This window comes from Streptomyces changanensis (assembly GCF_024600715.1).
Lineage (GTDB): Bacteria > Actinomycetota > Actinomycetes > Streptomycetales > Streptomycetaceae > Streptomyces > Streptomyces changanensis.
The window spans coordinates 4054706-4112376 of the sequence record NZ_CP102332.1 but is presented as its reverse complement, the minus strand read 5'-3'; the positions used below and the strand labels follow the sequence as shown (position 1 = coordinate 4112376).

Genomic DNA, 57671 nt, shown 5'->3' with positions numbered 1-57671 from the left:
GACCCCCGTACCTGTATGCCGGGGAGGTGAACGAACGTTATCGCCAGCATCCCGCAAGGGGCCGTTTCGCGGTCAAGAGCGAGGGGGAAATCACATGTGGGACATGTTCGCCACGGCCCCACCCGTACCGGGAGGGTCGTGGGTCACCACCGGGACGAATGCGACCGGAGCCGCGACGAGGTCGTCGTACCCCCGTGCCACCAGCCGCGCGGCACGGGGTACGACGCATCCCCACCCCTCGGATGCGGTGCGCCCGAGGGCATACGGGGGGACGGAGCCCCCCTCCGTATGCCACTCGTCCAGGAGGTCCGCCATGGAGACACCGCCACCCGCCGGCACCCCGCCCCCCGAGCGCCCGCCCGTCACCCCGAGCCCCGGCAGCCCCGCAGCTCACGCCACCCCCGACGCACCGGGCAGCCCCAGCACTCCCAGCGCCCCCGACTGCCCCGGCACTCCCGACGGCCCCGACCGTCACGGCGCCCCCGCCGCCCCCCACGACCCGGGCACCCCGGGCGTCCCGGCCACCCCCGGCGCCCCCGGCAGCCCCGCCGCCCCCCACCTCCCTGGCACCACCGGCATCCCGGCCGCCCTCGGCACTCCCGCCGCCCCCGGCGGCAACGCCGCCCCCCACAGCACCGCCACCAGCCCCGGACCCGGCCCCGGGCCCATTTCCAGCCCCGGCCCCGCCCCCCGCCCCGACGCTGACGCCCGGCACGACGACGTCCGGCACGGTGACGCGTTGCGCGCGGCCGTTCTGGAGGCGGTCGTCCTCGCCGGGCACCTCCTGCTCTACCCGAGCGGCCTCGTCACCGACCGGTGCGCCGACACGCCGTGCGGTCCGCGACCGCCCGTGCTCCTGCTCCACGGCCTGTCCGACAACCGCTCCGCCTTCGTCGTGCTCCGCCGTGCGCTCGTCCGGGACGGCACGCGGCGCGTCGTGGCCGTCAACCACTCGCCGCTCACCCGCGACCTGCGCGCCGCCGCCCGCCGGCTGGACCGCCATGTCGAGGAGGTGTGCGAGCGCACCGGCCGCGACCAGGTCGACCTCGTCGGACACAGCCTCGGCGGGCTGGTCGCCCGGTACTACGTCCAGCGGCTCGGCGGTGACCGGCGCGTCCGGACGGTGGTCACGCTCGGTACGCCGCACTCCGGCACGGCGGCCGTGCCGCTCGCCGGGGTGCACCCCCTGGTCCGCCAGATGCGCCCCGGCTCGGCCGTCCTGCGGGAGCTGGCCGCACCGGCCCCCGGGTGCCGTACGCGGTTCGTCAGCTTCTGGAGCGACCTGGACCTGTGGATGTCCCCCGCCGAGACGGCGCGCCTGGACCACCCCGACCTCGACACCACGAACGTGCGGGTCACCGGGGTCGGACACCTCGCGCTGCCGGTCCACCCCGCCGTGGCGGCACGGGTGGTCGCGGAGCTCGACGCCGGTCAGGCGCGATACGGAACCACGGGGTCCGTGTCAGCGGCGTGAAGCCGCCTCCACATCGTCGAACGCATTTCGAACGTACCGCCAAGGCTCGGTGTGCGCTCCGCCGAAAGGCGGTCGAATGCCCGGTTCCCCGGGATGTAAAACCCTCGGAAGATTGTCGGTTGCGCATACCGCCGGGTACAGTCGCGCCCACTGCTTCCCCTCTGGGCCCCTACCATCGGGCCGGGCCCAGAACTGGTCCTGCTGCCGAGGCGAGAGAGAAGTTGGTGAACGACCAGCACCCCCACGCCGGCTACGTCGGAGACGACGCGTACGCCACAGGCAGCTTCACGACCGGCCAGTTCGGTCTGCAGGACGGCAGTCACGGGACCGGCGTCCACGACACCGGCCACCCCCTGGACACCGGTGCGTACGACACCGGCGCCTACCAGACGGCCGACCCCCTCTACGGCACCGTCCCGGGCGGCTACGACGCCGGGCACAGCGGCCAGTACGACACCTCGCAGTGGACGGACACCGCCGGATACGCCGCGTACCCCGACCAGTCGGGCCAGTGGGACACCTCCACGTGGACGCAGCCGCAGGACGGCGGGCAGTACGCCGCGACGACGGCCACCTACGACACGACCGGCCAGTGGTACACGTCGGGCGTCGAGTCCTTCGAGACGGGCGCCTACGACGCGACCGCCTGGAACGCCCCGTCCGACACCGGCGCCCCCGCGCCCCAAGAGGCCGCCCCCGCCGAGGCGTTCGTCCCCGAGCAGTACGACTACTCGGGCGCCGACGACTACGCCCCGGCCGGCGACTACGCGACGACGGACGACTACTCCACCACCGGCGACTACGCGACCACCGGCGACTATCCGAGCACCGACGACTACGCCGCGACGGGCGACTACGCCCCGGCTGACGGCGGGTTCGGTGACGCCGGCGAGGAGTTCGCCGCCGTCGACGGGGAGTTCGACGACGCGCCCGAGGCCGGCGACGCATGGGAGCCGGAGCAGGACGGCGGCCCGTCGACGGAGACCTTCGACGAGCCCGTGACCGCGACGCCCCCCGTCGCGCCCCGCCCGGTCCGCCGCGCGGGCGGCACCCGGGGCCGGCGGCGCACCCCGGCGCGGCGGTCCGCGCTGCTGACGGTCGCCGTGCCGTCGGCGTGCGTGATGGGTGTCGCGGGGATCGCGGCCGCGTCCGTCAGCGGGCTGACCGAGGCGGAGGCGAAGGACGACGGCAAGGCCGTGTCCGCCGCCGACCAGGTCGCGGTGAAGCCGGTCGTCGCCAACAGCGCCCTCGACACGCAGCTCGCCGCGCTCGACGCCGAGGCCCTCGACTTCAGCGACCGCGCCAGCCGTACGCAGGAGCGCATCGACCTCAAGGCCCGCCAGGAGGCGGAGCGCAAGAAGCGCGAGGAGGAGGCGAAGCGCCGCGAGGCCATGCGCCCCAAGTTCGCGCTCCCGGTGGCACTCCGCCAGCTCAGCGCCGGTTACGGTCAGGCCGGCGTCAACTGGATGTCGCTGCACACCGGGATCGACTTCCCCGTCCAGTACGGCACGCCCGTGATGGCGGCGACCGACGGGACCGTCCGCACGCAGTGGAACGGCGCGTACGGCAACATGGTCATCGTCACCGCGAAGGACGGCACCGAGACCTGGTACTGCCACCTGAGCAGCGCCAAGATCCGCTCGGGTCCGGTCAAGGCGGGCGACGTCATCGCCTACTCGGGCAACTCCGGCAACTCCACCGGCCCGCACCTGCACTTCGAGGTCCGGCCGGGCGGCGGCGCCGCGATCGACCCGGAGTCGTGGCTCCGCAGCCACGGTCTCAACCCCCGGGGCTGACCCCCCGCTCCCACACCGGCGCACCCCGCACGCCCCCCGGCCCCGGCTCCCGGCCTCATGACGGCGTACGGCCCCGGCCGGCACGGCTCCGGCCGTACGGCCCGCACCCGACCGCACCGCCCGCACCCGCCCCGCTCGTACGCCCCGGCCCGACACGGCCCCGCGCCTACGCCCGCCCGAACCTGCGCGGGCCGGCCCGCGCCTACGCCCGCCCGGACGCACGTCGGCCCGGCCGGGACGCACCCGGCCGGGCCGACGCCCTCACAGCTTCTCGACCGGCGCGTACCGCAGCAGCAGTCGCTTCGGCTTGCCGTCGCCGAAGTCGACGGTCGCCTGGGTGTCCCCGCCCGTGCCCGTCAGCGCCGTCACCGTGCCGAGACCGAACTGGTCGTGCGTCACCCGGTCGCCCACCGCCAGCGCGACCACCGGCTTGTCCGCCGTGCGGCGCGTCGCGAAACCGGACGGGCCGCCGCGGGAGCGGGACGCCGACAGGGAGGCGGCGACACCGGACGCGGGGCCGACCGCGCCCGCGGGCGCGGCGGACGTCCGGCCCGTGCGCTTCCACTGCACGTGCTGCTCCGGGATCTCCTCCAGGAACCGCGACGGCGGGTTGTACGAGGGCTGGCCCCACGCGCTGCGCATCGAGGAGCGCGTCAGGTACAGCCGCTCCCGGGCGCGCGTGATGCCCACGTAGGCGAGGCGCCGCTCCTCCTCCAGCTCCTTGGTCTGGCCGAGGGCCCGCATGTGCGGGAAGACCCCGTCCTCCATGCCGGTCAGGAAGACGACGGGGAACTCCAGACCCTTCGCCGTGTGCAGCGTCATGAGGGTGATGACGCCGGAGCCCTCCTCGTCGTCGTCCGGGATCTGGTCGGAGTCGGCGACGAGGGCCACCCGCTCCAGGAACTCGGCGAGCGTGCCCGCGGCGGGCGCGTCCTCACCGTCGGTCTCGCCACGCTCCTGCTCGAACTCCAGGGCGACGGCCGCCAGCTCCTGCAGGTTCTCGATGCGCGTCTCGTCCTGCGGGTCGGTCGACGCCTGGAGCTCCGCGAGGTAGCCGCTGCGCTCCAGGACGGCCTCCAGGACGACCGCCGGGCCCGCGCCGGACTCGACGATCGTGCGCAGGTCGTCCATGAGCTGGTTGAAGCGCTTCACGGCGTTCGCCGAGCGGGCCGCCATGCCGTACGCCTCGTCGACCCGCTTCAGGGCCTGCGGGAAGGTGATCCGCTCGCGCAGGGCCAGCGCCTCGACCATGGCCTCTGCGCGCTCGCCGATGCCGCGCTTGGGGACGTTGAGGATGCGGCGCAGCGGGACGGCGTCCTCCGGGTTGGCCAGGACGCGCAGGTAGGCGAGGACGTCCCGGACCTCCTTGCGCTCGTAGAAGCGGACGCCGCCGACGACCTTGTAGGGCAGGCCGACGCGGATGAAGACCTCTTCGAAGACGCGGGACTGGGCGTTGGTCCGGTAGAAGACCGCGACGTCACCCGCCTTCGCCTCGCCGCTGTCGGTGAGGCGGTCGATCTCGTCGGCGACGAACTGGGCCTCGTCGTGCTCGGTGTCCGCGACGTACCCGGTGATGCCGGCGCCGGTGCCGGCGTTCGTCCACAGGTTCTTGGGGCGGCGGCTCTCGTTGCGCTCGATGACGGCGTTGGCCGCGGACAGGATCGTCTGCGTGGAGCGGTAGTTCTGCTCCAGCAGGATCGTCGTCGCCTCCGGGTAGTCCTCCTCGAACTGGAGGATGTTGCGGATGGTGGCGCCGCGGAAGGCGTAGATCGACTGGTCGGCGTCGCCCACCACGCACAGCTCGGCCGGGCCCAGGTCCTCGGACCCCTCGCCCACCAGCTCCCGCACGAGGGTGTACTGCGCGTGGTTGGTGTCCTGGTACTCGTCGACGAGGACGTGCCGGAAGCGGCGGCGGTAGTGCTCGGCGACGTCCGGGAACGCCTGGAGCAGGTGGACCGTCGTCATGATGATGTCGTCGAAGTCCAGGGCGTTGGCCTCGCGCAGCCGCGCCTGGTACATCCGGTACGCCTCGGCGAGGGTCTTCTCGAAACCGTCGGCGGCCTGGTCGGCGAAGGTCTCCTCGTCGATCAGCTCGTTCTTCAGGTTGGAGACCTTGGCGCTGAACGACTTCGGCGGGTACCGCTTGGGGTCGAGGTCGAGGTCCCGGCAGACCAGGGCCATGAGCCGCTTGGAGTCGGCCGCGTCGTAGATCGAGAACGACGACGTGAAGCCGAGCCGCTTGGACTCGCGGCGCAGGATGCGGACGCACGCGCTGTGGAAGGTCATCACCCACATGGCGTTGGCGCGCGGGCCGACGATCTGCTCGACCCGCTCCTTCATCTCGCCGGCGGCCTTGTTGGTGAAGGTGATGGCGAGTATCTGCCCCGGGTGGACGTTCCGCGTGGCGAGGAGGTGCGCGATGCGGTGCGTGAGGACGCGGGTCTTGCCCGAGCCGGCGCCGGCGACGATGAGCAGCGGCGAACCGGTGTGGACGACGGCGGCGCGCTGCTGCTCGTTCAACCCGTCGAGCAGGGCCTCCGGGTCGACGACCGGGCGCGGCGAGCCGTCCCGGTAGTACGGGTCCCGGGCCGGTGGCACGTCGAACTTCCCCCCGAAGAGGTCGTGCGGGACCTCCTCCGCGGCCGGGGTGGCCTCGGAGTCCTCGGGCGGCGGTGGTTCGTCCGCGGGGTGGTTGCGGAGGTCCGCCAGGAAGCTGTCGTCAAAGAGGCTGCTCATCGCCTACCGAGTCTAGGCGGACCCACCGACAAGCCGGGGCGGAACCGCCTGCCTCACCGAGTGCCACGCCCGGTCACCCTGCGCGAGGTCACGGAAACGTATCGGGCATATCGCTCGGTGACCTTCACAGCGCCGCCACAGGTTGGCTAGCGTGCTCGCCCAAGCGGCCCGTCCCCCTTTTCGGCGACCCCCGCCGATCGAGCCGCCGCCGCCGTTCCCGGCGCGCCCCCGCCTGCCCGCCCACGGCCGGCGCGCGGCCACCGGGAGCCGGGGAGACCACCCAGCAGGACGGGGTGGACCGGTGCACGCCGCCGCCCGCGGCGGGACCGTGGGGCACCTTCCGCATCCGCGCCCGCACCCAGCCACCCGACGGCTCTCCCGGCAGGCGGTCCACGGAAGGAGATGCCGACCCTTGGCGTCGCATCGCAAGCCGCGCGACCGCACCACCGCCCGTACGGTACGTGCCCACTCCCCCGCCGTCGGGTTCACGACGGCCGCCCTCGCCTCCGTGACGCTGCTGTCCAGCCAGCCCGCGGCGGCCGGTCCCGCCGTCGCCGCCCCGGGGCCCGGCGGCGGTCCCACCGTCGACGAGGTGCAGCGCAAGGTCGACGACCTGTACCGGCTGGCCGGCACGGCCGCCCAGCGCTACCCGTCGCACCCGGCGTACCCCGCGCCCGGGCCGGCCGTCGAGCCGCCACGGCCCGGCGACCGCGTCGGCGGCGGTGGTGGCGGCGGGGCGCGGGAGGGCGGTGCGGTGCGCGGCCGGCTCCTCGACGCGCCCGGTCCGGCGCCCGCGCCCGCGCCCGACCGGGTTCCGGCTCCGGCTCCGGCTCCGGTTCCGGTTTCGGAAGGTGCCGGGGTGGTCGCGGCTCCGGTGCCGGAGTCCCCGGCGGTGTCGCGGGCGGCGGTGCGCACCGCGAAGCGGACCGTGCAGGCGAAACTGGCCGGAGCGCGCGCCCTGGTGGCCCGGGCCGCGGACGCGGGGCACCGGGTGCCCGGCGCGGCGCCGGCGGGACGGGCCTGGGAGGGGCCCGGAGGGCCCGCCTGGGAGGGCCGGCCGTGGCAGACGCCCGCCCCGTCGGTACCGGAGCTCCCTCCGGCTCCGGCGGACGGGGTCGCCGGGGCGGAGGGGCCGGCCGGACCGGGTTGCCCGACCGGCACCGGCACCGACACGGCGACCGCGACCGCGACGGATCTGGACTTGGGCACGCGTACGGGCACCGGTGCCGGTGGCGGCCCCCGTGCCGCAGCCATGGCCGGGACCGTGGACACGACCGGGACCGTCAGCACGGCCCGGGGTGCCGACGTGGACGGCGCCGTCGGGGCCGCGCGCGTCGTGGACCGGTCCGGGTACGCGGCCGAGGCGGCGAAGGTCCTCGCCTTCGCCCGGGCGCAGCTCGGCAAGCCGTACGTGCGCGGCGCGAGCGGCCCGTCCTCGTACGACTGCTCCGGGCTGACCCGGGCCGCCTGGAAGGCGGCGGGCGTGGAGCTGCCGCGCACCGCCGCGGAGCAGCTGGCGGCGGGGCGGCCGGTCGCGGCGGAGGAGCTGCTCCCGGGCGACCTGGTCCTCCTGGACCGGCAGCCCGGTCACGTCGGGATCTACGCCGGCGACGGCACGGTCATCCACGCGCCGGGCCCCGGGGCGGGCGTCCGCGCGGAGCCGCTCTCCCCCACGGAGGTGGCCGGGGTCGCCCGCCCGGCGTGACGCCCGCCGCGGGGCCGGCTCCGGCTCGCACGACGGGCGGCGCGGGCCGGGCTCCGTAGGCGAGCGGCGGGGGCTCCGCACGACGGGTGGCGGGGGCTCCGCACGACGGGTGGCGGGGGCTCCGCACGACGGGTGGCGGGGGCTCCGCACGACGGGTGGCGGGGGCTCCGCACGACGGGTGGCGGGGCCGTCAGGTCCAGAGCGTGGCGATGAAGACGTTGGCCGCCGTGAGGGCGCCGACCGTGGCGAACGCGCCCGTGCCGACCCGCTCGTCGTCCCGCTTGACGTAGACCAGGCCGAGGATCACGACCAGCAGCGCCAGCTTCACGCCGATCTTGACGTTGTCGACGGTCGCGCCCTCGGCCTGGTTCAGCCCGACCAGGGCCATACCGGTGACCAGCATGGTCAGCGCGCCGTGCAGCATGGCCGGAATCATGCGGGCCGTACCCGCCCGCATCGCCTTCACCTGGGTCAGGAACCCGCCGAAGAGCGCGGCGATACCGAGGATGTGCAGGGCGACGAAGACGTTGATGAGCACGTTCATGGGGCGGAGCCTAATCGTGGCCTTACCATCGCCCGTCGGCCAGGTCGGCCTGTTCCGGTACATCGGTCACGGCTGATGCGGAATGACAGGTTCCGCGCATGCCGGCGGCCACACTCCGCCCCGGAACCCACAGCCGTGGCCAATAGCGGTCACTCGCCCACTCCGCACCGCCGCCCGCGCCTAGCGTCCTCCCCCAGGCACCGACCTCGTCCGGCCTCCGTCCGGCCCCATCGGGCCCCCGGCCGGCCCGCACCGGCCACCCGCCGGAGGCGGAGCCTCCCCGTGTGCCGGTCGACGGCCGCGTCCGGCCGTGACGTGACGTGATGTGAAGGGAAGTGAGCGCCCTCGTGGCAGCGCACCGCAAGCCCAGGCAGCGCCCGCTCGGCGGACGGGCCGGCCGCAGGGCCGCCACCCTCGCGCTGGCCGGGGCGGCGACGGCCACCGCGTTCGACGGGGCCGGGCACGCCGCCCCCCGCCCCGCCCCCGCGCCGGCCGGTGCGGAGGTCGACCGGCTGTACCGCGAGGCGGAGGCCGCCACCGAGCGGTACAACGGCGCGAGGGAGCAGGCCGATGCCGCCCGGGACCGGCTCGACGCCCTCCAGGACGAGGCGGCCCGGCGCACCGAGCGGCTCGCCGCCGCGCGTGACGCCCTCGGCGCGACCGCCGCCGCCCAGTACCGCGGCGGCGGCCTCGGCCCCGCCCTGCGGCTGGCGTTCTCTTCCGACCCCGAGGCGTACCTGCGCGGCGCCGCCCTCGCCGAGCGGATCGGCGACCGGCAAACCGTCGACATCGCGGCGCTGCGCGGCCAGGTGGTCGAGATCGGCCGACTGCGCAGCGAGGCCGCCGACCACGCGCGGGAGCTGCGGACGCGGCAGGCGGAGGCGCACCGGCACAAGACCACCGTCCAGAACCGGCTCGCCGCCGCCCGGCTGCTGCTCTCCCGCCTCACCACCGAGCAGCGGGCCGCGTACGAGGCCGCCGAGACCGCCGGCGGGGGGCGCGGGGGCGCGGGGCGCGCGGCCCGCACCGCCCCGGCGGAGCGCCCCGCGGTGGAACGCCCGGCGGCGGACTCCCTGCGGGCGCCGACGCCCCGGGCCGCGCGGGCCGTGGGTTACGCGTACGGCGCCATCGGCCGGCCGTACCGGTGGGGCGCGACCGGCCCGTCGTCGTACGACTGCTCCGGCCTGGCGCAGGCCGCCTGGCGGGCCGCCGGGGTGTCCCTGCCCCGCACCACGTACTCGCAGGTCGACGCCGGACGGCGCGTCCCGCGGGACCAACTGGCCCCCGGTGACCTGGTCTTCTTCTACCCGGGCCTCAGCCACGTCGGCATCTACATCGGCGACGGGCGGATGATCCACGCCCCGCGCAGCGGTTCGACGGTGCGGATCGCGCCCGTCGACTCGATGCCCTGGGCGGCCGCCACCCGCGTCGGCTGACCCCCGCGCCCCCGGCAGGCTCCGCGTCGCGACGTCGTCGCCGAAGGACGGGCCACCGACTTGTCGCCCGACCGCCTCGCCTGGAGACGCCTGTCCGGCGCGTCGGCGTCGACCGGTGGCCGGTGGCCGTACCGGTGACCGCTGTGTGGGTGTCGTCTCGCGGCGTCCGGCCGCCGTCGGTGGGGGGAGAGCACCGAGGCCGTCGACACACAACCGCGGGTCCCCCGCTGCGGCGGCCGGTGTCGCTCGTGGAACCCCACACCGCAGGCCCGGGGTCAGGTCACCGGCGGTGCGCCGCCGTGCCCGCGCCCTCCAGCCGGCGCGTCAGCCAGGTGAAGACCTCCGGCACCTCCTCCGCCCAGGTGGACGTCCGGTGCCCACCGACGACGCGGCGCACCTCGACGCGGGTCGGGGGCTGTGCGGCGGCCCGCAGGTCGAGGCCCTGCTGGTAGCCGTCACCGCCGTCGCCGGTGTAGAGCAGGGTCAGGCGGGGCGGGGTGGGCGCGGTCCGCAGGAGGGTGAGCGGGTCGTTGGCCTTCCGCAGCCGCTCGTCCCTGCCGACGATCGAGGCGGGTTCGGCGGCCGGGTCGTTGTACCCGGACATGCTCACCGCGTACCGGTACCGGTCGGGGTGGGCCAGCGCGACCTTCGCCGCGCAGTGCCCGCCCGCCGAGAAGCCCGCCGCGGCCCAGCCGTCGGGCGTCTCCACGGCGCGGAAGTTGTCGGTGACCATCTTCCGCACGTCGACGCTGACCCACGTCTCGGCGTTGACGACGCCGGGAACGTTGGCGCAGCCCGCGTCCGCGTCGCCGAGGAGCTTGGTGCGCGGCGAGACGAGGATGAACGGCGCGACCCGGCCGTCCCGCATGAGCGGCTCCAGCTGCTCGGTCACTCGCAGCCCGGCGAACCACGACGAGGGGGTGCCGGGGAAGCCGGAGAACAGCTCCACCACGGGGAACTCGACGTTCCGAAAGGCGGGGTCGTCGTACTGCGGCGGCAGCCAGACGTACACCTCGGCGCTCACGCCGGACACCTGCCCCTCCAGCAGCGTGGTCCTGAGCCGGCCGTCGGTGGACGCCGGGACGGGCCGGAACGTCTGCCGGGTCTTCGGCAGGTCGGCGACCCTGCGGCCGCCGAGCCCGTCCGGGCCGAGGTCGTCGGCCGACCGGACGTTGTCCTGCCGGCCGAGCAGGTCGTCCCAGTCGCTGAACAGGCCGTTGGCGTCGTTCACCGCGAGGAACACCACGAGCATCGCGGTGACCTGCGCGAAGCCGACCATCGCGAGCCGTGCCAGACCCCGGACCAGGAGCGGCCCGCGCACCCGGCCCCACCACACGAACGGCACCACGACAGCCACCACCGCGAGGGCGACCGCGGTCACGAAGAAGGGCGTACCCGTCAGGCTCATCACGGCTCGTAGGAGGGCGCCGGGGCCCAGCGGGTTGCCGCACATTCCCACCGATCGCGCCACAAACGGCCGCGGGGCGAGGGGGTGAGGGGTGGGGGCTGGGGGCTGGGGGTGGTGGGGGTACGGCGCCGGCGCGGCTGTGCACGGCCCGGCGGTGGCACGGCTGGGCACGGCTGGACGCGGCCCGGCGGTGGCACGGCTGGGCACGGCCGGCCCGGGCTCGGCACGGCTGGCCCGGGCTCGGCACGGCTGGCCCCGAGCTCGGCGGGGCAATGGCTCGGCGGGGCCGGCCTAGGCGGGCTCAGCTGGGCTGGGCGCGGCTCGGCCGGACTGGGCGCGGCTCGGCTGCGCGCGGTGCGCGGCTCGGCGGGGCGGTGGCTCGGCTCGGCGGCGCGCGTGGCGCCGGCGCCGTCAGACGAGTCGGCGTGCCGTCGCCCACCGGGTGAGCTCGTGCCGGTTGGACAGCTGGAGCTTGCGCAGCACCGCCGAGACGTGCGACTCGACGGTCTTCACCGAGATGAACAGCTGCTTGGCGATCTCCTTGTACGCGTAGCCGCGCGCGATGAGCCGCAGCACCTCGCGCTCGCGCTGCGTGAGCCGGTCGAGGTCCTCGTCGACCGGCGGGGCGTCCGTCGACGCGAAGGCGTCCAGCACGAAGCCGGCCAGGCGCGGTGAGAACACCGCGTCGCCCTCCTGCACCCGGAAGACGGAGTCGACCAGGTCGGCGCCGGTGATGGTCTTGGTGACGTAGCCGCGGGCGCCGCCGCGGATCACCCCGATGACGTCCTCGGCGGCGTCCGACACGGACAGCGCCAGGAACCGCACGGGGGACTCGGCGGCCGCCATCAGCGGCGCGCAGCGGCGCAGCACCTCCACCCCGCCGCCGCCCGGCAGGTGCACGTCGAGCAGGACCACCTCGGGGCGGGTCGCGGTGATGACGGTGACCGCCTGGTCGACGTCGGCGGCCTCGCCGACGACCTCCACGCCCGTCTCCTCCGTCCGCCCGATCTCGGCCTGGACGCCCGTGCGGAACATCCGGTGGTCGTCGACGAGCACCACCCGCACCCGGCGCTGCTCCGGAACCCCACCCGCCGGTCCGCCCGCCTGTCCGCCCGCCGGTCCGCCCGCCTGTCCGTCCACCGGTCCACCCGTCTCCGTCATCCGTCCGCCTCCTGCGCCCTGTCCATCTCCAGCTCCACCTCGGTGCCGTCGCCCGGCGCCGACCGCACCCGCGCGGTGCCGCCGTGGCGGCGCATCCGCCCGATGATCGACTCCCGTACGCCCATGCGGTCCGCGGGGACCGCGTCCAGATCGAAGCCGGGCCCCCTGTCCCGTACGGAGACGAACACCGTACGGCCGTCGACCTCCGCGTACACCTGTACGGCACCGCCCACGCCACCGTACTTGGCGGCGTTGACCATCGCCTCGCGCGCGGCCTGCATCTGCGCGGCCAGGCCCTCGTCGAGCGGGCAGTCGCCGACGACGACCACCTCCAGCGGCACGCCGTGCTTGTCCTCCACCTCGGCGGCGGCCCTCTTGACCGCCTCGGCGAGCGTCTCCGGCTCCTCGGCCTCGTCCTTCCCGGTGCCCTCGGGCCGATACAGCCAGTTCCGCAACTCCCGCTCCTGGGCCCGCGCGAGGCGCCGGACCTCGGCGGGGTCCTCGGCGTTGCGCTGGATCAGGGTGAGCGTGTGCAGCACCGAGTCGTGGACGTGGGCGGCCACCTCGGCCCGCTCCTGCGCGCGGATGCGCATCGTCCGTTCCTCGGACAGGTCCTGCGACATCCGCACCAGCCAGGGCCCGGCCAGCAGCGCCATCCCGGCCAGCACGGCTATCGCGGCCGTCAGCGCCGTACCGAGCTGGGCGGCCGAGCCGCGCACCACCAGGAAGACCGTCAGCCCCATGCCGACCAGGGCCACCCCGGCGAGGCCGCGCGCCAACTGGAACAGCCGCTTGCGGCGCCCGGAGTCGCTCCAGCGGGCCCGGCGGGCGTTGTCCGCCTGCCGCCACACCAGGACGACACCGACGCCGACGAGCAGGGTCGGCCACACGTACCGGTTCGCCTCGCCACCCAGGTCGACCGTGCCGACGAACACGGCCGCCCCGGCCAGCAGGGCGACCAGCGCCACCACCTGCCCCCGGTCGGGCCTGCGCAGGCGGCGCCGCCCGTCGGGCGTGGTCGCGAACACCGTGCGCGGCTCGGTGGACCGGCCGCCGATCCCGAGGGGGACGGCGATCCAGAACGCGGCGTAGAGGAGGACGCACAGCGGCCCGTCGGCGAGGAACAGTCCGAGGAACGTCAGCCGCACCCACACCACCGGCAGCCCGAGGTGCCCGGCGAGCCCGCGCGCGACCCCGCCGAGCATCCGCCCGTCGGCGCTCCGGTAGAGCCGGCGCACGGGCGGGTCCTCGGTCGTCTCGGGCGGGCGGGCGGCGACTGGCATGGTCCGATCGTCACACGCCCCCGCCCCGCGAACATCAGGGCCGCCCCTGACCCCGACCCTGAGAACCCCACCCCCGGCCTCGCCACCGTCCCCCCACGCCCCCACCGGCCCCTCACCCGTCAGCACGGCCCCCGGGCAGACCGGGGCCGGGACCCCGGAAGCCGGTCCCAGGCCCCGGGACCCGCACGCTGGGCGGCCCCCGGCCGCGGGTGAAGGGCGGGGCGGGCCGGGCGCCAGGCGGAGCCGCCTGGGGCAGGCGCCGGGCGCCCGGGCGGGGCCGGGGGTCACGGGTCGAAATCCCGGGGGGCACGCGGGGGCCACAGGTCCGGGGGCCGGGGGTCGCGCGGGGGCCGCGGGGCGAGGGCCAGGCCGCCACGGGGGCCACGGGTCCGGGGCCCACAGGCAGGGACCGGGGGGCAGAGCCGGGCGCCCCCACAGGGGCAGGCCCCAGGGCGGGAGCCGGGCTCCCGGGGGCTGAGGGCCCGGGGCCGGAAGTACCAGCGGCGCGAGGCCCGGCGCCAGAGGGCTGGGGCCCGCCAGGGGGCCGGGGGCCAGGCTCCGGGACCAGGAACCGGGGCCCGCCGCCGGCTGGCCCGGGTGCTGTGTTCTGGCGGTCCAGGGCGCGCTGCACGGCGGCGGCGTTCCAGCCAGGGGCCGGCCGGGCCCGGGGCAGGGGCCGGGGGCAGGGGCCGGGGCCCGCCGCCGGCTGGCCCGGGCGCTGTGTCCTGGCGGTCCAGGGCGCGCTGCACGGCGGCGGCGTTCCAGCCAGGGGCCGGCCGGGCCCGGGGCAGGGGCCGGGGGCAGGGGCCGGGGCCCGCCGCCGGCTGGCCCGGGCGCTGTGTCCTGGCGGTCCAGGGCGCGCTGCACGGCGGCGGCGTTCCAGCCAGGGGCCGGCCGGGCCCAGGGCAGGGGCCGGGGGCCGGGGGCAGGGGCCGGGGGCAGGGGCCGGAAGACCGGGGCAGGGGCCATGAGGGCCAGAAGCCGGGAGCCTGGGGCCAGGGCCAGGAGGGCCGGAAGCCGAGGGCGGGCCGGGGCCGGCGAGGCCGGCGGGAGGGGCGAGGCCCGGGGAAGATCAGGGGTCGGCCAGGGTCGGTACGGGTGCCGTCGTGGGGGCGGGGCGGTCACCATGGTCGTATGACGAGCGCGACGCCCGCCCCTCCGGAGGCGCCCGGGGCCCCACCGCAGCACCCACCGCTGCGCCGTACCCGGCGGCAGAAGGTGGTCGCCGGGGTGTGCGGCGGGCTCGGCCGGCACGTCGACGTCGACCCGGTGGTCTTCCGGGTGGTGACGGGCGTGCTCGCCGCGGCCGGCGGCATCGGACTGATCTTCTACGGCTTCGCCTGGCTGGCCGTGCCCGCCGACGGCGAGGACGAGAACGAGGCGCGGCGCCTGCTGACGGGCCGCGTGGACGGCGCTTCCCTCACCGCCGTGCTGATGGCGCTGGTCGGCTGCGGGCTGTTCCTGTCGATGCTGGGCGCCAACGGCGACGCGATCGGCTTCGCCATCCTGCTGGCCTGCGCGGCGGGCGGCGCGGCGGTCTGGTCCCAGCGGCGGCGCCACCCCGAAGGGCAGGAGCCCGCCGCGGCGGCCGCGGCGCACGCGGCGGGCGCCGAGGCGCCGCCCGAGACGAAGGCCCCGCCGCCGCCGGACGCGCCCTCCTGGTGGCGCGACCCGATCGTGAAGGACGGTTCGACGGGTCCCGTGCCCGTCGGCTATCTCTGGGGCCCCGTGGACGGCCCTCGGGACGGCTCCCCCTGGTACCGCCCGACACGCGCGGCGCGGCGCGGACGGCGTTCCCTCGGCGGCCCCGTGCTGTTCCTCGCGCTGTCGGCGGGCGCCGCCGGTACGGCGTCCACCTGGGTCGGCCATCCGCTCGCCACGGCCCTGCAGACCGGTCTGGCGTGCGCGCTGGCCGTCTTCGCGCTCGGCCTGGTGGTGAGCGCGTTCGTGGGCCGTACCGGGGCCGGCACGGTCTTCCTGACGGTGGTGACGGCGCTCCTCCTGGCGGGTGCCTCGGCGCTGCCGCGGCAGATCGGTACGGACTGGACGCAGGTGGAATGGCGGCCGGCGTCGGTCGCGGACGTACGGCCCCGCTACGCCCTCGGCACCGGCGTCGGCACGCTCGACCTGTCCGCGCTGGACGTCCCCGCGGGCCGCACGGTCCGGGTGGCCGCCGAGGTCGGGGCGGGCCGCCTGGCCGTCACGGTGCCGGCGGACGCGACGGTACGGGTGCACGGCCACGCGGACCTCGGCGACGTACGGCTCCCACCGGCCGAGCCGCCCGCCGCGCCCGCCGGGCCCGCCCCGCCCACCGGGCCCGACGGCACCCCGACCGACCGGACCGGGACCGACCGGGCCCCGACCGGACAGACCGGGACCGGCCGGGGCGCCGACGACATCGGCGTCGGGCTGGACCGGGACGTCACCCGGACCGTCGCCCCGGCCGCGGGCACCGCGCCCGGCGGCACCCTCGTCCTGGATCTGCGGATCGCCGTCGGACTGGTGGAGGTGGCCCGTGCCGCGCGGTGAGTTCCGGCCGGGCCGGCTGGTCGTGGGCCTCACGGGCCTGGTCGTGGCCGTCGTGTACGGCGGCGGGGCGGCGGGTTCCTGGGAGCCCGCCTGGTACACGGTGGTCCCGCTGCTCGGCGGCGGCCTGGGGCTCGCCGCTGCGGCCGCCTGGGCCGGCTACCGGGTCCGGCGCCGGCGCGCCGCGAGGGCCGCGTCGAGGGAGAGCACCGGCGCCCCGGCCGGCACCAGCGGCAGCCAGGCCATCAGATAGGCCAGGTCGTTGCCGTAGTAGTACGGGTCGCTCTGCCAGCTGACGGTCAGCCACAGGCTCAGCGAGATCAGCGCCCCGCCGGCCGCGGCCACCCGCGCCAGGAGCCCGGCGAGCGTGCCGAGCCCGACGGCGACCTCAGCGGCGCCGATCGCGTACCCGAACAGCGCGGGGTCGCGCAGCGCCTGGTCCACCAGCCACGGCACGGCCGAGGCGTCCCGGACGGACCGCATCAGCTCGCCGACCGATCCGGCGCCGGACGCGGCGGCGAACCGCGCGTCGGTGAGCTTGTCGAGGCCCGCGTAGACGAAGGTCACACCGAGGAAGACCCGCAGCGGCAGGAGCGCGTACCGCGCGGCGGCCTCCCGCCGCGGACCGCGGCCCCGTGCGCCGAGGGCCCGCCCGCCGCGGCCGTCCACCGTGTGTGCCATGTGCCCGCCCTCGTTCCTCCGCCTCGCGGCCGCCTCCGACCCGCCCCTGGAGTACGCGCGACGAGGACCACCGGTTCACCGGCCGGACGGCCGGAGTGCCGGAACGACGGCCACCGGGGCACCGGAACGCCGGCCACCAGTCCCCGGAACGCCAAGCCGCCGGGACGCCAAGCCGCCGGGCCGCGCAGGAACGCCACTCCGCCGACCGCCGACCGCCGGGACGCTTCCGGCCACCGGGACACCGGCAGCCGGGCCACCGGGGCACTGGGCCGCCGGGCCGCCATACCGCCGCGCCGCGCCGGCGGCGGCCGCCGGACCGTCCGTCCGCCCGCCGGCGGGCCGGGAACGGCCGCGGCCGCCGCCCACGGGGTGGACGGCGGCCGCGTACGGGCGGGGTGGGGTCACTCCCACTCGATGGTGCCCGGGGGCTTGCTGGTGACGTCGAGGACGACGCGGTTGACGTCCTTGACCTCGTTGGTGATGCGCGTCGAGATACGGGCGAGGACGTCGTACGGCATGCGCGTCCAGTCCGCGGTCATGGCGTCCTCGGACGAGACGGGGCGCAGCACGATCGGGTGGCCGTAGGTGCGGCCGTCACCCTGCACGCCCACCGAGCGGACGTCGGCGAGGAGGACGACCGGGCACTGCCAGATGTCGCGGTCCAGACCGGCCGCCGTCAGCTCCTCGCGGGCGATGGCGTCGGCCTCGCGGAGCAGGTCCAGGCGCTCCTTGGTGACCTCGCCGACGATGCGGATGCCGAGGCCGGGGCCGGGGAACGGCTGCCGCTGGACGATCTCCTCCGGCAGGCCGAGCTCCTGGCCGACCATGCGGACCTCGTCCTTGAACAGCTTGCGCAGCGGCTCGATGAGCTGGAACTCCAGGTCCTCGGGGAGGCCGCCGACGTTGTGGTGGGACTTGATGTTGGCCGTGCCGGTGCCGCCACCGGACTCGACGACGTCCGGGTAGAGCGTGCCCTGCACGAGGAACTCCACCGCCGGGCCCTCGTCCGCGATGATCTCGGCCTGCGCCTGCTCGAAGACGCGGATGAACTCACGGCCGATGATCTTCCGCTTCTCCTCGGGGTCGGAGACCCCGGCGAGCGCGGCGAGGAAGCGCTCCTGCGCGTCGACGACCTTCAGCTGGACGCCGGTCGCGGCGACGAAGTCCTTCTCGACCTGCTCCGTCTCGCCCTTGCGCATGAGGCCGTGGTCGACGTAGACGCAGGTGAGCTGGGAGCCGATGGCCCGCTGCACGAGCGCGGCGGCCACGGCGGAGTCGACGCCGCCGGACAGACCGCAGATGGCGCGCTTGTCGCCGACCTGCTCGCGGATCGCGGCGACCTGCTCCTCGATGACGTTGCCCGTCGTCCAGGACGGCTCGATGCCCGCGCCCCGGTAGAGGAAGTGCTCCAGGATCTGCTGGCCGTGCGTGGAGTGCATCACCTCGGGGTGGTACTGCACGCCGTACAGCTTCTTCTCGTCGTTCTCGAAGGCGGCGACCGGCACGACGTCGGTGGACGCGGTGACGGCGAAGCCCTCGGGCGCGGCCGAGCAGGCGTCGCCGTGGGACATCCACACCGACTGCTCGCCGGGGGTGCCCTCGAAGAGGGTGGACCCGTTCCTCGTCACCTGCAGCTGCGTGCGGCCGTACTCGCGGGCGCCGGTGTTGTCGACGGTGCCGCCGAGGGTCTCGGCCATCAGCTGGAAGCCGTAGCACATGCCGAAGACGGGGACGCCGGCCTCGAAGAGCGCGCGGTCGAGGCGGGGCGCGCCCTCCTCGTACACGGAGGAGGGACCGCCGGAGAGGATGATCGCCCTGGGGTTCCTGGCCAGCATCTCGGACACCGGCATGGTGGACGGGACGATCTCGCTGTAGACCCGGGCCTCACGGACGCGGCGGGCGATGAGCTGGGCGTACTGCGCGCCGAAATCGACAACGAGGACTGCGTCCGGGTTGGTGTCGGTCGAGGCGGCAGCGGGGGTCGCTGATGACACTACGGCGGCCTTCCGGCGGTGGGAGGGGTCGGTATCAGTCAATTCTACCGGCGCGGCCGACGGTCTCTTTCGTCTCACCATCCGAACCGCCCGGGGACGCGGCTGGCACCGGCACGGCCCGCGGGTCCATACTTGCCGCCATGCGCGCGCACACGACCTTCGTCTTTACCTATGGCACCGGCTGGTCCGGCTGCCGTGGTCGTGCTGCTTGAGCAACTGACGACTTCACCAGGCGCCCCGGGCCGACAAGGCCCGGGGCGTCTGTCGTCTCCACCGGGCCGTACGCCGCCCCGGGGCCCCGCCCGACACGAGGAGCCCCAGCGATGACCCCGACGTCCACCCCCGACCGGACCGCCACGACCACGACCCGGACCGCCACGGCCCGGCCCGCCAGGGCCGCCGACAGGACCACCGCCGAGGTCACCGGCGCGCGGACGGACGACGCCGCCGAACTGATCGCCGGCGCCCGTGAACGCGTCGACGCGCTCGACGACCGGATCATCGGCCTCATCCAGGAGCGCATGGCCGTCTCCACCGTGATCCAGGAGGCCCGCATCGCGTCCGGCGGGCGGCGGGTGAACCTCGCCCGTGAGACCGAGGTCCTGGCCCGCTACCGGGACGCCCTCGGCCGGCCGGGCACTGCCCTGGCGATGACCGTGCTGGAGCTGTGCCGGGGACGCGTCTGACGTCCGGCCGGCCTCTCACCCGTACGGAGCGTGACCCGGGCCACACCGCCTCGTTGGTCCCGTTGTCCGTGCCAGCCAGGGGCGGGCCGCAGCACACCACGCGTGGCTCCGCTGGAGCGTGTGGCGCACCGCTGGGTGCGCCGTGGGACCTCGCTCCAGCGTGCGTGACCGGACGGCAGGGGACAGCAGCCCGGTCACCCCAAGAGCGGTCGGCCCCGGGGACGCCCGGAGCCGACCGCACCGGACCGTCCCGTCCTGTGCCCGTCCCCGCACTCCCCCCTTCCGGCAGCCTCGTCCCCACGGCCCTCCGCAGCTCTCCCCGGCCCCTCCCCGGCCGGTTCCTTCCTCGCGGTGCCGCGGCCGCTTCCTCCGCGGTACCGCGGGTCCTCTCCCCGACCCCACCTCCCCCGCGCGGCGCACCCTCCCCACCCCCGGCGCCGCGCTCGGCCCCGGCGCAGTCCTGACCGCCGGCCGCCGACCCGGGCCCCGCCCCGCCGCCGACCGGCCGGTCGGGGCCTCCGGGCGTCCAGGCCTCCGGGCGTCCAGGCCTCCGGGCGTCCGGGCGTCCAGGTGTTCGGGGCACGTGACGCAGGACACATAAAGATCTTGTCAGGACCCGGGCAACCAATGCGCGGGGTCGCGGGTCATGTATGCGAAACCAAGGCCATACCCGTCACGCACGGGCACAGGCCCCACACCGCATTCGTGTCGCATCCGGCGGCACCCCGGACCCTGAGGTCTCCCACGTGAAGCTTCGCCGTGCCATGGCTGTCGCCGCCGCGACCGCCGTCATCACCCCCGCCGCCTTCCTCGTCGCCCCGGCCGCCGCGTTCGCGACGGGCCCGACGCCGTCCGTGGAGGCCGACGCGTCCGCGTCCCCGTCCCCCTCCGAGGAGGAGACGAAGTCGGCGGAGCCCACCCCGGCCGGCGACGAGACCGCGACCACCCCGGCCGAGGACGAGACGACCACCGCCCCGGCGCCGTCCGGCAGCAGCACCGCGTCGCCCTCGGCGAGCCCGAGCCCGTCGGTCACGCCGTCGACCGGCACGAGCGCCTCGCCGTCGCCCTCCGAGGACGAGGGCCCGGGCGCCTGCGAGGACGCGGACAGCGCCGACGTCCACACCGAGCTGCGCGGCATGCCCTCGAAGGTCGTCGCCGGTTCCGGCTGGAAGAACTTCACGTTCCGCGTGACGAACAAGTCCGACCGGGACTTCGAGCAGGTCGAGGCGTACGTCGCGGCCGAGGCGGTCGACGGGGAGTCCTTCGAGGACATCTCCGGCTTCGTCACCATCCAGGTCGACCTGGGCGACGGCTTCGAGACCATCGACGACGTCGAGGGCTACTTCGGCCAGACCGCCCTGAAGGCCGGCGAGTACGCCGACGCCCCGATGCGCCTCAAGGTCGACGCCAAGGCCCCGGCCGGCTTCGGCATGGCGTTCACCCTCGGCGTCAACGTCACCGAGGGCAACGTCTGCGAGTACGGCGAGGTCAACATCTACGACTTCGACATCCTCGCCGCCGGCACCAAGCCCGGTGACGTCGACGACGCCGAGCCCAAGCCCGGCAAGCCCGGCAACAAGCCGAACCCGCAGGGTGAGCTGTCCGAGCTGCCGGTGACCGGCAGCCTCGCCGAGACCGGTTCCAGCTCGATGCTGCCGACCATCGGCATCGCCGGTGGCGTCGCCATCGTCGCCGGTGCCGGTGTGGTCTTCGCGCTGAAGCGCCGCAACAACGGTGCCACCGCCTGACGGGACACCCGCTGAACCAGGGAGGCGCTGCACTCGGAGGGGGGTGCAGCGCCTCTCTCGTGTCTCCGCCCTCCGCCGCCGTCGCCGGCCCCGCCCGTGCAGGGCGTTCCGTCCCTGCGGGGACACCAGCCCTTCGGGGGTTCGGTCCTTCGGAGGTCCGTCCTTCACGGCGCCCGGGCCCGGAGACCCTTCACGGCTTCAATCCTTCACGGCTTCAGTCCTTCGCGGGGTCCTCGTTCGAAGTGGCCTTCGGGGGGACCTTCGGCAAGCCGAGGAAGGGCAGCTTCAGGGCGGCGAAGGCGTGCGGCGGGACGGCCGGGGACTTCGGTGCGACGGGCGTCAGCCGCCGGTAGCCCGTGCCCTGCTCCGGACGCGGGTCCGGTTCGCCCTTGTTGGGCCAGAGCGACATCGCGCGTTCCGCCTGCGCCGTGATGGTGAGGGAGGGATTCACCCCGAGGTTCGCGGAGACGGCCGCGCCGTCCACGACGGAGATGCCGGGGTGGCCGTACAGGCGGTGGTACGGGTCGATGACGCCGTCCCGCGCGGTCGCGCCGATCGCGCAGCCGCCGAGGAAGTGGGCGGTGAGCGGGGTGCCCATCAGCTCGCCGACGTTGGAGCCGGCGAAGCCGTTGATCTCCTCGGCGAGCAGGGTCGCCGCCCGGGTCGCCGCCGGGATCTGCTTCGGGTTGGGCGAGCCGTGGCCCTGGCGGGCGGTGAGGAGGCCCTTGCCGATGCCGCCGGGCTTCCGGTAGGTCGTCAGCGAGTTGTCGAGCGACTGCATGACGAGGCCGATAATGGTCCGCTCCGACCAACGGTGGTTGGAGAGGGACCGCAGCGTCCGCACGGGGTGGCGGGCGACGTTGCCGAGCCAGGCGGCGACGCGGTTCCTCGCCAGCGGCACCTGGAGGATCGACAGGGAGCCCATCGCGTTGGAGCCCTTGCCGTAACGGACCGGCTCGATGTGGGTGTTCGCGTCCGGGTGGATGGACGAGGTGATGGCCACGCCCTGGCTGAAGTCGACCCTCGGCAGACCGTGGCGCCTGCGGTAGCGGCGGTCGGTGGTCTGTGAGCCGACCAGCGCCTCGGAGTTGGTGCGGGTCAGCTCGCCCAGGCGGTCGGAGAGGCGCGGCAGCAGCCCCCGGTCGCGCATCCGGTGCAGGAGCGTCTGCGTGCCGTACGTCCCCGCCGCGACGACGACGAACCGGGCGCGGTACGTGCGCGGCGCGGCCTTGCGCCGGTCCGTCGGCACGGTCGTGACGCGGTGGCCGCCGCGGCCGTCCTCGGCGACCTCGGTGACCGTCGTCATCGGGTGGATCACCGCGCCGGCCTTCTCGGCGAGGTACAGGTAGTTCTCCGTCAGGGTGTTCTTCGAGCCGTGCCGGCAGCCCGTCATGCACGCGCCGCACTCGGTGCAGGCCCGTCGGGAGGGGCCGGCTCCGCCGAAGTACGGGTCGGGCACCTCGTCGCCGGGGGCGGCCCGGGTGGCGCCGTCCGCGTCCCGCCCGTCGCCGAAGAAGACGCCGACCGGCGCCAGGTGGAAGGTGTCGCCGACGCCCATGGCCTCGGCGGTCGCCTTCAGGTGCACGTCGGAGGGGGTCATCGTCGGGTTGAGGCGGACCCCCAGCATCCGCTTGGCCTGGTCGTAGTACGGGGCGAGTTCGGCCCGCCAGTCGGTGATGGACGCCCACTGCTTGTCCTGGAAGAACGCCGGCGGCGGTACGTACAGGGTGTTGGCGTAGTTGAGGGAACCGCCGCCCACCCCCGCGCCGGCCAGGACCATGACGTTGCCGAGCAGGTGGACCCGCTGGAGGCCGTACAGGCCGAGGGCGGGCGCCCAGAGGTAGTTGCGCAGGTCCCAGGAGGTCTTCGGCAGGGTGGCGGGGGTGAAGCGGCGGCCCGCCTCCAGGACGCCGACGCGGTACCCCTTCTCGGTGAGGCGCAGCGCCGAGACGGAGCCGCCGAAGCCGGAGCCGACGACGATGACGTCGTAGTCGTACGCGCCGTCCCCGGGGGCTTCCGGTGCGGCTGTCGGCTGGTTCTGGGCAGGGGGGACCTCGGACATGGCTCTCCTCGTACCGGAAGGGGGTGGGCGGGCGGCCCGCCCGCCCACCCGTGGTCAGGGCAGGGCCTCGGTGGGGGTGGGCGGCCCGCCCGTCGTCAGCGCAGGCGCAGGGCCTTCATCAGCCGCAGGCTGCGGCTCATGAACGCCGCGTACTTCTCGTCGTCCATGCCGAAGGAGGGGGCGAGCGGCATGAGGCGCTGGTGGGCGACCGTCTGGGCCTCGGTGTACTTGAGGATGCCCTCCGAGCCGTGGCGCCGGCCGAGGCCGGAGTCCTTCATGCCGCCCATCGGCGCCTGCACGCTGCCGTACGCGGCGCCGTACCCCTCGTTGATGTTGACGGTGCCGGCGCGCAGCCGGGACGCGACGGCGAGGCCGCGGCGGCCGTCCTTCGTCCAGACGCTGGCGTTGAGGCCGTACGGGGTGGCGTTGGCGCGCTCCACGACCTCGTCCTCGTCGGTGAAGCGGTACACCGAGACGACCGGGCCGAAGGTCTCCTCGCCGCACACCGCCATCGGCTCCCGTACGCCGTCGAGGATGGTCGGCTCGTAGAACAGGGGGCCGACGTCGGGGCGGGCGACACCGCCGGCGAGGACCTCCGCGCCCTTCGCGACGGCCTCCTCGACGTGCCGGACGACCGTCTCCAACTGCCGCTCGCCGACGAGGGAACCCATGTCCGCGCCGTACGCGAGGGCCGTGCCCAGCCGCATGGCCTTCGTCCGCGCGACGAACCGCTCCAGGAAGGCGTCGGCGACGGACTCGTGGACGTAGAGGCGCTCGATGGAGATGCACAGCTGGCCCGCGGAGGAGAAGCAGGCGCGGACGGCGCCCGCGGCAGCCTTCTCGACGTCGGCGTCGCGCAGCACGAGCATGGCGTTCTTGCCGCCCAGTTCGAGGGAGACGCCGACGAGCCGGGCCGCGGCGCCCTTGGCCACCTCGCGGCCCGTGCGCGTGGAGCCGGTGAACGAGACGTAGTCGGCGTGCCGGACCACCTCGGGGCCGACGACCGGGCCGTCGCCGAGGACGACCTGGAACACCTCGGCGGGCAGCCCCGCCTCGACGAGCAGGTCACGGGCCCACAGGGCGGTCAGCGCCGTCTCGGTGTCGGGCTTCATGACGACGGCGTTGCCGGCGGCGAAGGCGGGCAGCGCGTCGCCGACGGACAGCTCCAGCGGGTAGTTCCAGGGCGAGATCTGCCCGACGACCCCGCGCGGCTGGCGCAGCTCCGTGACCTTGGTGAGGGCCGGTACCGCGCCGCCGCGCCGCTTCGGCCCCAGGTAGGCGGCGGCGCGCACACCGTAGTGGCGGGCGGCGAGGGTGACGGCCTGGACCTCCTCGTGGGCGTGCAGCCGCGCCTTGCCGGTCTCCAGCTGGATGAGGTCGAGGACCTCCGCCTGGCGCTCCAGCAGCAGGTCGTGGAAGCGGAGCAGGACGGCCGCGCGGCGGCGGACCGGGGTGGCGGCCCAGGCGGGCTGGGCGGCGCGGGCGCGGGCGAACGCCTCGGCGACGTCCTCGGGGGTCGACTCGGGCAGCTCCGCCAGCCGCTCCCCGGTGAAGGGGGTGTGGTTGGCGGTCCGGCCGGAGCCGACGACGCCGCGGACGAGCTGGGCGACGACCTCGGGCGTGACGACGTCGGCGGCCGTCCGCGCGGCCGCGGGCGCGAAGGCCACGGGGTTGGTCGCCCCCGGCGGCACGGGCGCCGACGAGGAGGTGGCCGGCGTGGACGTGGATGCGGTGGCGTTGGCGCGGGCCTGCGTGTCCGTCATGGGGGCGAGGGTATGCGGGAGCGGCCGCTTTGGGTACCCGGCGGTAACGTCTTTTCGCCGGGCCTCCACATCGCGCCAGTGTTCACTGGCAGATAACCCCTGATCAGCGCGTATCCACACCCGTCGGCGGAATGTGACGGGGCTCGCCGGACGGCGGCGGCGGGACGCGGCGGTGGGGGCGGACGGTCGCGGGCCGTACGGGGTGCGGAGGGCGGCGGCGGGGCGCGGGGGGCGGAGCCGGACGACGGCAGGTGGGGGGCGCGGAGGGCGGTGGCGGGGCGCGGGGGGTGGGGGTCGGGCGGCGGTGGGGGCGCGGGCGCTGGCGCGGGGCGTCAGCGCGTGGTGAGGAACAGGACCACGCCGAGGGTGACGGCGACGGCGATGGCGACGACGAGGGCGACGACGAGCGGGGCGGCCGCCGGGGCGGCCGGTCGGCGGACCGGGGCGGGGCGGCGGTCGCGCCCCGATCGCGCGAGGAGGCCGCGGCGGGCGGCCCGGCGCGCGCCGGAGGACGCGTCGGCCTGGCCGTGGGGCGGCGGGCCGTAGGGCGAGGGCGCGTCGGCCGGCGGGCCGTACGGGCCCGCCCCGTACGGCGGGGAACCGTCGACGGACGGGCCCGGCACCGCGATCGGGGACGCGTACAGGGGCGGCCCGTACAGCCCCGGGTCGTCGGCGGGCGACCTGTACGGCCCCGGATCGTCGGCGGGCGACCCGTACGGCCCCGGATCGTCGGCGGGCGGCCCGTACGGCGACGGCGCGGCGCCCTCGGGCGCGCCGGGCGGCACGGGGACGCCCGGCGTGAGCGGCGTGCCGGGCACCGGCTGGGCGTCGGCGTCGAAGGGTACGGCGTCGGGCAGCACCGCGTCCGCCGGCTCGGCGCCCGGGGGCGGCGGCGTGGGCAGCGTGGGGGCCGCGGGGCCGCGGTCCGGCGGCTCGGGGGCGGGTGGCGGTAAGGGCGGCTCCTCCGGCGCGCCGCGGGGCGACGACCTGTTCGGCAGCGCCCGCACCATGTGCCGGACGCGGTCGCGCGCCCGGGCCGGCGGGACGGTGTGGGAGCGGGCGCCCTGCGGCGCGTCGCCCCGCTCCCCCGGCGCGCCACCGCCCTGGGCCTGGCCGTCCTCGGGCCGGTCGTGGGCGGCGGGGGCGTGCGGGTCCGGCGGCGGTACGGCGTCCCGCGGGCCCGCGTCGCCGGCTCCGGGAAGGCCACCTCCCGGCAGGCCGGCACCCGCGAGGCCACCGTCCGGAAAGCCGGACCCCGTCGGACCGGACCCTGCCGGACCGAGCGGGCCGGGGTCCGGGGCGCCGGAAGCGGGCAGGGCCGGGCCGGGCGGCATCGCCGCGTACGCCCTGAGCAGCCGTTCCGCCTCCACGACGTCGATCCGGCGCGCCGGGTCGCGCTCCAGCAGACCGCGCACCACGGGCAGCAGCGGTCCGGCGGCGGCCGGCGGACGGATCTCCGCCTCGACCACCGCGTGCAGCACGCCGCCCAGCGAGTCGCGGTGGAAGGGGGAACGCCCCGTCATGACCGCGCAGAGCAGCACCCCGAGCGACCACAGGTCGGCCGCGGGTCCGGTCTGGTTGCCCTGCATCCGCTCGGGCGCGGTGTACTCCGGCGACCCGACGAACATGCCCGACTCGGTCAGCGTCGTGGCCCCGGCGAGCTGGGCGATCCCGAAGTCCGTGAGGACGACCCGCCCCGTGGCCTCCTCCACCAGCACGTTGGCCGGTTTCAGATCCCGGTGGAGCACCCCGATGGCGTGGGCGGCGCGCAGCGCGGACAGCAGCGCCAGCCCGATCCCGGCCGCCTCGCGCGCGTCGACCGGCCCCCGCACCGCGATCCGCTCGGCCAGCGACACCCCTTCGACGAGCTCCATGACGATGAAGGGGACGCCGTCCTCCTCCACCACGTCGTGCACGCAGACGATGTGCGGGTGGTGCACCCGGGCCACGGCGCGCGCCTCGCGCAGCGTCGTGTCGACGGCCGCGTCCGCGCCGCCCGTGGCCCCCGTGTCGACGTGGAGCTCCTTGACGGCCACCGGACGGCCCAGCAGCTCGTCGTGGGCGCGCCACACGGTGCCCATGCCGCCCCGCCCCAGCCGCGCCTCCAGGCGGTAGCGGCCGACGATCCGCCGCTGCTCGCGCGCCTCTTCCTGCGCCCGCCCCGGCTGCCCGGGGTGCTGCGGACGCGACGGGTCCACGGGGTGCTGCGGACGCCGGGGGCCCACGGGGTGCTGCGGATGTTGCGGGTCCCCCTGCTCCTCCGGTCTCCACCCTCCGACCGACACGGCCATCTCCTCCGCTCGCGCCGAGGAGGTCACCCCCCGGCGGGTCGCCAGTGGCGCAGCACGATGTCGAACTGCTCCCGGGTGGTCGCCCAGTCCTCCTCGGGAGACGACATGTACAGCGCGTACTCGGTTCCGTCGTCCGTGTAGTACACCTGGTCGATCGCGTGGCGCTGTCCGGGGTGTGTCCTCTTCTCGCGCCAGGTGAACTCCCAGAGACAGGATTCCTGTCGATCTCGGAACGTATTCTGGGTCAGCTTTACCCGTTGGTACTCCGGCAACCGCTTCTTCAGGCTCTTCTCGACGTCGAGCATGTGCGTGTACGGGTTTTCGAAGTCCGGAGCGTCGTCGACGCTGATCCGTATGCGGTGGCGGCCGTTGTCCGGCGTGTAGTCGATCTGGTCGCCGTCCATCTGCCGCTTCCAGCCCGGGGGCACGGCGAGGCTGAAGCCGAGTGGGTCCTCCACGCGCCGCCACCCCTCCGGCAGGCCGCCGGCCTGTACGGCCGACGTGCTCGGATCGGGCGTGGAACCGGTGGTGGAGCCGGTGGTGGTGGTGTGGGCGCCGCGGCTGCCGTCCGCGTACCGCATGCCGGCGAAGCCGGCGCCGGCGCCCACGGCGGCGGCGAGCACCAGCACCAGGGCGGCCCTGCGCCAGCGGGCGCGCCCGCCGGGGCCACCACCCACGGGGGGCGCGTGCGGCGAGGCGTGCGCCGTCCCCGTGTTTCCGTGCGCCGGGGGTGCCGGACGCTGCGCGGGTACGGCGGCGGGGTGCCGGGCGTCCGGTCCGGAGGCGGCACCGGCGCCGGAAGCGGTACCCCCGGTACCGGATCCGGTACCCGACCCGGTCCCGGACCGGTCGGCCCGGGAGCCCTCACGGGGCACACGAGTCCCGTGCGCCTCCCGAAGCTCACGCAACTCCCGCAGTTCGTCCGCCGAGAGGGAGCGGGTGGCGACGTACGCCTGGGCGGCGGAGGGCGTGCGGCCCTCCATCGCCTCGATCAGCATGCGCTCGGTCTCGGCCGCGTCGGGCCGGTCCGCGGGGTCCTTGCGGAGCAGCGCGGTGATCACCGGGGCGAGCGGGCCGGCGTGCCCGGCGGGCTCCGCCTCCTCCGTCACCACGGCCTGCATGGTGCTGATCGGCGAGGACCGGCGGAACGGGGACGCGCCCTGGACGGCGGTGTAGAGCGTGGCCCCCAGCGCCCACAGGTCCGACGCCGGGCCGGGGTCCCCGCCGCGGACCCGCTCGGGCGCCAGGTAGTCGATGGAGCCGACGAGTTCCCCGGTGCGGGTGATGGTGGAGTCACCCTCGATGGCGGCGATGCCGAAGTCCGTGAGGAGGACCCGGCCGTCCCGGGCCAGCAGGACGTTGCCGGGCTTGACGTCCCGGTGCAGCACGCCGGCCGCGTGCGCCGCGCGCAGCGCGCCCAGCACGTGCAGCCCGATCCGGGCGGCCTCGCGCGCGTCGATGCGGCCGTCGGCCCCCGCCTTGACGGCGTCGGCGAGCGAGGGGCCGTCGACGTACTGCATCACGATCCACGGGCGGTCGTCGTGCTCCAGCACGTCGTGCACGGTGACGACCGCGGGGTGCGTGATCCGCGCGGCGGCCCGCGCCTCCTTCTGGGTCCGGGCGTGCAGCACGACCCGGTCGGCCTCGGAGACGTACTGGCCGGCCGTCAGCTCCTTGACCGCGACGGTACGGTGGAGCACCTCGTCATGGGCGCGCCACACCTTGCCCATGCCCCCGCGACCGATGGTCTCCCCCAGCCGGTAACGGCCGGCGAGTACCAGCCCCGCGCCCATGCCCTGAGTGTGTTCCACGTGTCTCCGCTCGGCCCCGCCCCGCTGCTTCGCAGCAAGGTTACGGAGGGTGTGCGGGTGGCGGAACCTCGGGGCGGCCACGGAGACCGCACCGTGACGAGCCACCCGTCGTCTGGCGCGAATTCGCCACTGAGGGTGACGCGCCAGAGGCCCTGGCGGTTCGTCAACGCAGCGCGCGGTACACCCGTGTGGCCTGTTCGTAGACCTCCGAGACCCGGTCCCGCTCGACCTCCGGGCCGATGGCCTGGACGACGTGGTAACGGTCGCCGACCAGCAGCGCGAGGTTCCGCACGTACACCTGGCGGCCGTTGGCGTCCTGCCAGGTGAACTGGCCCTCCGCCATCGCCTGTCGGCCGACGTCGACCCGGCGCAGCCCGCTCGCCGTCGCCCAGGACGAGTCGCGCCACGGCTGGAGCTCCCGCTCCCTGGCGCGCTGGTACTCCAGCGGGTCCGCGCCGGCCGTGCGGACGGTGTCGCGGCCGGGGACGACGATCAGCGTGAAGTCGCCGTCGGAGTACCGGACCTGCCCGATGTCGTTGATGGGGCTGCGCCGCCACGTCCGGTCCACGCCGATGCGGAACCCCTCGGGGTCATCCCGCACGACGTAACCCTCGGGCAGCGCGGGCGCGGTGGGCGTCACGGCGTTCGTCGAGGGCGCCTGCCCGCCCGGCGACGGGCTCAGCGAGGGCTCCGGCGCCGGGGCGGGCACCTGCCCGTGCGGCGTGGTCGCCGTCGGCACGGCCGTGCCCGTCGGCTCCCGGGACTCGTCGCGCGTCCCCGCCTTCGGCATGAACACCGCCGCGTACGCCAGCGCGGCACCCAGCGCCAGCAGTATCAGCAGCAGCAGGGTGCGCCCCAGGGCGCGCGGGCTGCCACCGCTCTGGCGGCGGTCCCTGGCCTTCTTGTGGCGGTGCCGGGCGGGCGCCGGGGCGGCCGTCCGGCGCCTGCGGACGAGGTCGCCGCGGCGGCGGACGATGGGCAGCCGGGCCGCGTCGACGGACGGCATGGGCACCACGGACGAGCCCGCGTCGGGCTCCGGTGCCGAGCGGACGAGCGAGCGCAGCCAGCCGCGCAGCTCCTCCACGTCCGGGCGCTCCGTGGGGTCCTGACGCAGCAGCGACTCGACGACCGGCCGCAGCGCGCCGCAGTCCTCGGCGTACGCGGGCGGCTCGGAGCACACCATCTGCACCAGCTCGGCGGCGCTGTCCTCGGGGTAGGGCGCGTGGCCCTGCAGGACGCGGAACAGCAGCGCGCCGAGCGCCCACAGGTCGGTGGCCGGGCCGATGGGCGGGGCGAGCTGCCAGGTGCCGTGCACGGGGCCGGCCTGCTCGGGCGCCCAGCGCTCGGTGACGGCGCCGACGAGGGTGATCCTGGCCTGGCGGGCCCGCTCGGCCTCCAGCGGCGTGCCGGGGCCGCGGTACGCGCCGCCGTCGGCGCTCCCCGCCCCGGCCGCGACCGGTACGGGGGCGGGGGCCTCGCGGCGGGGCGGCGGGGGCTGCGTGCCGCGGCGCTGGGCGTCGGCGCTCAGGGCGGCACGGGCGCCGCCGTACGGGGCGACGTCGCCGTACGGGGACCTGCCGCCGCCCGCGGAGACCGGCCCGTCACGCCAGGTGCCGGCGAGCAGCGCACGCGGGGGACCACCGCCGGGGCGGTGGTCCCGGGGGGCGTGGGGGCCGGGGACGTGACCGTGGCCGTGGCGGGCGGGACCGTGCCCGGTCCGGCCGTGGGGCGCGCCGTGCTCGTCGTCGTCGGCGGCGTGGGTGTCGTGGTCGGCGTGGTGCGCGGTGTGGTGCGCGGTGTGGTGGGTGTCGTCGTCGGTGTAGTCGCCGTCGTCGGTGTAGTGGGCGTCGTCACCGTCGTCGGCGATGCGGTCGGCGGCCTGGGCGACGTACTGCGGCTCGTAACCGCTCGGCAGGGCCGGCGGGCCGGGCGGGAGCGGCGCCGGGGCCGTCCCGTGGGCGGGCACGTACCGGCCGCCGCGCCCGGCGCCACCGTAGGCGCCCCCGGCGTGGCCGTCGTCGTGGTCGTCACCGTGGGAGCCGTCCCGGGAGGAGCCGTGCGCGGGCCGGTCGTACGGGCGGTCGGCGTACGCGTCCCCGTCGTCGTACACGCCGGAGCCGTCGTCGTACGCGTCCCCGTACCGGTCCCGACCCGCCTCGCCCTCGAACGCGCCGACGGCCTCGCCCTCCTCGTCGACGTCCTCGTCGACGTACGCCCCGTCGAACCCGTACGCCCCTTCGTCCTCGTACGTCCCCTCGTCCCCGGCGGCGTCGTCCTCCTCGTACGGGTGGACTTCCGCGTCCTCGGTGAGCGGCACCGGGGCGTAGCCACAGAGGGCCTCCTCGGCGGCGCCCGCGGCGAGGCCGCTGAGGACGACGCGGCCGTCGTCGCAGACGAGGACGGTGCGGGCGGTGACGTTGCGGTGGGTCCAGCCGTGGACGTGCAGGGCGCGCAGCGCGGTCAGCACGTCGGAGGCGATCTCGGCGGCGCGGTAGGCGGTCAGCGGCTCGTCGCGGACCAGCGCGGCGAGCGGCCGGGCGTCGATCAGCTCACTGACGATCCACAGCGAGCCGCCCTCGGTGAAGACGTCGAAGACCTGGTCGAGGCGCGGGTGGTCGGGGATCCGGGCGACGGCCTGCACGGCCTCGACGGCCCGCCGGACGGCGGGGTCGACGGTCGCCCGGACGGCCGTGCGCTGCGCGGCCCGCCCCGGGGGGCGGCGGTACGGGTCGTCGGCGTCGACCACCTCGGCGTCGACGGTCTCCGGCAGGGGCAGCTGCCGGACCAGGACCTCCTGGCCGCTGTAGGTGTCGAAGGCGCGCGTCTCGACGGGCCCGTACGCCCCGCTCCCGCCGTCCTCGTCGGCGGGCGCGAGCGGCAGGCGATAGCGGTCGGCGAGCACCCTTCCCGCGTAGTCGTCCACGACGCCTCCCAGCAGCACGCTGTCCCGCCGGCTCCCCCGATCGCACCGACCGTCCGAAGCCGTCAATTCCTGATCGGTTCCTGTGCGGTTACCCGTTTGATTCAGCCTTGTACGGTCCGGGCGCTCTCACGATACGTGCCCGCGGTCAGTCCGTGGGCCGGAACGTCGCGAACGCCGTGTTCCGCAGCGTGGTGCACGCCGGCTCGTTCCACTCGGCGGACTTGCAGGAGATCATGATCGCGTAGCCGTGCGTGGCGTCGACCTTGAAGCCCCTGTTCAGCACCCATACCCGCTCGCCGCCCTGATTGCGCTCGAACTGCCAGTCGGCGACGGTCGGGTAGCCGTTGTAGGAGACCTTCTTGATGCCGTGGTGCGCGTAGCCGTTGCTGCTCGCGGCGACGGCGCCCATGGCGGCGGTCCACGCGGCGCGGGCGTCGGCACCCGGGCTGGCGGTGTAGTCCACCTGGACCCGCGGGAAGCCACCGGAGGCGCTGTATATCCCGCCGGAGCCGCGGCCCGCCACGCCCGTCATGCGGAAGTTCTCCGGCATGGCCATGGAGAAGTGGAAGCGGCCGTTGCTCACCGTCTTGTACCCGGCGGGGAGGGCCGTTCCGGTGCCGGGGGCGGCGGACGGCTTGGCGCCGGTCCCGCTGGTGGTGCCGGTGCTCGTTCCGGTGCCGGAGTCGGCGCCGGACGTGCCGGCCGTGGTGCCCGGCTGGTCGCCGCCCTGCTCGGTGCCCTGCCCGCCGTCGGGGCGGCCGTCGTTGCCCGCGTCGCCGCCCGTGGCGGCGGCGTCGTCCGCCCCGCCCGCGGTGGCGCCGGCGGTGGCCGCCTTGTCGCCGCCCTTGCCCTGGGCGCCGGTGTCGTCGTTGCCGAGGGAGAAGGCGAGCACGGTGGCGACGACCGCCAGCACCGCGACGAGCGCGATGGTGACCAGCGTGCGGCGCGGCACCACGTCGGTGAGCGGCGCCCGCACGGGAGCGGGCGGACCGGAACGCTCCGGCTTGGCGGGCCGGTTCTGCTTCGCGGCGGTCGCCGTAGCTGCGGCGTTCCGCACCGACCGCAGGGCGCCGCGCAGCCGGTCGGCGGTCGCCTCGCCGGCCGGGGCGGGGGCCGCGGGGCCGGCCGGGGTGGTCGCGGCGTCCCCCGCGACCGGCGGCGGCACGGGCGGCAGCGGTACGACGCGGGTGGCCTCCGGCGAGGGCTCGGGGGCCGGCGCGGCCTGAGCGCCGGTCAGCCGGAGGACCTCGGTCAGCAGGGCGCGCGCGCCCGCGTCGTCGAGGCGCTGGGCCGGGTCCTTGGCCAGCAGCCCGTAGATGACCTTGTCGAGCGGGCCGGCGTTCAGCGGCGGATCGAGCTGCTCGGTCATCACGGCGGTGAGGGTCGCGATGGCGGAGCCCTTGTCGTACGGCGGGTGGCCCTCGACGCACGCGTAGAGGAGCCCGCCGAGGGACCACATGTCGGCGGCGGGACCGGGACGCTGGCCGCGGGCGCGCTCCGGCGAGATGTAGGAGGGCGCGCCGACGAGCATGCCGGTGGAGGTGATGGACGGGTCGCCCTCGACCTGGGCGATGCCGAAGTCGGTGAGGACGACGCGGCCGTCGTCGGAGATGAGGACGTTGGACGGCTTCACGTCACGGTGCAGGATGCCCTGGCGGTGGGCGGAGCGCAGCACGTCGAGGATGGCGAGGCCGACCTCGGCGGCGCGCCGCGGGGTGAGCGTGCCGTCCTCGCGGATCACGTCGGCGAGGGAGCGGCCCTCGATGAGCTCCATGACGATCCAGGGGCGGTCGTCCTCGTCGACCACGTCGAAGACCGTGACGGCGCTGGTGTTGCGGATCCGGGCGATGGCCTTGGCCTCGCGGAGGGTCCGGGTGATGAGGCGTCGCTTCTCGTCCTCGTCGATGCTGCTGGGGAAGCGCAGTTCCTTGACGGCCACGGTCCGGCCGAGCGTCTCGTCGACGGCGCGCCACACGGTGCCCATGCCGCCGCGTCCGAGGACGCCGCCGAGGCGGTAGCGGCCGGCCAGGAGCCGCCCGTCACCGCCGGCCGCCGTGGCGCGGGGCGCCGCCCCGGCCGTGGCGGCGCCGCCGCCGGGCTTCTTGCCGACGTCCACCTTGGGGGCGGCGCCGGACCGGTCGTCCGCGGGCTCACCGGCAGCGGACACACCGCCACCGGGGCGCCCGCCACCGGGCGTTCCGCCCCCGGCGGTGGCGCTCCCGGGCGTGTCGCCCGCCGGTGACGCGCCCTCCGGCCGGGCGCCCGCCGGCGCGTCGCCCGTCGGGGCTCCACTTGCCGCGCCGGCGTCCTTCGACGTCGTGGCCTGCTCGGCCTTGTCACCCTTCACCGTCGCACCCTTCGAGGTCGTGCCCTCGCCATCGGCGCTCCGCTGAGGATCCCGCGCCGCGTCCCGCGACTGCTCCGCTCCCGACATGCGTCCCCTCTGCGTTCCTGTTTCCCGCCCGCGCCTGCCGCGTTCCGCGCGGTGCGGTAACCCGCCCTGGCAGAGCCTTCATTGTCCCTCACTCCGGGACCGGTGGTTCTCCCGGGTCCAGCGTCCGCAAGGATGACGGTGAGGGAGGGGTCCGCGCCATGGCGAAGTCGAGGACGAGTCTCGTGGTGCCCTTGGTTCTGGCCATCTGCGGACTGTCCGTCGGCGACCCGGCGGGCAAGCCCTCTCCGGCGCTGGTCATGCTGGTCACGGCGGGTGGGGCGCCCGCCGCCGGACTCCTCGCCCAGACGGCCGGGACCACCCGGTTCGAGACGACCGGCCCCGCCGTCGGCGAGGCCGACCACTTCCGCGCCGGCAGCGTCACCAAGACGTTCGTCGCGACCGTCGTCCTGCAACTGGCGGCGGAGGGGCGGCTGTCCCTGGACGACCCGCCGGCGGCGTACGCCCCCGGCCTCCTCCCGCCACCGCTGGACCACCGCATCACCCTCCGGCACCTCCTCACGCACACCAGCGGCCTTCCCGACCTCGCCCCTCCGATCCGGCCCACCACCCCGTCCGGAGCCGTCCGCGCCGCACTGGCGCGACGCCCCCCGCGCGCACCGGGGGCCTTCTCCTACGCCAACACCAACTACGTGGTCCTGGGCGAGGTCATCGCCGGCGCCACCGGCCGGTCCTACGCCGTGGAGGCGCACCGCCGCATCATCTCCCGCCTGCGTCTCACCGGTACGTCGTTCCCGGGGACGCGCACCTCACTCCCCGAGCCCCACGGCCGCGGCTACGACTCGGCGGGCCGGGACGTCACCGCCCTCGACCCCCGGGCCGCGGGCGCGGCGGGTGAACTGGTCAGCACCCTCGCCGACCTGAACCGCTTTTACGCCGCCCTCCTCGGCGGCCGGCTCCTCCCCCGGGCGTCCCTGCGCACCCTGCTCGACACGGCCCCGGCCGGCGGCCGCTACGGCGCGGGCCTGTCGCCGACGCGGCTCCCCTGCGGTGTGACGGTGTGGGGCCACAACGGCCGGATACCCGGCAGTTACGTCCGCGCCGCCGCCACGGCCGACGGGCGGCACGTCGTCACCTTCCGGGCGAACACGGACACCCTGGCCCCCCACGCGCCGTCATCGCGCGCCACCGGCAGCGCGCTGGAGCGCTCGCTGCTCGCGGCGGAGTTCTGCGGCCCGGGCCCCACCGGTCCAGCCCGCCCACCGGCCTGACGCGACCACCGCCCGCCGCACCGACCGCCGGGCTCGCCACGCGACACCGACTCCCACACCGGCCCGCCGCCCCGTGCACACGCCACCCGACGCCCACACCGCCCCGCAACGCACACCGACCCCGCCACGCACGCCACCCGCACGGGCCCGCCGCGCCACCGGCCCGCGGCCACGACACCCCGGCCGCGCCTACCGAGCCCGCCGCGCCCACCCACCCGACGCCTCACGCCCCACGCCCCGGCGTCCGGACGCCGCCGACGCCGGACACCCCCCCCGCCCCGGGAGGGCGTCGGGCCTGACGTCGTGCGCCGCGGCACGCAGCGGTACAGGGCGTGGCGGGCCCGGCCGTAGTCGCCCTCGGACGGGCGGCCCAGCGCGAGCCTGACGACGTCCGCGGCGATGTCGGCGCCGGTCGCGGCCCGCAGGAGATGGCCCATGGGGCCGCCGAGGCGGGCGTCGAGCTCGATGCGGGCGGGGCCGCCGCGCGCCCTCACAACGGCACGATGTCCGGGGCGCCGAGCCGGGCCGCGTCGGCCGTCTGGTCGTCCGGCTGCCGCTGCGACTCCCGCTCCGCCTCGACGCGCTTCTCGTAGTGCTCCACCTCCTTCGCGATCCGCTCCTCGTCCCAGTCGAGGACGCGCCCCATCAGCTCGGCGCACTCGCGGGCGCAGCCGGTGCCCCGGTCGAAGGTCTCGATGGAGATGCGGGTGCGGCGGGTCAGGACGTCGTCCAGGTGACGGGCGCCCTCGTGGGAGGCGGCGTAGACGATCTCCGCGCGGAGGTAGTCGTCGGCGCCCGTCACGGGCCGACCCAGGGCCGGGTCCTGCGCGACGAGGTCGAGGACCTCCTCGGCGAGGGAGCCGTAGCGGTTCAGCAGGTGCTCGACGCGCGCGACGTGGACGCCCGTGCGGGCGGCGGTCCGGGCCCGGGCGTTCCACAGGGCGCGGTACCCCTCGGCGCCGAGCAGCGGGACCTCCTCCGTGACGCACGGGGCGACGCGCGCGTCGAGGCCGTGGACCGCCTCGTCGACGGCGTCCTTGGCCATGACGCGGTACGTCGTGTACTTGCCGCCCGCGACCACGACGAGCCCGGGCACGGGGTGGGCGACCGTGTGCTCCCGGGAGAGCTTGCTGGTCGCGTCCGACTCGCCGGCCAGCAGGGGGCGCAGCCCGGCGTAGACGCCTTCGACGTCGTCCCGGGTGAGGGGGGTGGCGAGGACGCCGTTGACGTGGTCGAGGAGGTAGTCGATGTCGGCGCTCGACGCGGCCGGGTGGGCCTTGTCCAGGTCCCAGTCGGTGTCGGTGGTGCCGATGATCCAGTGCCGGCCCCAGGGGATGACGAACAGGACGCTCTTCTCCGTGCGCAGGATCAGCCCCGTCGTGGAATGGATGCGGTCCTTGGGGACGACGAGGTGGATGCCCTTGGAGGCGCGGACGTGGAACTGGCCGCGCTCCCCGATGAGCGCCTGTGTGTCGTCGGTCCAGACACCGGTGGCGTTGACGATCTGGTGGGCGCGGACCTCGTACTCGCCGCCCGCCTCCACGTCCCGCACCCGGGCGCCCACCACCCGCTCGCCCTCGCGCAGGAACCCCACGACCCGGGCGCGGCTGGCCACCTGCGCGCCGTACGCCGCGGCCGTGCGCACCAGGGTGGCGACGAAGCGGGCGTCGTCCATCTGGGCGTCGTAGTACTGCAGGGCGCCGACCAGGGCGTCCCTGCGCAGGGCGGGGGCCACCCGCAGGGCGCGCCGGCGCGAGAGGTGACGGTGCACCGGCAGGCCGCGGCCGTGGCCGGAGGAGAGGGACATCGCGTCGTACAGGGCGACGCCCGAGCCGGCGTACAGCCGCTCCCAGCCCTTGTGCCGCAGCGGGTAGAGGAACGGCACCGGTTTGACCAGGTGCGGCGCCAGGCGCTCCAGCAGCAGGCCGCGCTCCTTGAGGGCCTCGCGGACGAGCGCGAAGTCCAGCATCTCCAGGTAGCGCAGGCCGCCGTGGATGAGCTTGCTGGACCGGCTGGACGTGCCCGACGCCCAGTCGCGGGCCTCCACCAGCCCCGTGGACAGGCCGCGTGTCGCCGCGTCGAGGGCGGTGCCGGCGCCGACCACACCCGCGCCCACGACCAGTACGTCGAGTTGACGCTCGGCCATCGCCGCCAGCGCCGCCGTGCGCTCCGCGGGTCCCAGTCTCGCTGTCCTCACCGCTGCCTCCCGTCGCCGCCGATCCCCCGTGTGACCGGGCTCACGGGGTCGATTCTGTCCCGGCTCCCCGACATCGGCCACCGGCCCCGCGCAACCTGTGGACAACACTCGGACGACAACGGCCACCCAATACCGCATAACGGTCATATTTACGCCTAGTCTGACATAGCGCCCGCTCGTTCCGTCCACAGGACTTGCGCGTCTCGTCCCCTCCGGCTACTGGGAAGGACGGCCCATCCCCATGCCCGCAGACCTCGCCGTCATCGGCCTCGGCCACCTCGGACTCCCCCTGGCCCAGGCCGCCTCCGCAGCCGGTGTCGACACCATCGGCTACGACACCGACCCCCGCCCGGCGGCGGACCTCGCCGCGGGGCGGCCGCCGGTCGACGGCTCCCTGACCCCGTCGGAGATCCGGCGGATGCTCTCCGCCGGCTTCCGCCCGACGACCAACCCCGCCGAGCTGGGCCGCGTCCGCACGGCCGTCGTCTGCGCGCCCGCCCCGCCCGGCTCCTCCGGCACCCTCGACCTGACGGCCGTCACCGACGCCGTCCGCGCCCTCGCGGCCCGCCTGCGCCCGCACACCACCGTGCTGGTGGAGTCCCCGGTGCCGCCCGGCACGACCGAGGGCCCCCTCCGCGACCTCCTCGAAGAGGGCTCCGGGCTCCGAGCCGGGCGGGACTTCCACCTCGCCTACTCCCCCGCACGCCCCGCCCCGGAGGACCGTGACCACGGCCACGGCCACACGCCGAAGGTCATCGGCGGCCTCACCCCCGCCTGCACCGAGTCCGCCGCCGCCTTCTACGGCCGGCTCACCGACAAGGTGGTCCGGGCGCGCGGCCCGCGCGAGGCCGAGACGGTGCAGCTCCTGGAGACCAACTTCCGGCACGTCAACATCGCCCTGGTCAACGAGATGGCCGTGCTCTGCCACGAGCTGGGCGTCGACCTGTGGGACGTGATCCGGTGCGCGGAGACCAAGCCGTTCGGTTTCCAGGCGTTCCGGCCGGGCCCCGGCGTGGGCGGCCATTGCGCGCCCGTCGACACCGTCGGCACCCACCGCCCGCTGCGCCTGGTCGAGCTGGCGAGCCAGATCAACGAACGCATGCCGCAGTACGTCACCCGCCGCTGCGCCACCCTGCTGAACGAGCACGGCAAGTCCGTGCGCGGCGCCCGGGTCCTGCTGCTCGGCGTCACCCACAAGCCCGACCAGGCCGACCGCGCGGGATCACCCGCCCCCGAGATCGCGCGGCGGCTCCGGGAGATGGGCGCGGCGGTCAGCTACCACGACCCCTACGTACCGGTGTGGCGCGTCCACGACGTGCCGGTCCCGCGCGCGGACTCCCTCTACGAGGCGGCGGCCGGGGCCGACCTGACGATCCTGCTCCAGCACCACCGCACGTACGACCTCCAGGGCCTGGCCGTGAAGGCGCAGCTGCTGCTCGACACGCGCGGCGCCACCCCGGTGGGGGCGGCGCACCGCCTGTGACCCGCTCCGCCCCGCCGTCCGCCCCCGGCCCCTCCCGACCCGGTGCGGACGGCACACCTCCGGTGACGCGGCCCGCCCGCGACGCGCCCCGCCCCGGCCCCTCTCCGGGCGGATCACGGTCCGCTCACGCCCCGCCCGCCGTCGGTGCGGCCTGCTAATGTCCGCCTCTGATTCGCGCGGCCGTGGACACGTCATCTCCGTCCCGGCCGCGCACGGCTACTCCAGGGGGGACCCCACCATGAGCCAGTCCGTTCCGCCGCCGCAGTCCGGCAACCCGTTCGCCGGCGGCCCGGCCGCCGCGCCGCCGCCGTACCCGCAGGCCCCGGTCCCGCCGCCGGCGCCCGCGCGGAACAACATCGCCCTCGGGCTGCTGGCCGCGCTGGGCGCCGCCCTGGTCGCCGCCGGCGCGTACGGCGGCCTCGGGGGCGCGCTGGAGCGCGAGATCGGGTACGCGGCGGTCGGTGTCGGCCTGCTCGTCGGCTTCGTCGCCGGCAAGGTCGGCGGGCGCAACCCCGTCCTCGCCGTCGGTGCCGCGGCCTTCGCGGCGGGCGCCGTCTACCTGGGACAGCTGGTCGCCATCGCCGTCGTCTTCAGCAAGCTCGGCCAGGCGTCGTTCACGGAGATCTTCTTCGAGAACTTCACCGAGCTGGCGGACCTGTGGAAGACCGCCGCGGACGGGATGACGTACGTCTTCCTCGGCATCGGCGCGCTGACCGCCTTCGCCGGCGCCAAGAAGGGCGCCGCGTAACCGCGCCCCACGCCCGCCGCGCCACGCCGTCGCCCCGCTCCGCGGCCCCGCGTCCACGGCGCGGCACCGGCACCGGCACACGGAAGGGGCCCGCACCATCGGTGCGGGCCCCTTCCGTGCTCGGCGGCGCCTCCCGTGCTCGGCGGCGTCCCCCGCGCTCAGCGGGGGCCGCGGCCGGGCGTCAGCGGCTGTGCTGCGAGTCCGCGACCGTCACCTCGACGCGCTGGAACTCCTTGAGCTCGCTGTAGCCGGTCGTCGCCATGGCCCGGCGCAGGGCGCCGAAGAAGTTCATCGACCCGTCCGGCGAGTGCGAGGGACCGGTGAGGATCTCCTCCGTCGAACCGGCCACGCCGAGGTCGACGAGCTTGCCGCGCGGCACGTCCTCGTGGACGGCCTCCATGCCCCAGTGGTGGCCCTTGCCCGGGGCGTCCGTGGCGCGGGCGAGCGGGGAGCCCATCATCACCGCGTCGGCACCGCAGGCGATGGCCTTCGGCAGGTCGCCGGACCAGCCCACGCCGCCGTCGGCGATGACGTGCACGTACCGGCCGCCGGACTCGTCCATGTAGTCGCGCCGGGCGGCCGCCACGTCGGCGACGGCGGTGGCCATCGGGACCTGGATGCCGAGGACGTTGCGCGTGGTGTGCGCGGCGCCGCCGCCGAAGCCGACGAGCACGCCCGCCGCGCCCGTGCGCATCAGGTGCAGGGCGGCGGTGTAGGTCGCACAGCCGCCGACGATGACCGGGACGTCCAGCTCGTAGATGAACTGCTTGAGGTTGAGCGGCTCGGCCGCGCCGGAGACGTGCTCGGCGGAGACGGTCGTGCCGCGGATGACGAAGATGTCCACACCCGCGTCGACGACGGCCTTGGAGAACTGGGCCGTGCGCTGCGGGGAGAGCGCGGCGGCGGTGACGACGCCGGAGTCGCGCACCTCCTTGAGGCGCCGACCGATCAGCTCTTCCTTGATCGGGGCCGCGTAGATCTCCTGCAGACGGCGGGTCGCGGTCTCCTCGTCCAGCTCGGTGATCTCGTCGAGGAGCGGCTGCGGGTCCTCGTGGCGGGTCCAGAGGCCCTCCAGGTTGAGGACGCCGAGGCCGCCGAGCTCGCCGATGCGGATGGCGGTCGCCGGGGACACCACGGAGTCCATGGGCGCGGCCAGGAACGGCAGCTCGAAGCGGTAGGCGTCGATCTGCCACGCGATCGAGACCTCCTTCGGGTCCCGGGTGCGCCGGCTCGGTACGACGGCGATGTCGTCGAACGCGTACGCCCTGCGGCCGCGCTTGCCGCGCCCGATCTCGATCTCAGTCACGATGTGTGGCCTTTCCCTCTACGTCTGCGCCTACCAGTATCCCCGACACGCGCGTGAGGGGCGGTCCCGGCCGCATGCCGGGACCGCCCTCACCCGGGGTCCGTGCTGCTTCCTGCTACTTCCTGCTGTAGTTCGGCGCCTCGACCGTCATCTGGATGTCGTGCGGGTGGCTCTCCTTCAGCCCCGCCGACGTGATCCGGACGAACCGGCCGCGGTCCTGGAGCTCCGGGACGGTGCGGCCGCCGACGTAGAACATCGACTGGCGCAGACCGCCGACCAGCTGGTGGACGACCGCGGAGAGCGGGCCGCGGTAGGGCACCTGGCCCTCGATGCCCTCGGGGACCAGCTTCTCGTCGGAGGCGACGCCCTCCTGGAAGTACCGGTCCTTCGAGAAGGAGCGCTGCTCGCCCCGGGACTGCATGGCGCCGAGCGAGCCCATGCCGCGGTACGACTTGAACTGCTTGCCGTTGATGAACATCAGCTCGCCCGGGGACTCCTCGCAGCCGGCGAGCAGCGAGCCGAGCATGACCGTGTCCGCGCCGGCGACCAGGGCCTTGGCGATGTCGCCGGAGTACTGCAGTCCGCCGTCGCCGATGACCGGGACGCCGGCCGCGCGGGCGGCCAGGGCGGCCTCGTAGATCGCGGTGACCTGCGGGACGCCGATGCCGGCGACCACGCGGGTGGTGCAGATGGAGCCGGGGCCGACCCCGACCTTGATGGCGTCGGCGCCCGCGTCGACGAGCGCCTGGGCGCCGTCGCGGGTGGCGACGTTGCCGCCGATGACGTCGACGTTCGCGTTCGACTTGATCTTGGCGATCATGTCGCCGACCAGCTTGGAGTGGCCGTGCGCGGTGTCGACGACGATGAAGTCGACGCCCGCCTCGATCAGCGCCTGGGCGCGCTCGTACGCGTCGCCGGCGACACCGACGGCGGCGCCGACGAGGAGGCGGCCCTCCTTGTCCTTCGCGGCGTTCGGGTACTTCTCCGCCTTGACGAAGTCCTTGACGGTGATGAGGCCCTTGAGGAGGCCGGCGTCGTCGACGAGCGGCAGCTTCTCGATCTTGTGGCGGCGCAGCAGCTCCATGGCGTCCACGCCGGAGATGCCGACCTTGCCCGTCACCAGCGGCATGGGCGTCATGACCTCGCGCACCTGCCGGGCGCGGTCGGTCTCGAAGGCCATGTCGCGGTTGGTGACGATGCCGAGCAGCTTGCCCGCCTGGTCGGTGACCGGGACGCCGCTGATGCGGAACTTCGCGCAGATGGCGTCGGCCTCGGCGAGCGTGGCGTCGGGGTGGACCGTGATCGGGTCCGTGACCATGCCGGACTCGGACCGCTTGACCAGGTCGACCTGGTTGGCCTGGTCGGCGATCGAGAGGTTGCGGTGGAGGACGCCGACACCGCCCTGGCGGGCCATGGCGATGGCCATGCGGGCCTCGGTGACCTTGTCCATCGCGGCCGAGAGCAGCGGGATGTTGACCCGGACGTTCCGCGAGAGCCGCGACGAGGTGTCGATCTGGTCGGGCGCCATGTCCGACGCGCCCGGCAGCAGCAGCACGTCGTCGTAGGTCAGCCCGAGTGTCGCGAATTTCTCGGGCACTCCGTCGACGTTGGCAGTCATGACACCTTCCCCAATGGCCTTGATCGGTGCGGATGTCCATGCTAACGGGCTGCGCGCGTGTCTCATTCCACGAGCAAGATCACCCGGAAGCTTCGTACGTTCACACGTATGACATCCGCCATACGGCGGCGCCGGTGACCCCGTACGGCGGGCCGGCGGCCCGCGTTCCTCCCGGCCGGCCGCGTCCTGCCGCCCGGTCCTCGTCCTGCCGACCGGCCGTGTCCTACTGCCCGGCCAGCGCCCGGAGGCGGCTGAGCGCGCGGTGCTGCGCCACCCGGACGGCCCCGGGGGACATGCCGAGCATCTGGCCGGTCTCCTCGGCGGTGAGTCCCACGGCGACCCGCAGGACCAGCAGCTCGCGCTGGTTGTCCGGGAGGTTGGCGAGGAGTCGGCGGGCCCATTCGGCGTCGTCACTGAGGAGGGCCCGCTCCTCGGGGCCGAGCGAGTCGTCCGGGCGCTCGGGCATCTCGTCGGAGGGCACGGCGGTGGAGCCGGGGTGGCGCATGGCGGCGCGCTGGAGGTCGGCGACCTTGTGCCCGGCGATGGCGAAGACGAACGCCTCGAAGGGGCGGCCCGTGTCCTTGTAGCGGGGCAGGGCCATGAGGACGGCGACGCAGACCTCCTGCGCGAGGTCCTCGACGAAGTGGCGCGCGTCGCCGGGCAGGCGGTTGAGCCGGGTGCGGCAGTAGCGCAGGGCCAGCGGGTGGACGTGGGCCAGCAGGTCGTGCGTGGCCTGCTCGTCCCCCTCCACCGCGCGGTGGACGAGTGCGCCGATCGACCCCCGCCCCGCGGGGGGCGTGGGGGTGGTCGGCGTCTGGTCGTCACGCATCGGTCCATGGTGCCTTGACCGCGACCGCTCCGTGGCACCGCGTCCAGCCTTGTGCACCGAAGCGTTATGAGCAGGTGCGCCGGAAGTCATCCCCTGCGCCCTCCCCTCCCGCTCGATCGACTCGTCCCCGAGGAACTCCACTCCTCAAGGATGCGGCATCGCGCAGGAAACAGACATCAGGCCTGCGCCACCCCGTCCGCCGCCCGGCGGACGGGGATGAGAACGGCCACCGCTGGGACCTAGCGCACCAGGCCCCAGCGGAAGCCGAGCGCGACGGCGTGGGCCCGGTCCGAGGCGCCGAGCTTCTTGAACAGCCGGCGGGCGTGGGTCTTGACCGTGTCCTCGGAGAGGAACAGCTCGCGCCCGATCTCGGCGTTCGACCGGCCGTGGCTCATGCCCTCCAGCACCTGGATCTCCCGGGCGGTGAGCGTCGGCGCGGCGCCCATCTCGGCGGAGCGCAGCCGGCGCGGGGCGAGCCGCCACGTGGGGTCGGCGAGCGCCTGCGTGACCGTGGCCCGCAGCTCGGCGCGCGAGGCGTCCTTGTGCAGGTAGCCGCGGGCACCGGCGGCGACGGCGAGGGCGACGCCGTCGAGGTCCTCCGCGACCGTGAGCATGATGATGCGGGCGCCGGGATCCGCGGAGAGAAGCCGGCGGACGGTCTCGACGCCGCCCAGACCGGGCATGCGCACGTCCATCAGGATCAGGTCCGAGCGGTCGGCGCCCCAGCGGCGCAGGACTTCCTCGCCGTTGGCCGCGGTCGTCACGCGCTCGACGCCGGGCACGGTGGCGACGGCGCGGCGGAGCGCTTCTCGGGCAAGCGGGGAGTCGTCGCAGACGAGGACGGATGTCATGGCCGTCCTCCGCAGCTGATGCGCGTCACCTTGGGCCTCCAGGCTGGTTACGAATCGTCACCTGAGCGGTCGACGCCCTCGGGCGTCGGCCCGAGCGCTTGTGCTTCAACCGCTCCGCACTCTCAACGACGGTCACTCGAAAGAGTTACGGGTGCGGGCACCTCTTCCGACACTCTACGTGAGGGAGTGCACACGGAGGAGAGCGCCGCAGGTCACCGCCGCTTCACTCAGAGCTATGCCCCATTTAGCGGCTTTTCCTTCCCTTTGGTGGTGTCTGTAGCTAGATTCGCAATGAGTCATATTTACATCTACTCCGACAAGTAGACCGCTCAGTAAGCTCAGTACGGCACCAAGGGGACATGCGCCATGGCAGATTTCTCCCGCCTTCCCGGACCCAACGCCGACCTGTGGGACTGGCAGCTGCTCGCGGCCTGTCGAGGGGTCGACAGCTCGCTCTTCTTCCACCCCGAGGGAGAGCGCGGCGCCGCACGGAGCGCGCGTGAGAACTCCGCGAAGGAGGTCTGCATGAGGTGCCCGGTCCGCGCCGAGTGCGCGGCCCACGCGCTGGCGGTGCGGGAGCCCTACGGCGTATGGGGCGGCCTGACCGAGGACGAGCGCGAGGAGCTCATGGGCCGGGCGCGCTCCCGGCTGATCACGACCTCGGGGGCGGCGGGCCACGGCTGACGGCGGATACGCCGGCCTTATCGGAAAAAACGTTTCAGCACAGCGGAGCGGGCGCACGCCGGCTGTGCCGGGCACGCATGTCCGCGTGGCGCGCCGCGCGGAAGGGGGGCGTGAGCGCGGGCGCACGACGGGGGTGCGCTGAGCACGGGCGCGCCAGGCGGGTGCGCTGAGCACGGGCGCGCGAGGCGGGTGCGCATGAGCGTGGGCGCGTGACGCGGGGTATATGCGCACGGGTGTGTGACCTGCGCGTGGTGCGCGGGTGACGTGCGTGCCACCCGGGGCGGGCCGGGCGGCACGCCCCGGGTGAGGGGCTGTGCCTGGCCGGGGCCCGGGGCGGGCGCGGGCCTGCGGCGGCGGGTGGCGTCGCCGGCCGGTGCCCCGTGCCTAGCCGCGCGCCGCCGCCTCCGCGAGCCGGTCGAGGGTGGCCGCGACCGCCGGGACCTGGGCGAGGTCCGGCAGCGTGAGAGCGACGATCTCCCGTTCGACCGCGGGCTCCACCACGACCGTCCGGGCGCCGCGCGGCCGGACCGACTCGACGGCCAGCTCCGGCAGGACGGCCACGCCGAGGCCCGCGCCGACGAGACCCACGACCGCCGGGTAGTCGTCCGTCGCGAAGTCGATGCGCGGGGTGAACCCGGCGCCCTCGCAGACGTCCACCAGCTGCCGGCGGCAGCGCGGGCAGCCGGCGATCCACGGCTCGTCGGCCAGCTCCCCGATCGCCACGGACCCCGCGCCGGCGAGGCGGTGGCCCTCCGGTACGAGCCCCACGAGCCGGTCGGTGAGCAGGGGGCGGACGACGAGGTCGTCCCACTCGGCCGCGCCGCCCGCGTACCGGAAGGCGAGCGCCACGTCGCAGTCGCCCTCGCGGAGCATCTCGACCGAGCGCGGCGGCTCCGCCTCGACGAGCGAGACCCGGGTGCCGGGGTGGGCGGCGCGCAGGGCGGCGAGGGCGGTGGGCACCAGCGTGGAGCTGCCGCTGGGGAACGAGACGAGGCGTACGCGGCCCGCCCGGAGGCCGGCGATGGCGGCGACCTCCTCCTCCGCGGCGGTCAGCCCGGCGAGGATGCCCGCGGCGTGCCGGACGAGGGCCTCGCCCGCCTGGGTGAGGCGCATCTCGCGGCCGGTGCGGATGAGCAGCGGCGTGCCGGCGGAGGACTCCAGGGCCTTCATCTGCTGGCTGACGGCCGGCTGGGTGCAGCCCAGTTCACGGGCCGCGGCGGAGAAGGAGCCGGTGGCGGCGACGGCGCGGAGCACTCGGAGGTGGCGGGCTTCGATCACGCCATGAATATAAGGGGCGCTTTGGACCGGCGCGAAATATCCCGTGGATCGTTTGAGGGGGCGGCGCTACCGTGCGCGCATGGACGAGCCGATGGTGGGGCGCGTGCTGACGGTGAACGTCGGGCGGGCGCGGAAGGTGGCGTACACGAGTGCGCCGAGCGGGGAGACCGGGATCGGGAAGGTGCCGGTGGAGGGGCCCGTCCGGGTGGCGGACCCGGGGCCGAAGGGCGAGGGCGGCGGGGGGCTGGCCGGGGACGCGGTCTGCGACCGGCGCCACCACGGCGGCTCCGACCAGGCGGTGTACGCCTTCGCGCGCGAGGAGCTGGACCACTGGGAGCGGGAGCTCGGCCGGACGCTGCCCAACGGCTGCTTCGGTGAGAACCTGACGACCCGTGGGGTGGACGTGGACGGCGCGCTGCTCGGTGAGCGGTGGCGGATCGGGCCGTCGCTGGTGCTGGAGGTGTCGGACGCGCGCATTCCCTGCCGCACCTTCGCCGGCCGGCTGGGCGAGCCGGGGTGGGTCCGGCGGTTCACCGGGCGCGGGGCGCCGGGCGCTTACCTGCGGGTGGTCGTGCCGGGGGAGGTCCGGGCGGGCGACCGCGTGGAGGTGCTCCACCGGCCGGACCACGACGTGACGGTGGCGCTGGCGTTCCGCGCCGCGACGACCCGGCGCGAGCTGCTGCCGCGGATCCTCGCCGCGGGCGGGGCCGCGCACCCCGAACTGCGGGCGGCGGCACGGCAGTACGCGGCCGGGCGCGACCGGGTGCCCGCGCCGGCCCGGGGGGTGGGGCCGGGCGCCCGACCGGGCGCCTCTCCGCCGCGGGACACGGGGCACTAACGTGCCGCGTATGACGAGTGCACTGATTACTGGCGCGACCGCGGGCATCGGGGCCGCGTTCGCGCGGCGGCTGGCGGCCGACGGCCATGACGTGGTCCTGGTCGCCCGCGACGTGGACCGGCTGCGGGAGCAGGCGACCGAACTGCACGACCGGCACGGCGTGGAGGCGGAGGTGCTGCCCGCGGACCTCGCGGACGACGCCGGCATCGCGGCCGTGGAGGCCCGCCTCGCGGACACCAAGCGGCCGGTGGACCTGCTGGTCAACAACGCGGGCTTCGGCAACAAGGGCCGGTTCCTCGACGTGGCGATGGCCGACGAGTTGAGGATGCTGAAGGTGCACTGCGAGGCGGTGCTGCGGCTCACGGCGGCCGCGACGGCGACGATGCGCGAGCGGCGCCGGGGCGGCGTGGTGAACGTGGCGTCCGTCGCCGCGTTCGTGCCGCGCGGCACCTACGGGGCGTCGAAGTCGTGGGTCGTGCAGTTCACCCAGGGCGCGGCGCGGGACCTCTCGGGGAGCGGGGTGCGGCTGATGGCGCTGTGCCCCGGCTTCGTCCGGACGGAGTTCCACCAGCGGGCCGGCATGGGCACGGACAACATCCCCGGCTGGATGTGGCTGGACGCCGACAAGGTCGTGGCGGAGGCGCTGGCGGATTTGGCGCGAGGCCGGACGCTGTCGGTGCCCGACCCGCGGTACAAGGCGCTGATGGGTGTGGTGAAGCTGGCGCCGCGCGGTCTGCTGGGCGGGGTGAGCTCCCGGGCGGGGCGCAAGTTCGGCCCGAAGTAGCCGCGGGCGCCGCCGGTAGGGGCGGCGCCGGTACGGGCGGCGCGCCGGTGCCCGTGGACACGGGCGAGGCCCGGTACCCCTGAGGGGTACCGGGCCTCGTCGTGCTCGACGCGGGGTCGAGGCGCGCGGCGTCGCCGCGGCGCGTCAGTGCGAGTGGCCGTGACCGTGGCCGTGGCCCGCGTCCGCCGGCTCCTCTTCCTTCTTCTCCACCACGAGGGTCTCGGTGGTGAGGAGGAGGGAGGCGATGGAGGCGGCGTTCTCCAGGGCCGAGCGGGTGACCTTCACCGGGTCGATGACGCCGGCCTTGACCAGGTCGCCGTACTCGCCGGTGGCGGCGTTGAAGCCCTGGCCCTTGTCGAGGTCGGCGACCTTCGAGGTGATGACGTAGCCCTCGAGGCCGGCGTTCTCGGCGATCCAGCGCAGCGGCTCGACGGCGGCGCGGCGGACGACGGCGACACCGGTGGCCTCGTCGCCCTCCTTGCCGAGGTTGCCCTCCAGCACCTTGACGGCGTGGACCAGAGCGGAGCCACCACCGGAGACGATGCCCTCCTCGACCGCGGCGCGGGTCGCGGAGATGGCGTCCTCCAGACGGTGCTTCTTCTCCTTCAGCTCCACCTCGGTGGCGGCGCCGACCTTGATGACGCACACGCCGCCGGCCAGCTTCGCGAGGCGCTCCTGGAGCTTCTCGCGGTCCCAGTCGGAGTCGGTGGTCTCGATCTCGCCCTTGATCTGGGCGATGCGGCCGGTGACGTCCTCGGAGTTGCCGCCACCGTCGACGATGGTGGTGTCGTCCTTGGTGACGGTCACGCGGCGGGCGGTGCCCAGCACGTCGAGGCCGACCTGGTCGAGCTTGAGGCCGACCTCCTCGGCGACGACCGTGGCGCCGGTGAGGGCGGCCATGTCGCCGAGCATCGCCTTGCGGCGGTCGCCGAAGCCGGGGGCCTTGACCGCGACGGCGTTGAACGTGCCGCGGATCTTGTTGACGACCAGGGTCGACAGGGCCTCGCCCTCGACGTCCTCGGCGACGATCAGCAGCGGCTTGGAGGCGCCGGACTGGATGATCTTCTCCAGCAGGGGCAGCAGGTCCGCGATGGAGGCGATCTTGCCCTGGTGGATCAGGATGTACGGGTCGTCGAGGACGGCCTCCATGCGCTCCTGGTCCGTGACCATGTACGGGGACAGGTAGCCCTTGTCGAAGGCCATGCCCTCGGTGAAGTCCAGCTCCAGACCGAAGGTGTTGGACTCCTCGACGGTGATGACGCCGTCCTTGCCGACCTTGTCCATCGCCTCGGCGATGAGCTCGCCGACCTGCTGGTCCTGGGCGGACAGCGCGGCGACGGCCGCGATGTCGGACTTCTCCTCGATCGGGCGGGCCGTGGCGAGCAGCTCGTCGGAGACGGCCTTGACCGCGGCGTCGATGCCCTTCTTCAGGGCGGCCGGGGAGGCGCCGGCGGCGACGTTGCGCAGGCCCTCGCGGACGAGCGCCTGGGCGAGCACGGTGGCGGTGGTGGTGCCGTCACCCGCGATGTCGTTGGTCTTGGTCGCCACCTCCTTCACCAGCTGCGCGCCGAGGTTCTCGAACGGGTCGTCGACCTCGATCTCGCGGGCGATCGTCACACCGTCGTTGGTGATGGTGGGGGCGCCGAACTTCTTGTCGATGACGACGTTGCGACCACGGGGGCCGATCGTCACCTTGACGGTGTCGGCAAGCTTGTTGACGCCGCGCTCAAGGGCGCGACGGGCGTCCTCGTCGAACTTCAGGATCTTCGCCATGGGAGCGGTTCAGCCCTCTCGGTACTGGGTGGAAACGAGCGGCGCCCCTCGCCGCCCGGCGCACGTGCGGCAGCACAGCAACGGGGGCCAGGGGCGCAGCTCAAGGCACGTGGAGCACGGAGTCACGCCGGGGGGCGAACCCCCCGGACCCCCGGACTACTTCTCGACGATCGCGAGGACGTCGCGGGCCGAGAGGACGAGGTACTCCTCGCCGCTGTACTTCACCTCGGTGCCGCCGTACTTGCTGTACAGCACGATGTCGCCGGTCTTGACGTCGAGCGGCAGGCGCTCGCCGTTCTCGAAACGGCCCGGGCCCACGGCCAGGACGACGCCCTCCTGGGGCTTCTCCTTCGCCGTGTCCGGGATGACCAGGCCAGAGGCGGTGGTCTGCTCTGCGTCGAGCGGCTGGACCACAATGCGGTCCTCGAGCGGCTTGATGGCAACCTTGGAGCTGGTGGTCGTCACGATCCGACCTCCCCCTTCGGAGATCTCACGGGGTCAACTGTCTGAGGTGGCGACCAGGTGGATCCGTCGTCGCGGGTGCCGGACCTGCCCGTCGCTGTGTTGGCACTCTCCGGTGGGGAGTGCCAGAGCCGAGACTATGACCGCGATTAGCACTCGGTCAAGCGGAGTGCCAACGAACCGCCGCGCGCCGCCCTCCGCTCGCACGTGCGTACGAGGCGGAAGGGGGGTTCAGACGTAGTCCTCCAGCCTGGCCACCGCGTACCCGCGCGCCGTGATGGTGTCCATGGCGCGGCGCACCATGTCGGCCATCGAGCCCTTCCAGTCGCCGCGCCCCCGGAAGTGCGAGAGGACGATGTCGCCGGGGTGCAGGTCGCGGTCCCACTCCCGCCACTCCATGCGATCGGGGAACACCTCGGCGGACCACAGCGGCACCGCCTTGATCCCGCAGGAGCGGGCGGCGCGCAGCGTGTCGGCGTCGTAGTTCCCGTACGGCGGGCGGAAGAGGGTGGGGCGCGTACCGAAGCGCTTCTCGAGGGTGTCCTGCTGGCCGCAGATCTCGCGCCGCTGCTCGTCGTAGTCGAGCGCGGGCATGTAGCGGTGGTTGAGGGTGTGGTTGTGCAGGGCCACGCCCCGGTCCCGCATGCGCGCGAAGTACGCGTAGTCGTCCTTGACCACGTAGTCGCTGAGGAACGCGCTGTACGGGATGCCCAGTTCGGTCATCATCCGCAGCAGCTCCGGGTCCTTCTCGGCCCCGTCGTCGATCGTCAGGAAGACGATCCGGTCCCGGGTCGGGACGGTGGTGAAGACCGGCGGGAGCGAGGGGTCGCCCACCTCGAAGCCCTTGCGGAAGGTGATCTTCGGCTTCACCGCCGGAGGCGCGGGCGGCAGGAGCGGGGTCCGCTTCAGCCCCCACCGGCGCGCGGCGACGGCCCGCGCCGCCTGGGTGCGCCGGAAGCGTTCGACGTAGGCGGCGAGGGCCCCGGACGCGGTGCGCGGCGGCGCCTGCCGGGCCTCGGCGCCGGGCTCGCCCTGCCGGCCGTGGGCCCCGGGGCCGCCGCCCTGCGCCGCGGGCCGCTCCTCGGTTCCGCAGGCCGTACCGAGGACCCCGAGAAGCAGGACGGTGGCGATCCCCCGCCATACCCGATTTCCTGATGATGGACGCATTTGTCGTACTAGCTGCATGGCGCCGCATCCTGTCAGCGCACCGGCCCTCGGCACGGGCGACACCGCCGCCACACCCGCACCATCCCCCGCCTGGACCACACTGGACGAGAATGGGGCGGGTGACCGATCTCGCCGCCTTCTCCGCGCTCCGCACCCCCGAGGGCCACGCTCTCCTCGCCGAACTGCGCCACTACGACCCCGCGGAGGAGCTGGCCGTCGCCTCGCGACTGCGCCGCGACCACCCGGCGGACCTGGTCTCCGCGGCGCTCGGGCAGGCCCGGCTGCGGCAGCGGGCGGTGGCGAAGTTCGGCGGGGAGGACGCGTACCGCATGTTCTTCACCCCGAACGGCGTCGAGCAGTCCACCCGCAGGGCCGTCGCCGAGCACCGTGCGGCCGTCTTCGCCCGGCTCGGCGTCCGGGCCGTCGCCGACCTGTGCTGCGGCATCGGCGGGGACGCCCTCGCCCTCGCCCGCGCCGGCATCCGGGTCCTCGCCGTCGACCGCGACCCGCTCACGGCGGCCGTCGCCCGCGCCAACGCCGAGGCGCTCGGCCTCGCGGAGCTGATCGAGGTGCGCTGCGCCGACGTCACGGAGGTCGACACCGCCCCGTACGACGCCGTCTTCGTCGACCCCGCCCGGCGCGGCGCGGCGACGGGCGGCGGCCGGGGCGCCGGGCGGATCTTCGACCCGGAGGCGTACTCCCCGCCACTGTCCTGGGCGGTCGACACCGCGCGCCGCGCCCCGCACGCCGCGCTGAAGATCGCGCCGGGCATCCCGCACGAGGTGATCCCCCCGGAGGCCGAGGCCGAGTGGATCTCGGACGGCGGCGACGTGAAGGAGGCCGTGCTGTGGTTCGGCACAGCCCCCGGCGCCGTGCGCGCGACCCTGCTGCCGTCCGGCGCCTCGCTCGCCGTGTCCGCGCCGCCGCCCGCCCCGCCGGTCCGGCCGGTGGGTCGCTACCTGTACGAGCCGGACGGCGCCGTGATCCGGGCGCACCTGGTCGCGGAGGTCGTCCGCGAGGTGGGCGGCGGGCTCGTCGACGAGACCATCGCCTACGTCACCGCCGACGAGCTGCGCCCGACGCCGTACGCGACCGCGTACGAGATCACCGACGAGCTGCCGTTCAACGTGAAGCGGCTGAAGGCGCTGCTGCGGGAGCGCGAGGTGGGGATCCTCACCGTGAAGAAGCGCGGTTCGGCGGTGGCGCCGGAGGAGCTGCGCCGCAAGGTGAAGCCGAAGGGCCCGAACTCCGCGACGGTCTTCCTCACACGTGTGGCGGGCGCGCCGACGATGCTGGTCGGGCGGCCCGCGGCACCGACCGGACGGGACTGAGCAGCCGCACGGCCGTCCGGAAGTGGGCCACGGCCCTCGCCCCGCCCACCAGGCCGTGCACCCACAGCAGGAGCCCGGCGCCCACCGCGAAGCCGACCTCCGCGTACGTCGTCGTACCGGGCCGGGCCGCCGCGGGCACGCCGACGCACAGGGCCAGGCCCGCCGCGCCCAGCGCGAACGACACGAGCAGCCACGCCAGGCTCCGACCCGCGGCGCGGTGCCGGGCGTCGCGCTCCGGGGCGCGGTCCAGGGCCGCCCACCGGACGAGCAGCCGGTGCGCCGCGACGTCCCGGCGCACGCCGCCGACCTGGAAGAAGCCCGCCGGGACGAGCGCGGCGAGCCCCGCCCCCGCGAAGAGGAAGGCGGGCGCGGCCCCGAGCGGGTCCAGGGCCTCGTCGAACCCGATCCAGGCGGCACCCACCAGACTCCAGCCGACCTCCAGCACCAGCAGCCACACCAGGAACAGCGCGAGCCGGCCGCCACCCAGCGAGGCGCGACCCAGCACGGTCAGGGCCCGGTCGCGGTCGGCGAGCAGCGCGGCACGGTCGGGCCAGCTCCGCAGGTGCGGGGGCGGCGGGGGCGGGGGCAGGGGATCACGACGGGACGACACGGGCCGAGGCTAGGACGCGTACCGCGGGCGCCCGTCACCGGGTCCCGTACCGGGGCGACGGGCACCGGGGGCCGGCGGACACCGGGGGTGCCGGGGTGCCGGGGGTGCCGGGGTGCGCCGGTCATCGAGGGGGGAGCCGGGGTCGGCCGCGGGCCCATCAGGGCCGGCGGCGAGCCCGCCCAGGTCCGGCTACGGGCGCGTCGGCGCCGGGGCCGAGCGGCTGTGGCGCCCGGGGCGGCGGGCACGGGAGCGCCGTGTACCAGGCCCCGGGGGCGTCACCGAGAGCACCGGAGCAGGCCGCAGGCCCGCCCAGGTCCGGCTACGGGCGCGTCGGCGCCGAGCGGCTGCGGTGCCCGGGGCGGCGGGCACGGGAGCGCCGTGTACCAGGGCCTCGGGGCGTCACCGAGAGCACCGGAGCAGGCCGCAAGCCCGCCCAGGTCCGGCAACGGGCGCGTCGGCGCCGGGGGCGTCCACCCCGGGTGCCGGAGCAGGCCGCTGGCCCAGCAGGTCAGGTCACGGGCCCGGCCGGTCGGCAGTGGGCCCGTCGGGGCCGGCGTCCGGCCGCGAGACGGAGCCGGCGGGCGGCGGGCGGCGGGCGGGGGTCAGACGTAGTCCTCCAGGCGCGCCACGGTGAAGCCCTGCTCCTGTACGCGCCGGAGGAGGTTCGCGGTCATCTCCGTCATGGACGTGCCCTTGAGGTCGGCCGGGCCGCGGAAGTGGGCGAGGACGATGTCGCCGGGGTGCAGCTTCCGGTCGCCGCGCTGGTACTGCATGTCGGTGATCTGCATGGACTCGCGCCACAGGACGATCGCGTCGACCCCGCACCGGCCGGCGGCGGCCCGGGTGTCCTCGTTCCAGTTGCCGTAGGGCGGGCGGAAGAGCCGCGGGGCCGTGCCGTACGTCTCCCGGAGCCGCCGCTGCTGACCGCAGATCTCGCGCTCCTGCTCCCCGGCCCCGAGGGTGCGCAGGTTCGGGTGGGTCAGCGTGTGGTTGGCGACGCCGTTCCCGAGGGCGGCGAGCGGCTTGAAGTAGCCGTAGTCGGCGCGTATCGCCGAGTCGGTGAGGAACATCGTGAAGGGGACGTCCAGGTCCCGCATCATCTCGGCGAACTTCGGGTCCTTCTCGGCGCCGTCGTCGATGGTGAGGAAGACGACCTTGTCCTTCGTCGGCACGTCGCTGATGACGGGCACCCGCTCGGCGCCGGTGCGGACGGTCCTGACCGGCTTCACCGCGGGCGCGGCGGGCGGCGCGGGCAGCGGCTCCAGGCCCCACTTGCGGTACGCGGCGGCCCTCTGCGCCGCGTCCGGCGGACCGGCCTCGCCGCCCCCGGTGCCCGCCCCTGCCCCGTTCTCCCGCGCGGACGGGGCAGGGGTGGAGGCGGCCGTCCAGTCGGGGCCCGGCCGCGCGGCCGAACCGCCGCCACCACCGCCGCCCGTCGTACAGCCCGCCGCGAGCCCCGTCGCCACCAGGGCGGACAGCGCCGCCACCGCCACCTTCACCGTCGTCCTGTTCACAGGACAGTGGATGCGGAAACACACCCCCGCGGTTCACTCGTTCGGGGGAACGGAGCGAAGGGGCACAGGTCAGGGGGGCGCCCCGAGGGGTCTAGTCGACGCCGTGCGAGGTGAAGCGCCAGCGGTGGACCGGGCGGGTCACGAGCTCCGCGGGCGGCTCCGGGAGCTCCGGCGGCCCGGGAAGCCCGGGGGACGTTTCCCACCAGGTCAGGACCAGCACCCGGTCCTGCGGCGCCGTGAACGTCTCGCGGCGCAGCGGCCGGGCGGCCGGCCGCTGGGCGCGGGCCCACTCCAGGAGCTCGGCGCCCCGGCCGGGTACGGCCCGGGCCTCCCACATCAGGGTGACCGTCACGAGTAGAGGTTCTCCTTGCTGATCTCGTGCAGGTGGTCGTGGTCGTGGTCATGGTCGTGGTGGTGGCCCGGGACGTGCGGGTCCGTCACCGGCAGCGAGGAGTCCGCGGAGAGCTCCAGGTCCGAGGCGGGCCGGTTGCGGGCGACCATCTCGGCGCCGAGCGCCGCCACCATCGCGCCGTTGTCGGTGCACAGGCCGGGGCGCGGGACGCGCAGCCGGATGCCGGCGCGCTCGCAGCGCTCCTGCGCGAGCGCGCGCAGCCGGGAGTTGGCCGCCACGCCGCCGCCGATCATCAGGTGGTCGACGCCCTCGTCCTTGCAGGCCCGTACGGCCTTGCGGGTCAGGACGTCCACGACGGCCTCCTGGAAGGAGGCGGCGACGTCCCGCACGGGCACCTCCTCGCCCGCCTTCCGCTTGGCCTCGACCCAGCGGGCCACGGCGGTCTTGAGGCCGGAGAAGGAGAAGTCGTACGCGGGGTCCCGCGACCCGGTGAGCCCCCGCGGGAAGGCGATGGCCTGCGGGTCGCCCTCCTTGGCCAGCCGGTCGATGACCGGGCCGCCCGGGAAGCCCAGGTCCAGCAGGCGGGCGATCTTGTCGAACGCCTCGCCCGCCGCGTCGTCGATGGTCGCGCCCATGGGGCGGACGTCGGCGGTGATGTCGGGGGCGAGGAGGAGCGAGGAGTGGCCGCCGCTGACCAGCAGCGCCATCGTCGGCTCGGGCAGCGGTCCGTGCTCCAGCTGGTCGACGCAGATGTGCGAGGCGAGGTGGTTGACCCCGTACAGCGGCTTGCCGAGCGCGTAGGCGTACGCCTTCGCCGCGGAGACGCCCACCAGCAGCGCGCCCGCGAGGCCGGGACCCGCCGTGACGGCGATGCCGTCGAGGTCGCGCGGGGAGACGCCGGCGTCCTTCAGGGCGCGCTCGATGGTGGGGACCATGGCCTCCAGGTGCGCGCGGGAGGCGATCTCGGGGACGACGCCGCCGAAGCGGGCGTGCGTGTCCACGCTCGACGCGATGGCGTTCGCGAGCAGGGTGGTACCGCGGACGATGCCGACGCCGGTCTCGTCGCAGGACGTCTCGATACCGAGGACGAGGGGTTCGTCAGCCATGGGTCTCAACGCTCTCAGGTGTCTCGGTGGTCTCGGTGGTCTCGGATGTCTCGGGTGTCTCGGTGGGGCCTGTCGGGCCGGTGGGGCCAGTGGGACCGGGTCTCTCGGTGGGTTCGGGTGCACCAGTGGCCCCGGTCGACCCAGTGACCCCGGCCGACCCGGGGGTACCGGCCGACCCGGGGGTGCCGCACGCCTCGGGCGTCTGCGTCGTCTGCGTCGGCTCCGGCGGCTCCGGCGTACCGGGCGGCTCGGTGGCCGGGTGGGCCCCGGGAGCCGCGCCGGTGTCGTGCAGGGCCAGGCGCATCACCAGCGCGTCGACGTTGCCCGGCTGGTAGTAGCCGCGGCGGAAGCCGATCGGCTCGAAGCCGAAGCGCTCGTAGAGCCGCTGGGCCCGCGTGTTGTCCACCCGTACCTCCAGCAGTACCTCCTCGCACTCGAAGGAGGTGGCGTGGTGCAGGAGCTCGGTCAGCAGCCGGGCGCCGAGGCCGGTGCCCCAGTGCGCGCGGGCGACCGCGATGGTCTGGACGTCGCCGAGTCCGCCCGCCGCCGCGAGGCCCGCGTATCCGGCGATCCGCCTGTCCGCGTCCTCGGCGACGACGTACCGGCGGGTGGCACCCGGTCCGCGCGCGTGGGCCAGCTCGGACCAGAACATCCCCTCCGACCAGGCGTCGTCGGGGAACAGCTCCCGTTCCAGCTCCAGCACCGGCGCGATGTCCCACCAGCGCATCTCACGCAGCACGGGCCCGGTCACCGGGGCGTGACCACCTTGTAGTTCTTCGGCACCTGGGCGTCGGGCCGGCGCAGGTACAGGGGCAGCGGCTCCAGCAGCCGCTCCCCCGCCGCGAGCCGCTCGGCCGCCAGCGCGGCCAGCGCGGCCGCCGACTGGTGCTCGGGGTCGCGGGCGTCGGGGAAGACCTCGGTGTACAGCCGCGCTCCGGCGCCGACCGCGGGGAGTCCGGCCACCCGCTCGGCGATGTCGGCGGGCCGGTCGACGGACGGCTCGGTGACACGGGTGCGGCAGTCGTCGTACCGGGCCCAGTAGACCTCCT

At 75.2% G+C, this 57671-nt stretch carries 41 protein-coding genes and 1 pseudogene (1 of these 42 cut by a window edge); 14 read left to right on the top strand and 28 right to left on the bottom strand.

What is annotated here, in order from left to right:
- Positions 1–739: 739 nt before the first annotated feature.
- Positions 740–1474: an esterase/lipase family protein gene (locus tag NRO40_RS30820; RefSeq protein WP_058942770.1), complete on the top strand. Its 735-nt coding sequence runs from the start codon at positions 740–742 to the stop codon at positions 1472–1474.
- A 224-nt stretch (positions 1475–1698) separates the two neighbouring features.
- Positions 1699–3270, top strand: a complete 1572-nt coding sequence (locus NRO40_RS18350) for a M23 family metallopeptidase (protein ID WP_058942740.1) — start codon at positions 1699–1701, stop codon at positions 3268–3270.
- Between the two features lie 261 nt (positions 3271–3531).
- Here NRO40_RS18350 and pcrA read toward each other — a convergent pair whose 3' ends face one another.
- Positions 3532–6006 (bottom strand): DNA helicase PcrA, encoded by a 2475-nt coding sequence (gene pcrA / locus NRO40_RS18345; RefSeq protein ID WP_058942739.1) that lies wholly within the window; start codon positions 6004–6006, stop codon positions 3532–3534.
- Positions 6007–6418: 412 nt separating this feature from the next.
- Here pcrA and NRO40_RS18340 point away from each other — a divergent pair, with 412 nt between their 5' ends.
- Positions 6419–7711, top strand: coding sequence for a C40 family peptidase (locus NRO40_RS18340; RefSeq protein WP_058942738.1), 1293 nt, complete (start codon positions 6419–6421; stop codon positions 7709–7711).
- 190 nt (positions 7712–7901) lie between these two features.
- On the opposite strand, the gene NRO40_RS18335 is transcribed toward NRO40_RS18340, so the two are convergent.
- Positions 7902–8255 carry a hypothetical protein gene (locus NRO40_RS18335; RefSeq protein WP_058942737.1) on the bottom strand — a complete coding sequence of 118 codons (354 nt, stop codon included), beginning with the start codon at positions 8253–8255 and terminating at the stop codon, positions 7902–7904.
- Between the two features lie 347 nt (positions 8256–8602).
- Here NRO40_RS18335 and NRO40_RS18330 point away from each other — a divergent pair, with 347 nt between their 5' ends.
- Complete coding sequence (locus tag NRO40_RS18330) at positions 8603–9691, top strand: C40 family peptidase (protein ID WP_058942769.1); 1089 nt, start codon at positions 8603–8605, stop codon at positions 9689–9691.
- A 280-nt stretch (positions 9692–9971) separates the two neighbouring features.
- On the opposite strand, the gene NRO40_RS18325 is transcribed toward NRO40_RS18330, so the two are convergent.
- The 3 genes from NRO40_RS18325 to NRO40_RS18315 form a co-directional block, all read right to left on the bottom strand.
- On the bottom strand, positions 9972–11099 hold the full coding sequence (locus NRO40_RS18325) for an alpha/beta hydrolase (protein WP_058942736.1): 1128 nt from the start codon (positions 11097–11099) through the stop codon (positions 9972–9974).
- Positions 11100–11510: 411 nt separating this feature from the next.
- Entirely contained in the window at positions 11511–12260 is a 750-nt protein-coding gene (locus tag NRO40_RS18320) for a LuxR C-terminal-related transcriptional regulator (protein ID WP_079047139.1), read from the bottom strand.
- Positions 12257–13543, bottom strand: a complete 1287-nt coding sequence (locus tag NRO40_RS18315; RefSeq protein ID WP_058942735.1) for an ATP-binding protein — start codon at positions 13541–13543, stop codon at positions 12257–12259. Before NRO40_RS18315 ends, NRO40_RS18320 begins: the two co-directional genes overlap by 4 nt.
- Positions 13544–14677: 1134 nt before the next feature.
- Here NRO40_RS18315 and NRO40_RS18310 point away from each other — a divergent pair.
- Entirely contained in the window at positions 14678–16072 is a 1395-nt protein-coding gene (locus NRO40_RS18310; protein WP_058942734.1) for a PspC domain-containing protein, read from the top strand.
- Positions 16073–16228: 156 nt separating this feature from the next.
- Here the strand turns inward: NRO40_RS18310 and NRO40_RS18300 are convergent, their stop codons facing one another.
- Positions 16229–16750 (bottom strand): DoxX family protein, encoded by a 522-nt coding sequence (locus tag NRO40_RS18300; RefSeq protein WP_079047137.1) that lies wholly within the window; start codon positions 16748–16750, stop codon positions 16229–16231.
- A gap of 401 nt (positions 16751–17151) precedes the next feature.
- Positions 17152–18744 (bottom strand): glutamine-hydrolyzing GMP synthase, encoded by a 1593-nt coding sequence (guaA, locus tag NRO40_RS18295; protein WP_058942733.1) that lies wholly within the window; start codon positions 18742–18744, stop codon positions 17152–17154.
- A 323-nt stretch (positions 18745–19067) separates the two neighbouring features.
- Between guaA and NRO40_RS18290 the strand changes: the two genes are divergently transcribed.
- A complete protein-coding gene (locus tag NRO40_RS18290; RefSeq protein ID WP_058942732.1) occupies positions 19068–19430 on the top strand; it encodes a chorismate mutase in 363 nt (120 codons plus the stop codon).
- A 746-nt stretch (positions 19431–20176) separates the two neighbouring features.
- Positions 20177–21178: an LPXTG cell wall anchor domain-containing protein gene (locus NRO40_RS18285; protein WP_157901880.1), complete on the top strand. Its 1002-nt coding sequence runs from the start codon at positions 20177–20179 to the stop codon at positions 21176–21178.
- Positions 21179–21392: 214 nt separating this feature from the next.
- Here the strand turns inward: NRO40_RS18285 and NRO40_RS18280 are convergent, their stop codons facing one another.
- The 6 genes from NRO40_RS18280 to NRO40_RS18255 all read right to left on the bottom strand — a co-directional run bounded on the left by NRO40_RS18280 (position 21393) and on the right by NRO40_RS18255 (position 34462).
- A complete protein-coding gene (locus NRO40_RS18280; RefSeq protein ID WP_058942730.1) occupies positions 21393–23240 on the bottom strand; it encodes a GMC oxidoreductase in 1848 nt (615 codons plus the stop codon).
- Between the two features lie 95 nt (positions 23241–23335).
- Positions 23336–25003: a succinic semialdehyde dehydrogenase gene (locus NRO40_RS18275; protein WP_058942729.1), complete on the bottom strand. Its 1668-nt coding sequence runs from the start codon at positions 25001–25003 to the stop codon at positions 23336–23338.
- Positions 25004–25335: 332 nt separating this feature from the next.
- Positions 25336–27201, bottom strand: coding sequence for a serine/threonine-protein kinase (locus tag NRO40_RS18270; RefSeq protein ID WP_408057023.1), 1866 nt, complete (start codon positions 27199–27201; stop codon positions 25336–25338).
- A 116-nt stretch (positions 27202–27317) separates the two neighbouring features.
- Entirely contained in the window at positions 27318–29105 is a 1788-nt protein-coding gene (locus NRO40_RS18265; protein ID WP_058943117.1) for a serine/threonine-protein kinase, read from the bottom strand.
- A 163-nt stretch (positions 29106–29268) separates the two neighbouring features.
- A complete protein-coding gene (locus NRO40_RS18260; RefSeq protein ID WP_058943155.1) occupies positions 29269–32028 on the bottom strand; it encodes a protein kinase in 2760 nt (919 codons plus the stop codon).
- Between the two features lie 145 nt (positions 32029–32173).
- Positions 32174–34462: a serine/threonine-protein kinase gene (locus NRO40_RS18255; protein WP_058943118.1), complete on the bottom strand. Its 2289-nt coding sequence runs from the start codon at positions 34460–34462 to the stop codon at positions 32174–32176.
- Positions 34463–34620: 158 nt separating this feature from the next.
- On the opposite strand from NRO40_RS18255, the gene NRO40_RS18250 reads away from it, so the two are divergent.
- Positions 34621–35691 (top strand): serine hydrolase domain-containing protein, encoded by a 1071-nt coding sequence (locus NRO40_RS18250; protein WP_058943119.1) that lies wholly within the window; start codon positions 34621–34623, stop codon positions 35689–35691.
- Positions 35692–36181: 490 nt separating this feature from the next.
- On the opposite strand, the gene NRO40_RS18245 is transcribed toward NRO40_RS18250, so the two are convergent.
- Positions 36182–37888: a glycerol-3-phosphate dehydrogenase/oxidase gene (locus NRO40_RS18245; protein WP_058943120.1), complete on the bottom strand. Its 1707-nt coding sequence runs from the start codon at positions 37886–37888 to the stop codon at positions 36182–36184.
- Positions 37889–38129: 241 nt separating this feature from the next.
- On the opposite strand from NRO40_RS18245, the gene NRO40_RS18240 reads away from it, so the two are divergent.
- Together NRO40_RS18240 and NRO40_RS18235 are read left to right on the top strand one after the other, a co-directional pair.
- On the top strand, positions 38130–39371 hold the full coding sequence (locus NRO40_RS18240) for a nucleotide sugar dehydrogenase (RefSeq protein ID WP_058943121.1): 1242 nt from the start codon (positions 38130–38132) through the stop codon (positions 39369–39371).
- Between the two features lie 238 nt (positions 39372–39609).
- A complete protein-coding gene (locus NRO40_RS18235; RefSeq protein WP_058943122.1) occupies positions 39610–40119 on the top strand; it encodes a hypothetical protein in 510 nt (169 codons plus the stop codon).
- 181 nt (positions 40120–40300) lie between these two features.
- On the opposite strand, the gene NRO40_RS18230 is transcribed toward NRO40_RS18235, so the two are convergent.
- From NRO40_RS18230 to NRO40_RS18215, 4 genes are all read right to left on the bottom strand, one after another.
- Positions 40301–41425: a GuaB3 family IMP dehydrogenase-related protein gene (locus NRO40_RS18230; RefSeq protein ID WP_058943123.1), complete on the bottom strand. Its 1125-nt coding sequence runs from the start codon at positions 41423–41425 to the stop codon at positions 40301–40303.
- Positions 41426–41540: 115 nt separating this feature from the next.
- Positions 41541–43043 carry an IMP dehydrogenase gene (gene guaB, locus NRO40_RS18225; protein WP_058943124.1) on the bottom strand — a complete coding sequence of 501 codons (1503 nt, stop codon included), beginning with the start codon at positions 43041–43043 and terminating at the stop codon, positions 41541–41543.
- A gap of 223 nt (positions 43044–43266) precedes the next feature.
- Entirely contained in the window at positions 43267–43872 is a 606-nt protein-coding gene (locus NRO40_RS18220) for a sigma-70 family RNA polymerase sigma factor (protein WP_058943125.1), read from the bottom strand.
- 239 nt (positions 43873–44111) lie between these two features.
- Positions 44112–44723 (bottom strand): response regulator transcription factor, encoded by a 612-nt coding sequence (locus NRO40_RS18215; protein ID WP_003948568.1) that lies wholly within the window; start codon positions 44721–44723, stop codon positions 44112–44114.
- 366 nt (positions 44724–45089) lie between these two features.
- Between NRO40_RS18215 and NRO40_RS18210 the strand changes: the two genes are divergently transcribed.
- Positions 45090–45407: a WhiB family transcriptional regulator gene (locus NRO40_RS18210; protein WP_058943126.1), complete on the top strand. Its 318-nt coding sequence runs from the start codon at positions 45090–45092 to the stop codon at positions 45405–45407.
- A 384-nt stretch (positions 45408–45791) separates the two neighbouring features.
- On the opposite strand, the gene NRO40_RS18205 is transcribed toward NRO40_RS18210, so the two are convergent.
- The gene (locus tag NRO40_RS18205; RefSeq protein WP_058943127.1) at positions 45792–46685 is read right to left on the bottom strand and encodes a LysR family transcriptional regulator; all 894 of its coding nucleotides are present in this window, start codon (positions 46683–46685) and stop codon (positions 45792–45794) included.
- 79 nt (positions 46686–46764) lie between these two features.
- Here NRO40_RS18205 and NRO40_RS18200 point away from each other — a divergent pair, with 79 nt between their 5' ends.
- Complete coding sequence (locus NRO40_RS18200) at positions 46765–47523, top strand: MOSC domain-containing protein (RefSeq protein WP_232791128.1); 759 nt, start codon at positions 46765–46767, stop codon at positions 47521–47523.
- Between the two features lie 10 nt (positions 47524–47533).
- Complete coding sequence (locus NRO40_RS18195) at positions 47534–48307, top strand: SDR family NAD(P)-dependent oxidoreductase (RefSeq protein ID WP_058943128.1); 774 nt, start codon at positions 47534–47536, stop codon at positions 48305–48307.
- Between the two features lie 144 nt (positions 48308–48451).
- On the opposite strand, the gene groL is transcribed toward NRO40_RS18195, so the two are convergent.
- The 3 genes from groL to NRO40_RS18180 form a co-directional block, all read right to left on the bottom strand.
- Entirely contained in the window at positions 48452–50080 is a 1629-nt protein-coding gene (groL, locus tag NRO40_RS18190) for a chaperonin GroEL (RefSeq protein WP_058943129.1), read from the bottom strand.
- Positions 50081–50236: 156 nt separating this feature from the next.
- Positions 50237–50545, bottom strand: a complete 309-nt coding sequence (gene groES / locus NRO40_RS18185; RefSeq protein ID WP_010471835.1) for a co-chaperone GroES — start codon at positions 50543–50545, stop codon at positions 50237–50239.
- Between the two features lie 228 nt (positions 50546–50773).
- Positions 50774–51727 (bottom strand): polysaccharide deacetylase family protein, encoded by a 954-nt coding sequence (locus tag NRO40_RS18180; protein ID WP_058943130.1) that lies wholly within the window; start codon positions 51725–51727, stop codon positions 50774–50776.
- A 92-nt stretch (positions 51728–51819) separates the two neighbouring features.
- On the opposite strand from NRO40_RS18180, the gene NRO40_RS18175 reads away from it, so the two are divergent.
- A complete protein-coding gene (locus tag NRO40_RS18175) occupies positions 51820–53040 on the top strand; it encodes a class I SAM-dependent methyltransferase (RefSeq protein WP_058943131.1) in 1221 nt (406 codons plus the stop codon).
- On the opposite strand, the gene NRO40_RS18170 is transcribed toward NRO40_RS18175, so the two are convergent.
- The 6 genes and pseudogenes from NRO40_RS18170 to tsaB all read right to left on the bottom strand — a co-directional run.
- Positions 52973–53650, bottom strand: coding sequence for a hypothetical protein (locus NRO40_RS18170; protein WP_058943132.1), 678 nt, complete (start codon positions 53648–53650; stop codon positions 52973–52975). The genes NRO40_RS18175 and NRO40_RS18170 overlap by 68 nt on opposite strands.
- Before the next feature lie 602 nt (positions 53651–54252).
- Entirely contained in the window at positions 54253–55164 is a 912-nt protein-coding gene (locus NRO40_RS18165) for a polysaccharide deacetylase family protein (RefSeq protein WP_232791129.1), read from the bottom strand.
- Positions 55165–55255: 91 nt separating this feature from the next.
- Positions 55256–55516, bottom strand: a complete 261-nt coding sequence (locus NRO40_RS18160; RefSeq protein WP_058943133.1) for a hypothetical protein — start codon at positions 55514–55516, stop codon at positions 55256–55258.
- Positions 55513–56622 (bottom strand): tRNA (adenosine(37)-N6)-threonylcarbamoyltransferase complex transferase subunit TsaD, encoded by a 1110-nt coding sequence (gene tsaD / locus NRO40_RS18155; RefSeq protein WP_058943134.1) that lies wholly within the window; start codon positions 56620–56622, stop codon positions 55513–55515. The genes NRO40_RS18160 and tsaD overlap by 4 nt, the downstream gene beginning before the upstream one ends.
- A gap of 268 nt (positions 56623–56890) precedes the next feature.
- Positions 56891–57349: pseudogene (gene rimI, locus NRO40_RS18150) on the bottom strand (ribosomal protein S18-alanine N-acetyltransferase); the annotation flags it as partial.
- A 20-nt stretch (positions 57350–57369) separates the two neighbouring features.
- Positions 57370–57671, bottom strand: the end of a protein-coding gene (gene tsaB, locus NRO40_RS18145) for a tRNA (adenosine(37)-N6)-threonylcarbamoyltransferase complex dimerization subunit type 1 TsaB (protein WP_058943135.1). It continues 352 nt past the right edge of the window; only the last 302 of its 654 coding nucleotides appear in the window; its start codon lies beyond the right edge, outside the window — the gene reads right to left on this strand; the stop codon is at positions 57370–57372.

What these genes read in the sequence shown, in the direction of transcription:
- NRO40_RS18325 (WP_058942736.1), bottom strand. Translation starts at nt 11,099, where the DNA reads ATGAGCCTGACGGGTACGCCCTTCTTCGTGACCGCGGTCGCCCTCGCG.
- NRO40_RS18200 (WP_232791128.1), top strand. Translation starts at nt 46,765, where the DNA reads ATGGACGAGCCGATGGTGGGGCGCGTGCTGACGGTGAACGTCGGGCGG.
- NRO40_RS18175 (WP_058943131.1), top strand. Translation starts at nt 51,820, where the DNA reads ATGGGGCGGGTGACCGATCTCGCCGCCTTCTCCGCGCTCCGCACCCCC.
- NRO40_RS18180 (WP_058943130.1), bottom strand. Translation starts at nt 51,727, where the DNA reads ATGCAGCTAGTACGACAAATGCGTCCATCATCAGGAAATCGGGTATGG.
- NRO40_RS18275 (WP_058942729.1), bottom strand. Translation starts at nt 25,003, where the DNA reads ATGACGGACACGCAGGCCCGCGCCAACGCCACCGCATCCACGTCCACG.
- NRO40_RS18255 (WP_058943118.1), bottom strand. Translation starts at nt 34,462, where the DNA reads ATGTCGGGAGCGGAGCAGTCGCGGGACGCGGCGCGGGATCCTCAGCGG.
- NRO40_RS18290 (WP_058942732.1), top strand. Translation starts at nt 19,068, where the DNA reads ATGACCCCGACGTCCACCCCCGACCGGACCGCCACGACCACGACCCGG.
- NRO40_RS18195 (WP_058943128.1), top strand. Translation starts at nt 47,534, where the DNA reads ATGACGAGTGCACTGATTACTGGCGCGACCGCGGGCATCGGGGCCGCG.
- pcrA (WP_058942739.1), bottom strand. Translation starts at nt 6,006, where the DNA reads ATGAGCAGCCTCTTTGACGACAGCTTCCTGGCGGACCTCCGCAACCAC.
- NRO40_RS18280 (WP_058942730.1), bottom strand. Translation starts at nt 23,240, where the DNA reads ATGTCCGAGGTCCCCCCTGCCCAGAACCAGCCGACAGCCGCACCGGAA.
- tsaD (WP_058943134.1), bottom strand. Translation starts at nt 56,622, where the DNA reads ATGGCTGACGAACCCCTCGTCCTCGGTATCGAGACGTCCTGCGACGAG.
- guaB (WP_058943124.1), bottom strand. Translation starts at nt 43,043, where the DNA reads ATGACTGCCAACGTCGACGGAGTGCCCGAGAAATTCGCGACACTCGGG.
- NRO40_RS18220 (WP_058943125.1), bottom strand. Translation starts at nt 43,872, where the DNA reads ATGCGTGACGACCAGACGCCGACCACCCCCACGCCCCCCGCGGGGCGG.
- groL (WP_058943129.1), bottom strand. Translation starts at nt 50,080, where the DNA reads ATGGCGAAGATCCTGAAGTTCGACGAGGACGCCCGTCGCGCCCTTGAG.
- NRO40_RS18335 (WP_058942737.1), bottom strand. Translation starts at nt 8,255, where the DNA reads ATGAACGTGCTCATCAACGTCTTCGTCGCCCTGCACATCCTCGGTATC.
- NRO40_RS18310 (WP_058942734.1), top strand. Translation starts at nt 14,678, where the DNA reads ATGACGAGCGCGACGCCCGCCCCTCCGGAGGCGCCCGGGGCCCCACCG.
- NRO40_RS18240 (WP_058943121.1), top strand. Translation starts at nt 38,130, where the DNA reads ATGCCCGCAGACCTCGCCGTCATCGGCCTCGGCCACCTCGGACTCCCC.
- NRO40_RS18315 (WP_058942735.1), bottom strand. Translation starts at nt 13,543, where the DNA reads ATGCCAGTCGCCGCCCGCCCGCCCGAGACGACCGAGGACCCGCCCGTG.
- NRO40_RS18215 (WP_003948568.1), bottom strand. Translation starts at nt 44,723, where the DNA reads ATGACATCCGTCCTCGTCTGCGACGACTCCCCGCTTGCCCGAGAAGCG.
- NRO40_RS18235 (WP_058943122.1), top strand. Translation starts at nt 39,610, where the DNA reads ATGAGCCAGTCCGTTCCGCCGCCGCAGTCCGGCAACCCGTTCGCCGGC.
- NRO40_RS18250 (WP_058943119.1), top strand. Translation starts at nt 34,621, where the DNA reads ATGGCGAAGTCGAGGACGAGTCTCGTGGTGCCCTTGGTTCTGGCCATC.
- NRO40_RS18300 (WP_079047137.1), bottom strand. Translation starts at nt 16,750, where the DNA reads ATGGCACACACGGTGGACGGCCGCGGCGGGCGGGCCCTCGGCGCACGG.
- NRO40_RS18210 (WP_058943126.1), top strand. Translation starts at nt 45,090, where the DNA reads ATGGCAGATTTCTCCCGCCTTCCCGGACCCAACGCCGACCTGTGGGAC.
- NRO40_RS18320 (WP_079047139.1), bottom strand. Translation starts at nt 12,260, where the DNA reads ATGACGGAGACGGGTGGACCGGTGGACGGACAGGCGGGCGGACCGGCG.